This is a genomic window from Nitrospira sp., assembly GCA_005116745.1.
Taxonomy (GTDB): domain Bacteria; phylum Nitrospirota; class Nitrospiria; order Nitrospirales; family Nitrospiraceae; genus Nitrospira_D.
Genome location: SWDS01000001.1, coordinates 56,585 through 114,255 on the forward strand (window position 1 = coordinate 56,585; position 57,671 = coordinate 114,255).

The 57,671-nt window shown below is 55.6% G+C and carries 52 protein-coding genes and 2 pseudogenes (2 of these 54 running past the window's edge); 35 read left to right on the top strand and 19 right to left on the bottom strand.

The window, feature by feature from the left end; all coding sequences use genetic code 11:
• The 9 genes from E8D52_00320 to E8D52_00360 all read left to right on the top strand — a co-directional run.
• A protein-coding gene (locus E8D52_00320; protein ID TKB70579.1) for a hypothetical protein crosses the window boundary here: on the top strand, nt 1-187 show its 3' portion. The gene continues 251 nt to the left of window position 1, outside the view; 187 of the gene's 438 nt are visible here — the last part of the coding sequence; its start codon lies beyond the left edge, outside the window; the stop codon is at nt 185-187.
• Nucleotides 188-408: 221 nt separating this feature from the next.
• On the top strand, nt 409-3,129 hold the full coding sequence (locus E8D52_00325; GenBank protein ID TKB70916.1) for a cation-translocating P-type ATPase: 2,721 nt from the start codon (nt 409-411) through the stop codon (nt 3,127-3,129).
• 555 nt (nt 3,130-3,684) lie between these two features.
• The gene (locus E8D52_00330; protein ID TKB70580.1) at nt 3,685-4,608 is read left to right on the top strand and encodes a hypothetical protein; all 924 of its coding nucleotides are present in this window, start codon (nt 3,685-3,687) and stop codon (nt 4,606-4,608) included.
• Between the two features lie 50 nt (nt 4,609-4,658).
• Nucleotides 4,659-5,897 carry a hypothetical protein gene (locus E8D52_00335; protein ID TKB70581.1) on the top strand — a complete coding sequence of 413 codons (1,239 nt, stop codon included), beginning with the start codon at nt 4,659-4,661 and terminating at the stop codon, nt 5,895-5,897.
• Nucleotides 5,898-6,370: 473 nt separating this feature from the next.
• Nucleotides 6,371-7,456: a glycosyltransferase family 4 protein gene (locus E8D52_00340; GenBank protein TKB70582.1), complete on the top strand. Its 1,086-nt coding sequence runs from the start codon at nt 6,371-6,373 to the stop codon at nt 7,454-7,456.
• 1 nt (nt 7,457) lies between these two features.
• Nucleotides 7,458-8,798: an MFS transporter gene (locus E8D52_00345; protein TKB70583.1), complete on the top strand. Its 1,341-nt coding sequence runs from the start codon at nt 7,458-7,460 to the stop codon at nt 8,796-8,798.
• 113 nt (nt 8,799-8,911) lie between these two features.
• Complete coding sequence (locus E8D52_00350; protein ID TKB70584.1) at nt 8,912-10,036, top strand: BON domain-containing protein; 1,125 nt, start codon at nt 8,912-8,914, stop codon at nt 10,034-10,036.
• Nucleotides 10,036-11,325 carry an MFS transporter gene (locus E8D52_00355; GenBank protein TKB70585.1) on the top strand — a complete coding sequence of 430 codons (1,290 nt, stop codon included), beginning with the start codon at nt 10,036-10,038 and terminating at the stop codon, nt 11,323-11,325. Before E8D52_00350 ends, E8D52_00355 begins: the two co-directional genes overlap by 1 nt.
• A gap of 12 nt (nt 11,326-11,337) precedes the next feature.
• Complete coding sequence (locus E8D52_00360) at nt 11,338-13,506, top strand: amylo-alpha-1,6-glucosidase (GenBank protein TKB70586.1); 2,169 nt, start codon at nt 11,338-11,340, stop codon at nt 13,504-13,506.
• Here E8D52_00360 and E8D52_00365 read toward each other — a convergent pair.
• Both E8D52_00365 and E8D52_00370 read right to left on the bottom strand, forming a co-directional pair.
• Nucleotides 13,496-16,324 carry a cation-transporting P-type ATPase gene (locus E8D52_00365; protein ID TKB70587.1) on the bottom strand — a complete coding sequence of 943 codons (2,829 nt, stop codon included), beginning with the start codon at nt 16,322-16,324 and terminating at the stop codon, nt 13,496-13,498. The genes E8D52_00360 and E8D52_00365 overlap by 11 nt on opposite strands.
• Nucleotides 16,317-17,222 (bottom strand): universal stress protein, encoded by a 906-nt coding sequence (locus E8D52_00370; protein TKB70588.1) that lies wholly within the window; start codon nt 17,220-17,222, stop codon nt 16,317-16,319. The genes E8D52_00365 and E8D52_00370 overlap by 8 nt, the downstream gene beginning before the upstream one ends.
• A gap of 382 nt (nt 17,223-17,604) precedes the next feature.
• Here E8D52_00370 and E8D52_00375 point away from each other — a divergent pair, with 382 nt between their 5' ends.
• Genes E8D52_00375 through E8D52_00385 form a run of 3 tightly spaced genes read left to right on the top strand, consistent with a single transcriptional unit; the run spans nt 17,605 to nt 19,600 of the window.
• Complete coding sequence (locus E8D52_00375; GenBank protein TKB70589.1) at nt 17,605-18,051, top strand: CBS domain-containing protein; 447 nt, start codon at nt 17,605-17,607, stop codon at nt 18,049-18,051.
• On the top strand, nt 17,972-18,499 hold the full coding sequence (locus E8D52_00380; GenBank protein ID TKB70590.1) for a CBS domain-containing protein: 528 nt from the start codon (nt 17,972-17,974) through the stop codon (nt 18,497-18,499). The genes E8D52_00375 and E8D52_00380 overlap by 80 nt, the downstream gene beginning before the upstream one ends.
• Nucleotides 18,500-18,541: 42 nt before the next feature.
• The gene (locus tag E8D52_00385) at nt 18,542-19,600 is read left to right on the top strand and encodes a Na+-dependent transporter (GenBank protein ID TKB70591.1); all 1,059 of its coding nucleotides are present in this window, start codon (nt 18,542-18,544) and stop codon (nt 19,598-19,600) included.
• Nucleotides 19,601-19,757: 157 nt separating this feature from the next.
• Here E8D52_00385 and E8D52_00390 read toward each other — a convergent pair whose 3' ends face one another.
• Together E8D52_00390 and E8D52_00395 are read right to left on the bottom strand one after the other, a co-directional pair.
• A complete protein-coding gene (locus tag E8D52_00390) occupies nt 19,758-20,447 on the bottom strand; it encodes a VIT family protein (GenBank protein TKB70592.1) in 690 nt (229 codons plus the stop codon).
• Between the two features lie 255 nt (nt 20,448-20,702).
• Nucleotides 20,703-21,026 (bottom strand): hypothetical protein, encoded by a 324-nt coding sequence (locus E8D52_00395; protein TKB70593.1) that lies wholly within the window; start codon nt 21,024-21,026, stop codon nt 20,703-20,705.
• A gap of 519 nt (nt 21,027-21,545) precedes the next feature.
• On the opposite strand from E8D52_00395, the gene E8D52_00400 reads away from it, so the two are divergent.
• The 5 genes from E8D52_00400 (at nt 21,546) to E8D52_00420 (ending at nt 24,953) form a co-directional block, all read left to right on the top strand.
• Nucleotides 21,546-22,493, top strand: a complete 948-nt coding sequence (locus E8D52_00400) for a hypothetical protein (protein TKB70594.1) — start codon at nt 21,546-21,548, stop codon at nt 22,491-22,493.
• A gap of 251 nt (nt 22,494-22,744) precedes the next feature.
• Entirely contained in the window at nt 22,745-23,065 is a 321-nt protein-coding gene (locus E8D52_00405; protein TKB70595.1) for a winged helix-turn-helix transcriptional regulator, read from the top strand.
• Between the two features lie 43 nt (nt 23,066-23,108).
• A complete protein-coding gene (arsM, locus tag E8D52_00410) occupies nt 23,109-23,978 on the top strand; it encodes an arsenite methyltransferase (protein ID TKB70917.1) in 870 nt (289 codons plus the stop codon).
• Nucleotides 23,975-24,415 carry an arsenate reductase ArsC gene (locus E8D52_00415; protein ID TKB70596.1) on the top strand — a complete coding sequence of 147 codons (441 nt, stop codon included), beginning with the start codon at nt 23,975-23,977 and terminating at the stop codon, nt 24,413-24,415. Before arsM ends, E8D52_00415 begins: the two co-directional genes overlap by 4 nt.
• A 118-nt stretch (nt 24,416-24,533) precedes the next feature.
• Nucleotides 24,534-24,953: a hypothetical protein gene (locus E8D52_00420; GenBank protein TKB70597.1), complete on the top strand. Its 420-nt coding sequence runs from the start codon at nt 24,534-24,536 to the stop codon at nt 24,951-24,953.
• Here the strand turns inward: E8D52_00420 and E8D52_00425 are convergent.
• Nucleotides 24,947-25,240, bottom strand: coding sequence for a recombinase family protein (locus tag E8D52_00425; protein TKB70598.1), 294 nt, complete (start codon nt 25,238-25,240; stop codon nt 24,947-24,949). The genes E8D52_00420 and E8D52_00425 overlap by 7 nt on opposite strands.
• Nucleotides 25,241-25,788: 548 nt before the next feature.
• Here E8D52_00425 and E8D52_00430 point away from each other — a divergent pair.
• Nucleotides 25,789-27,855, top strand: a complete 2,067-nt coding sequence (locus E8D52_00430) for a hypothetical protein (protein TKB70599.1) — start codon at nt 25,789-25,791, stop codon at nt 27,853-27,855.
• Nucleotides 27,856-28,148: 293 nt separating this feature from the next.
• Here E8D52_00430 and E8D52_00435 read toward each other — a convergent pair whose 3' ends face one another.
• Together E8D52_00435 and E8D52_00440 are read right to left on the bottom strand one after the other, a co-directional pair.
• Nucleotides 28,149-30,572, bottom strand: a complete 2,424-nt coding sequence (locus E8D52_00435) for an ATP-dependent protease (GenBank protein TKB70600.1) — start codon at nt 30,570-30,572, stop codon at nt 28,149-28,151.
• Entirely contained in the window at nt 30,573-31,124 is a 552-nt protein-coding gene (locus E8D52_00440) for an HPF/RaiA family ribosome-associated protein (GenBank protein TKB70601.1), read from the bottom strand.
• A 271-nt stretch (nt 31,125-31,395) separates the two neighbouring features.
• Between E8D52_00440 and E8D52_00445 the strand changes: the two genes are divergently transcribed.
• Together E8D52_00445 and E8D52_00450 are read left to right on the top strand one after the other, a co-directional pair.
• Nucleotides 31,396-32,484 (top strand): aminoglycoside phosphotransferase family protein, encoded by a 1,089-nt coding sequence (locus E8D52_00445; GenBank protein ID TKB70602.1) that lies wholly within the window; start codon nt 31,396-31,398, stop codon nt 32,482-32,484.
• A gap of 68 nt (nt 32,485-32,552) precedes the next feature.
• Nucleotides 32,553-33,116, top strand: coding sequence for an adenylyl-sulfate kinase (locus tag E8D52_00450; GenBank protein TKB70603.1), 564 nt, complete (start codon nt 32,553-32,555; stop codon nt 33,114-33,116).
• Here the strand turns inward: E8D52_00450 and E8D52_00455 are convergent.
• Nucleotides 33,083-34,066 (bottom strand): ISL3 family transposase, encoded by a 984-nt coding sequence (locus E8D52_00455; GenBank protein TKB70604.1) that lies wholly within the window; start codon nt 34,064-34,066, stop codon nt 33,083-33,085. The genes E8D52_00450 and E8D52_00455 overlap by 34 nt on opposite strands.
• Before the next feature lie 89 nt (nt 34,067-34,155).
• Nucleotides 34,156-34,335 carry a hypothetical protein gene (locus E8D52_00460; protein ID TKB70605.1) on the bottom strand — a complete coding sequence of 60 codons (180 nt, stop codon included), beginning with the start codon at nt 34,333-34,335 and terminating at the stop codon, nt 34,156-34,158.
• 226 nt (nt 34,336-34,561) lie between these two features.
• Between E8D52_00460 and E8D52_00465 the strand changes: the two genes are divergently transcribed.
• The gene (locus E8D52_00465) at nt 34,562-38,197 is read left to right on the top strand and encodes a helicase SNF2 (protein ID TKB70606.1); all 3,636 of its coding nucleotides are present in this window, start codon (nt 34,562-34,564) and stop codon (nt 38,195-38,197) included.
• A 37-nt stretch (nt 38,198-38,234) separates the two neighbouring features.
• Complete coding sequence (locus E8D52_00470; protein TKB70607.1) at nt 38,235-39,155, top strand: hypothetical protein; 921 nt, start codon at nt 38,235-38,237, stop codon at nt 39,153-39,155.
• A gap of 96 nt (nt 39,156-39,251) precedes the next feature.
• Here E8D52_00470 and E8D52_00475 read toward each other — a convergent pair.
• From E8D52_00475 to E8D52_00510, 8 genes and pseudogenes are all read right to left on the bottom strand, one after another.
• Nucleotides 39,252-39,356 (bottom strand): annotated as a pseudogene (locus tag E8D52_00475) (alpha/beta hydrolase).
• 55 nt (nt 39,357-39,411) lie between these two features.
• Complete coding sequence (locus E8D52_00480; GenBank protein ID TKB70608.1) at nt 39,412-39,690, bottom strand: type II toxin-antitoxin system MqsA family antitoxin; 279 nt, start codon at nt 39,688-39,690, stop codon at nt 39,412-39,414.
• A gap of 71 nt (nt 39,691-39,761) precedes the next feature.
• On the bottom strand, nt 39,762-40,898 hold the full coding sequence (locus E8D52_00485) for a Fic family protein (protein ID TKB70609.1): 1,137 nt from the start codon (nt 40,896-40,898) through the stop codon (nt 39,762-39,764).
• A 187-nt stretch (nt 40,899-41,085) separates the two neighbouring features.
• A pseudogene (locus E8D52_00490) lies at nt 41,086-41,617 on the bottom strand (alpha/beta hydrolase).
• Between the two features lie 86 nt (nt 41,618-41,703).
• A complete protein-coding gene (locus E8D52_00495) occupies nt 41,704-43,158 on the bottom strand; it encodes a pentapeptide repeat-containing protein (GenBank protein TKB70610.1) in 1,455 nt (484 codons plus the stop codon).
• 220 nt (nt 43,159-43,378) lie between these two features.
• Nucleotides 43,379-43,780, bottom strand: coding sequence for a cytochrome c (locus E8D52_00500; GenBank protein ID TKB70611.1), 402 nt, complete (start codon nt 43,778-43,780; stop codon nt 43,379-43,381).
• A gap of 140 nt (nt 43,781-43,920) precedes the next feature.
• On the bottom strand, nt 43,921-44,085 hold the full coding sequence (locus tag E8D52_00505) for a zinc ribbon domain-containing protein (GenBank protein TKB70612.1): 165 nt from the start codon (nt 44,083-44,085) through the stop codon (nt 43,921-43,923).
• A gap of 19 nt (nt 44,086-44,104) precedes the next feature.
• The gene (locus E8D52_00510) at nt 44,105-44,968 is read right to left on the bottom strand and encodes a universal stress protein (GenBank protein TKB70613.1); all 864 of its coding nucleotides are present in this window, start codon (nt 44,966-44,968) and stop codon (nt 44,105-44,107) included.
• A gap of 234 nt (nt 44,969-45,202) precedes the next feature.
• Here E8D52_00510 and E8D52_00515 point away from each other — a divergent pair, with 234 nt between their 5' ends.
• The 8 genes from E8D52_00515 to E8D52_00550 all read left to right on the top strand — a co-directional run bounded on the left by E8D52_00515 (nt 45,203) and on the right by E8D52_00550 (nt 51,977).
• Nucleotides 45,203-45,910, top strand: coding sequence for a universal stress protein (locus E8D52_00515; GenBank protein TKB70614.1), 708 nt, complete (start codon nt 45,203-45,205; stop codon nt 45,908-45,910).
• Nucleotides 45,911-45,982: 72 nt separating this feature from the next.
• Nucleotides 45,983-46,372 (top strand): hypothetical protein, encoded by a 390-nt coding sequence (locus tag E8D52_00520; protein ID TKB70918.1) that lies wholly within the window; start codon nt 45,983-45,985, stop codon nt 46,370-46,372.
• Nucleotides 46,312-47,325, top strand: coding sequence for a universal stress protein (locus E8D52_00525; protein ID TKB70615.1), 1,014 nt, complete (start codon nt 46,312-46,314; stop codon nt 47,323-47,325). The genes E8D52_00520 and E8D52_00525 overlap by 61 nt, the downstream gene beginning before the upstream one ends.
• Nucleotides 47,326-47,339: 14 nt before the next feature.
• The gene (locus tag E8D52_00530) at nt 47,340-47,564 is read left to right on the top strand and encodes a DUF2934 domain-containing protein (protein ID TKB70616.1); all 225 of its coding nucleotides are present in this window, start codon (nt 47,340-47,342) and stop codon (nt 47,562-47,564) included.
• Entirely contained in the window at nt 47,548-48,939 is a 1,392-nt protein-coding gene (locus tag E8D52_00535) for a hypothetical protein (protein ID TKB70617.1), read from the top strand. Before E8D52_00530 ends, E8D52_00535 begins: the two co-directional genes overlap by 17 nt.
• Nucleotides 48,940-49,045: 106 nt before the next feature.
• A complete protein-coding gene (locus E8D52_00540) occupies nt 49,046-50,293 on the top strand; it encodes a 6-phosphofructokinase (GenBank protein TKB70618.1) in 1,248 nt (415 codons plus the stop codon).
• Entirely contained in the window at nt 50,232-51,191 is a 960-nt protein-coding gene (locus tag E8D52_00545; GenBank protein ID TKB70619.1) for a universal stress protein, read from the top strand. Before E8D52_00540 ends, E8D52_00545 begins: the two co-directional genes overlap by 62 nt.
• A gap of 105 nt (nt 51,192-51,296) precedes the next feature.
• Complete coding sequence (locus tag E8D52_00550) at nt 51,297-51,977, top strand: winged helix-turn-helix transcriptional regulator (GenBank protein ID TKB70620.1); 681 nt, start codon at nt 51,297-51,299, stop codon at nt 51,975-51,977.
• Here the strand turns inward: E8D52_00550 and E8D52_00555 are convergent.
• Together E8D52_00555 and E8D52_00560 are read right to left on the bottom strand one after the other, a co-directional pair.
• Nucleotides 51,963-52,529: a hypothetical protein gene (locus E8D52_00555; GenBank protein ID TKB70621.1), complete on the bottom strand. Its 567-nt coding sequence runs from the start codon at nt 52,527-52,529 to the stop codon at nt 51,963-51,965. The two genes, E8D52_00550 and E8D52_00555, sit on opposite strands and share 15 nt — an antisense overlap.
• A gap of 78 nt (nt 52,530-52,607) precedes the next feature.
• On the bottom strand, nt 52,608-53,099 hold the full coding sequence (locus E8D52_00560) for a hypothetical protein (GenBank protein TKB70622.1): 492 nt from the start codon (nt 53,097-53,099) through the stop codon (nt 52,608-52,610).
• Nucleotides 53,100-53,298: 199 nt separating this feature from the next.
• Between E8D52_00560 and E8D52_00565 the strand changes: the two genes are divergently transcribed.
• The 5 genes from E8D52_00565 to E8D52_00585 all read left to right on the top strand — a co-directional run.
• A complete protein-coding gene (locus E8D52_00565) occupies nt 53,299-53,724 on the top strand; it encodes a rubrerythrin (protein TKB70623.1) in 426 nt (141 codons plus the stop codon).
• Between the two features lie 96 nt (nt 53,725-53,820).
• The gene (locus tag E8D52_00570; protein ID TKB70624.1) at nt 53,821-55,101 is read left to right on the top strand and encodes a Fe-S oxidoreductase; all 1,281 of its coding nucleotides are present in this window, start codon (nt 53,821-53,823) and stop codon (nt 55,099-55,101) included.
• A complete protein-coding gene (locus E8D52_00575) occupies nt 55,028-55,741 on the top strand; it encodes a DUF3501 family protein (GenBank protein ID TKB70625.1) in 714 nt (237 codons plus the stop codon). Before E8D52_00570 ends, E8D52_00575 begins: the two co-directional genes overlap by 74 nt.
• A gap of 12 nt (nt 55,742-55,753) precedes the next feature.
• Nucleotides 55,754-56,506, top strand: a complete 753-nt coding sequence (locus E8D52_00580) for a hypothetical protein (protein ID TKB70626.1) — start codon at nt 55,754-55,756, stop codon at nt 56,504-56,506.
• Between the two features lie 402 nt (nt 56,507-56,908).
• Nucleotides 56,909-57,671, top strand: partial view of a patatin-like phospholipase family protein gene (locus tag E8D52_00585; protein ID TKB70627.1) — the 5' portion only. It continues 701 nt past the right edge of the window; only the first 763 of its 1,464 coding nucleotides appear in the window; it begins with the start codon at nt 56,909-56,911; the stop codon falls past the right edge of the window.

Here is a 57,671-nt window from a genome sequence, read left to right on the forward strand (position 1 = left end):
GGGAGGGTTATTGAGCACCGTGAGTTCAACGCATGCGCTCACGGCTTTGTGGGCGATCATTATGATGAACATCGGGTTGATGGGGATCATGTACCGGGCGGAGCGACGGTTCAGGCTGATTGAGCCGGATAGCCTGTTGATGATCGTCGTCTACGTCCTGGGGCTCTGGCTTCTCTTCAACGGGTAACCAGCAACCAACCACTCCTCCAAGTACTCCCACCTTCTTTGTGTTGCATTTGACCACCATGGCCCTTTGCTGACGTGGCATAACGCCACAGTGAACAGCGTAAGGACGTCAGATAGTCGAATGCTATGCATGGCATGCACCCTGCTGTGAATAGTCCTAGCGAGAGGGACGCTGGTATGGATGGAAAAGAAATCATAGGCCCCAGTGGGACGAAGAGCGCAATGGCTTGGTATGCCAAACCGACAGAAGCTCTGGCTGGTGAACTTCAGACAGACCTCAGCGTTGGTCTGAATGCCGATGAAGCGACACGCCGGCAAGCGCAAGAAGGTCCCAACGAACTGCCTGAGGCTCCTCCTCCCTCGCTGCTGAAGCTCTTTCTCTCGCAGTTCTCAAGCCTCATCGTGTGGGTGCTGATCGGGGCGGCCATTGTGTCCGGGTTGCTGGAAGACTGGATCGATGCGGTGGCGATTCTGGCCATCGTGTTTCTCAATGGTGTGCTGGGGTTTGTGCAGGAATTTCGAGCCGAGCGATCGTTGGCGGCACTGCGCAAGATGTCAGTCGCGATGGCCCGCGTCATTCGTGGCGGTGCGTTGCAGTCCATTCCGGCACGGGAACTGGTCACAGGAGATGTGATCGCCCTCGAAGCGGGTGACCGCATTCCTGCGGATTCACGCCTGTTCTATACGACGAATTTCCAAGCTCAAGAAGCGTCACTCACCGGCGAATCGACACCCGTGTACAAGCAGGCAGAGCGACTCGATACCGCCGAGGTGCCGCTCGCCGATCAACACAACATGGTCTTCATGGGTACCGTCGCGGTTTCGGGTAAAGCCCGCGGGCTGGTGGTGGCGACAGGACTCGGCACGGAATTAGGTCGGATTGCGGCCATGATTCAGAAGGCTGCCGAAGCGGAGCGTGCTGAAACACCGTTGCAGCGGAGGCTGGAACAATTCGGCCAGACACTTCTGTGGCTGGCGCTCGGCGTCGTCACGGTGGTGTTCACTCTCGGATATCTCCGCGGGGAGCCGTTGGTCGAGATGTTTCTTACTTCGGTGAGCCTCGCCGTCGCAGCCGTACCAGAAGGCCTTCCTGCTGTCGTCACGATTACGCTGGCCTTGGGCGTAACCAGGATGGCCAAACGACATGCGCTGATTCGCAAACTCCCCGCAGTCGAAACACTGGGTTCTGCCACCGTGATTTGTACCGACAAGACCGGCACCTTGACGAAGAATGAGATGACCGTGACGCACGTGATCATGGACAACGTCCACTTCGAAGTGACTGGCGAGGGGTATGAACCATCTGGAGAGATCCGCCCCTTGCCCGTCAGTCATGCACCCTCACCCCTTCCAGCAGGCATTCATCATCTGCTCACTACGTCGGTTCTCTGCAATGGGGCGGCATTGCGACAGGAGAACGGAGTCTGGCAAATCATCGGTGATCCGACCGAAGGGGCACTGCTCGTGGCAGCGGCGAAGGCTGGTCTGACGAAAGATGAGCTGGAGCGCCGGGCACCGTTCGTACGCGAAGTGCCGTTCGATGCTGAGCGGAAGATGATGACGATCGTCCGCCGAACGGAGCAAGGCCCTGTGGCGTACTGCAAAGGAGCGCCTGATGTCCTGCTGAACCGTTGCACTGGACGCGTCACGCTGGAGGGTCGGACTGAGGCCCTGGACGAAGCGCATCGGCAGCTGATCAGCGAAGCCAACGCCTCGTTGGCTCAACAAGCCCTCCGCGTACTAGGTGTTGCGTATAAGCCCATTGGGCAACCGGCAAGTTCAGATGAAGAAGTTGAGCGCGATCTGGTCTTTCTCGGCCTCCTCGCGATGAAGGATCCCTTGCGGCCCGAAGCGACAGAGGCGGTGCGCCTCTGTCGGGATGCGGGTATCCGTACTGCCATGATCACTGGCGATCATAAGGAGACCGCGATCGCGATTGCGCGTGAATTAGGCCTGCATCGCGATGAGGGGGTGGCGTTGTCCGGGGCAGAGCTGGATGGCTTGTCCGACGAGCAGTTGACGCAACGGGTCGAGTGCGTGAGTGTGTACGCCCGTGTGTCGGCGGAGCACAAGCTCCGGATCGTCGAGGCCTGGAAGCGGAACGGGGCCGTTGTCGCTATGACGGGCGACGGAGTGAACGACGCGCCCGCCATCAAGGCTGCCGATATCGGAGTGGCCATGGGCATCGCCGGCACGGATGTGACGAAGGAAGCGGCCGATATGGTCGTTACCGACGATAACTTTGCTTCGATCGCCGCAGCGGTGGAAGAAGGCCGAGGGGTATTCGACAACATCCGGAAAACGGTACATTTTCTCCTGTCGTGCAACGTCAGCGAAGTGCTTGTCATGCTGTTCGCGACGCTCTTTGGCCTGCCGCTTCCGCTCCTGCCGATTCACATTCTGTGGATGAATCTCGTGACGGACGGCTTTCCTGCTCTTGCGTTGGCAGTCGATCCGAAGGCGCCGGATTTGATGCGGCAGCCGCCGCGACAGGCCCAGGCCCGCTTATTGGACGGTGGGCGGTTGTGGGCCATCGCCGGCGAGGGGTTGATGTTGTCGGTCATCGCCCTAGGCGCGTTCTGGTGTAGCCTATTTATGTGGAAACAACCGATTGAGCAGGCACGGACCGTGGCCTTTACCGTGATGGTCGCCGCGCAGCTGGTGCATGTCTTCAATTGCCGGAGCGATCGCTGGTCGCTATTCCAGATGGGTGTGACGACCAACCATGCCCTCATCTGGGCTGTGGTGGTATCTGTTGCCTTACAAGTCGGTATTCTAACGATTCCGTTCATGGAGCCTATCTTCAAGGTCGCGTCGCTCCCGATTGAAGATTGGGAACTGATGGTGGCTATGGCGCTTCTCCCGTTGGCCATTGTCGAGGCGGTCAAGTGGTTTCAACGACGAGCAAGCGCCGGGCTTCAGAAGGCACAAGGCGATCAATGAATGCCCCAGCGAGGGCCTTCCACGGTAGATACAACCCCTCTTTTGTGGGTGATCCACTGGACCAGTATCAACTGGCAGGGCACTAGCAATTACTCACCCCATTCTGGTTAATTATTATATGGAGTGTGGAATAGCTATGTCTCCGACGGTTGGGTCCTGTCCTGCCTGCTCCCAGAGACTATCGGTATTCAGAAATAGTCATTCAAAAGCTTTCTGGTGTTCCTGCAATGCATTCTCTTGCATACGTAGATGATGAAAGTGTCACGACAACTAATCTGGATGATACGGCCTCAGAGTTGGGTTCCCATAACATTGGAAGTAGGGCCTGTGATGGCCAGGTTTTTTCGTCGGTGATGACACTCGGACGAAGGCTAAGGGGCACGATCACGCAGTTGGGTAAGAAGTCTGCTCCTCGTGAGCAGCGAGAGGGGTTATAGAACGTTGAATGGTTGGATTACCGTTCGGCTAGTCCAGTTCCACTTGGGAAAACCGTAAACGGAAGCTTTGTACCAGGAGCGCGAGGATCGGAGCAATGGACAAAACGAGGGAGCCAGTGTGGGTATTTGTCCAATGCTCTCCGGTGTCGATGGAGGCACAATGGCCGTGACGAGAATGCACAATACGCTCAGTAAGGGCCACGTGATGGCTGATCGTATGGCAACGGTGAACCGCCTTGAAGAGGTGGTCTCGACATCGGATGAGTTCGATCACGTCGTCTCGCAGGCCTTACCGGTTTTGTTGGATCGGGCCACGGGTTATACGAAGCGGTTCTTACGGGAGACCGGCCAATGGAGCGACGACATCGAACATGAAAAGTTTGCGTTGCGCTGGGGCTCTGAATATCTTGAACGGTTTCTAGTCTGTGGACGCAGTGAAGTCCCATGTCGGCCCTTGTTTCTATTCGACTCCTTGGTAGCCAAACAGCACAGCAAGCCGGAACCATTTTGTTATCACCCCGACTTGCTGCGGCCGCTCGGTCGATATCTCGATGGGCTCGTCGCGAGGGCGGTCGTTAGTCGTGACGCGCTGATCGCGCTCTATCATCATTCCTATGGATGGGGCGCAGGGGACGTGATTGCGGTGACCGGACTCAATGGGTTGGAAAGCCAGCGTATCTACAAGAATTTTCGACGGTGGCGTGAGAGCGGCTGGCAGCGCACGATGGATGAGGTGGGCCTCACGAAGGCTGAGCTGGCCGAGCTTGGGCAACAGCAGCAGCGACATCGACAGCGATTCAACGGCGAGGCCGAGCGACTGATCCGAGTCGCTCAGTCGCACTACCGAAAAAGTGAGCCGGATCATTATCCTTGTCTCTCACGGTCTCAATGGGGAGACATGTTCACGCAGGGATATGGCTGCGATTATCGAATTTGGCACCTGGCACTCTGCCTCGATTGCATGCAAACGGCCTGGGGGCTGGGATCCAGCGGATCTTTGACCGGCGAAAAGCCGCGTTTGGAATTGCAGGTGCGACCGTAGGGGAGCGCCTAGTAGGCGCGTAGATGCAGTAGGAAGGTGAGGAGGTTCTTATGGGTCACGAAGAGGAATTGGACGCGTATCGATCTCAACTCCTTGAATCATTGAACAGCCGGCCCGAGATTCGTAGCTGGTCGGATCCTATACAGGTCTATGTCAATGAGCGGCGTGTTGGGGAGCTTGAAGGCGCAGGGATCGGTGCAATGTTGCAAGTCCAGTGCGTCGATCACATCGAGACGGTACAGCTTCGCGCCGAAGACGGAACGCTCTTAGGGGGGCTCACGGCTCCCGAGTGTGGATATCGAACGGACCGTGTCAGGCTTTCCGCTGATACCGTCGAGCTCTCTGTTCACAACCTGGCACAAGGGGGAACGCTCAGTGCGTTGTTCACTCCTGCGCCAAGTTTCTGGAGCCGCGCCTGGAAGAGCATTGCTGATGTTACCGATAGAGTGGTCGCCCGCCGTCCGGAACCGGCACTGGCCTATGGAATGCGAACGGTTGCCTTCACGCAAGCGCTATTGGCAATTGCTGTCGTTGGGTTGGTCGCTGACCGTATCACGACCGGAAGGACATCGGATCGTACTACGCCATCTCCGGTTGTTCAAACAGCAACTCTTTCGCCGGCTCCGGCCGTTGACATGGCAAAATTTGAGCAACAGCTGGATGAGCTGGCACGGATGCAAGCGAAGGTTGATGACGCGCTCGGGTTTCAACAGAAAGGCGTGGTGCAGCTGCAGCAGGCCTTGGTCAAGCTGTCGTCGACGCAGGAGTCCTTCGAGTCCAATGTGCTGACTGTCCGGGAGGAGATCGAAAAGCGGCTGGAAACGGTCGGTCGCGAGACAGATCGCCAGACACGCCAGATGGCGAGCCGAGGGCGGGTCGAGCAGGAGCAGTTGGAAGCTGCTATCCAGAATCTTACAGCGGACAATCATCGGCTCTCCAAAGAAGTCGTCAGCTTGGAAGACTATAACCAGGTGCTGAAGACTAAGTTGCAGACGGCAGTTGCGAGTGCATCGAAAGCTGTCGATCCAAGCCCTGAGCGGCTCTTGAAAATGGCTGACAGCCTCCAGGCGACTCAGCAGCAGATGCCGTTTCTCTTCTGGGTGACTTTCAGTGATGGCACCAGTCAAGAAAGCATCGACAAATGGGTTTATGAAATACAAGGTCACAAGGGAGCCGTCAGTGAAGGCTGGCAGGAAGTACGGATCGTTCCACCGGCAGTCCCACCCGATCGATTCCTGGAGCAGATTAGAGGCGAAAAAATCGTCAAGGCAGCGCGGATTGGCCAGTAGGGTGTTCCGCGAGAAACGCCTTTCCTGCGCATCGTTCGGTGGGCATGGACCTATCGAAATCGAGACAGGAGGGGATGTGTTCCCCGTGTCCCGTCCGTGAGGTGATATCGATGTTCGTTGCTGGTAAAACGCCTAGATCACGTCCAGTCAGCTGTGGGGGGCTTCATTTTCCGATGGGCGTCAACATGAGCTTCAGTGTTCAGTCAAGCGTCCGGGGCTGGACATATTCCGGCTTACTCCGAGAAGTTTTGTCCGTTGAGCCCGAGAAGCTGTGGTGAGTAGCATGTCGCTTATGAATGACGGACAAAGCAGCAACACCAACAGCTCACGTGTCCGATCGAGACTCTGGCATGTAACCTTGAGCCGATGATTCGACGATCACAGTCCGAACTGGCCCTTATAAATAACGAAATCATATACAAGCAGATGACTAACCGAATACAGTTGCGTACCAGAGGAAGAAAGGAAGGCTCATGAGAATCGCACAAGTGTCTCCATTGTGGGAAAGCGTCCCGCCCAAGCTGTATGGGGGTACGGAACGAATTGTTTCGTATATTACGGAAGAGTTGGTTGCCCAGGGACATGACGTCACGCTGTTTGCCAGCGGCGACTCAGAAACAACCGCGCGGCTTGAAGCGATCTGCCCCCAGGCCCTCCGGTTGAACACCGGCATCTTCAACCGAGACGCTCCGATGATGATGCTTCAGGAACGGGGCCTTGGCGCGGCGAAGGGCTTTGACATTATTCATTCACACCTGGATTTCATCGGATTCCCGTTGGCACGGAGGAACAGCATTCCGGTTGTGACGACCTTGCACGGTCGTCAAGATCTTCCCGAATTGGTACCCGTCTTTCGTGAGTTCCCAGAAATGCCCTTGGTGTCCATTTCAGATGCCCAGCGCAAACCGCTACCGTGGGCCAACTGGGCGGCGACTATCCACCATGGTCTTCCTCGAAATCTCTATACGTTTCATCCTCAGGCGCAAGGGTATCTGGCTTTTCTGGGGCGGATCTCCCCTGAAAAACGTCCGGACCACGCGATCGAAATCGCCAAACGCACTGGCCTTCCCTTGCGGATTGCGGCAAAGGTCGATCCGGCCGACCAGAACTACTTCGAAGCTGAGATTGAACCGTTGCTCAACCATCCACTGATTGAGTTCGTTGGAGAGATCTCCGATGCTGAGAAAGACGACTTTCTGGGCAATGCGATGGCGTTGGTGTGTCCTTACGATTGGCCGGAGCCTTTCGGGTTGGTGCTGATCGAGGCCTTGGCCTGTGGAACTCCGGTGTTAGCGTATCGACGCGGATCGATTCCTGAGATCATCAATCACGGCGTCACCGGCTTCATTTGCGAGACGGTCTCCGAAATGGTGGACGCGGTTGGGCAGGTCTCCTCTATTGATCGACAGCACTGTCGGGCGGCCTTTGACGATCGGTTTACGGCGGAGCGGATGGCACGGGATTACGTGGCCTTATATGAGCGTCTTCTCGAAGACGGATCCGCGCAAGCCGCACACGCCTTCGCTGCCGAACCGCACAAGATCCTTGGACGAGGCTAACATGTCAGACGTACGTACGCATTCACAAGGGACTGGTTCCACTCCGAGCCGTGCTCGAGGCTGGGAGTTGGTCAAAACGAGAGACTTCGGTTTTTTGTTCGCCGGCCAGACGGTCTCTCAGATCGGTGACAGTCTTAATAAGGTCGCGTTGCTCTGGTTCGTATATGACCTAACCGGCTCGGCGCTCAAGATGGCGGTAGTTGGACTGCTCCAAACACTACCTCCCCTGCTGTTTGGGCCACTCATTGGTGTCTATCTGGATCGCGTTCGAAAGAAGCCGGTGATGATCGGCGTGGATCTTCTCCGAACCCTGATGGTGCTCCTGATCCCGGTGCTCTTTGCAATGGACGCCTTGTCGCTTGATCGGCTGTACATCCTTGTATTTGCCACAGCACTATTTTCCACGGTTTTCGGGCCGGCATTGACCTCGGCGGTTCCTTTTATTGTGCCCAAAGAGCGGCTGATTGCCGCCAATGCCTTGCTGCAGACGACGACCAACGTAGGGCTTCTTGTGGGTCCTGCCGTCAGCGGCCTTGGGATTGCGCTCATCGGAGCGCAAAACGTGCTCTATGTCGATGCGGCTACGTTTTTTATCTCTGCGCTTTGCCTGTTCCCCATTCGGGTGCATGAAAGGATCGACCGTCTTGGTGTTGCACGCAAAGGGTTGACGGAAGGCATCGCCAGCGATTTGATGGTGGGTTTCCGCTTCGTGTTCGTCGAACAGAAGACCGTCACACTTCTCATGTTGACGGCTACCCTTTATAGTGTCGGCATCAGTGCCTTCATCTTTCTCCTGCCGGTCTTTGCGAAAGAGGTGCTTGGCGTGGGGCCCATCCAGCTTGGATGGCTGTGGTCGGCATTGGGGGCCGGGATGGTGCTCGCGTCTCTCGGTTTGACATCGATTGCGCAGGGCGACGTACCTTGGCGTCTGCGATTCATGTCCGGCGCCTTGGCGGTCGGCGGCATTGCTGTTGCCGCACTTGGTTTCTTCGATACTCCCATCGCTGCCGGAGTCTTGATTGCGGTGATTGGGGGAAGCACCGCCATGTTTACGCCCTTGGTATGGACGATGCTCCAAGAATTGACGCCGGAGCATCTCCTCGGGCGAGTCTTTACGAGCTTCGCAACGGGGGGGATGGCCTCTTCAATGGCTGGAATGGCTGGTTTTGGATGGGCGGCTGATCACATCGGTCCTGCCGCCAGTTTAGGAGGGATCAGTCTCATTCTTCTTCTGACGGCTGCGACCGCGTGGTTATTCAGTTTTTATAAAGCACACTCCCGGGGATTGGCCGGTTCTTCATCCAGCTCCTTTACCTCGCAACCAAGCACTGCCCAATCATAGAAACCGGACTTCACGGCCTGGTTGAACGACAAGACAGACGCCTCCGGCTCAACCGGAGGCGCGTCAATCGGAGCAGTTCCCTGACGAGAGGGGGCTCTCTCACCTGCGCGCAGATGACAGAGCAGCATGAGCGAGTTACAATGACTGAGAAAATCTCAGGAGTGTTATTCACGAGGAGGACTCGCGCGATGATCACATCGTCGAGAGCGCTGATCGTTCTGTGTCTGAATGTGTTGATACTGGTGCCGATAGGTGTGGGTTCAGCGTTCTCTGAAACACAAGAAAAAGACGGTGCGACGGACACGAAGCCGCAGCCTGCTCCTGCGCCGAAGGTGGACACGTCGACCGAGCACAAAGAAGCCACGCCGGAGAAGCCAGTGCCGCGTCCGCAGCACCACCCAGCCGATACCGACAGTCAGCCGGCACCGCACAAGCCATCATCTGAACATAAAATGCCATCACAGCTCGTTCCTCCCATCAAAGCTGATGGGCTGCCTGAACCGGAGATGAAAGAGAGAGAGTCAGCCAAAGAGAAGGAATCGGTTCAGGAGAAGGAGTCAGCCAAAGAGAAGGAGCCAGCACAGGAGAAAGAGTCGGTGAAAGAGAAGGAGCCGGTCAAGGAGAAGCAACCGGCCAAGGAAAAGCATCCGGCCAAAGAGAAACAGCCGCTCAAAGAAAAAGATCCAGCCAAAGAGAAAGAGTCGGTGAAAGAGAAGGAGCTGGCCAAAGAGAAGGAGTCGGTCAAGGAGAAAGAGCCAGTGAAGGAGAAAGAGGCGCCCAAGAAAGCGCTTGGCTCGCTGATCTTGTCCGTCAAGCTTGCCCTGATGGGAGATTCACGGCTCTTCCACTACGAGATTGAGGTGGAGGATGATCAGCAAACGATTACCCTGAGCGGGCGTGTGGTGAGTGAAGAGGAAAAGGCTGCTGCAACGGAAGTTGCACAGACCATTCATGGCGTGAAGACCGTCACCAATAAAATTATTCTGGACAAGGACTTGGCAAAGTCGTTGTTGAAAAAACAGGATGAAATCCTGACGACGCTCATTAAAGAACGCTTCGCCAAGAGCGCCACCTTGAAAGCGGCAAACTTCGAGGTGAAGACCGAGGACGGTGTTGTCCTGCTCAACGGAACCGTACGTTTTCAGGTGATCGCACTCGAAGCTGCCGAGACGGCTCGTCAAGTGCCAGGTGTTCGAGCTGTGAACACCGAGAAGATACGGTTGGAGGGTGAGAGCTGATGCAGGGCCGCTCCGGCTCATTGGCTGGTGCTCCCACCACAGCTGAGCAAGCAAATATCGGCTTGGTTGAGAATCGGCCACTCCTCCTGACCCGTGATTTCGGACTCGTGTGGTCCGGACAGCTGATCTCTCAGATCGGTGACGGGGTTTCGAAGCTTGCCCTGCTATGGTTTGTCTATGCCGTCACCGGCTCTCCGCTAAAGACCTCTATCATTGGGTTGTTGCAGACGATTCCTCCCATTGTCCTTGGCCCTCTCATTGGCGTGTATGTCGATCGATTTCCGAAGAAGGTTCTGCTGATCACCAGCGATATCCTGCGTGCGGTGCTCCTCGGGTTGATTCCCTGTCTGATCCCAGTGGAATCCTTTACTGTCTCGGTGTTGTACGTCTTGGTGTTCCTCCATGCCATTTCCACGGCGGTATTTGGTCCAGCGTTGACCGCTGCGATACCGGAGTTCGTACCCAAAACGAAGTTCACCGCTGCCAATGCCCTGCTCCAAGGGACTACCAGCCTCGGGATTATCTTTGGTCCGGCGCTCAGTGGATTGGGGATTGCCGCTTACGGATCGCAAGAAGTGCTCTGTATCAATGCGGCAACCTATCTGATTTCGGCTGGGTGTCTGGCACTGGTTCGTTTTACCAAGTCGCCCACCCATCCTCCGTCTCAGGTGACACAACCAACCATGTTACAGGATTTGGTGGAGGGGATACGGTATGGCCTCGTGACTCAACCGGGACTCTTGCTTTTGACTGGCACCGCCGCGCTCTATACGTTCGGCACCAGTGCGTGGACCGCATTGCTCCCGGTGTTTGCGAGGAAATTGCTTGGGCTGGGCCCGGTTGAGGTCGGCTATCTCTGGTCGGCGCTTGGCGTCGGCTTACTGGTGACATCAATCGGACTTCTGTGGGTAACGGATTGGACGGTCAAGGATCGCATGCGCCTGATTATGGGCGCCAGCGTATTGAGCGGTGCCGCCCTGTGTGCATTCGCCTGGACCGTTGATCCCTATCTAGCCGCCTTCTTTATGGGACTCATCGGGTGCGGCATGGGTGCCTTTACGCCGATTGCCTGGGGCATTATTCAAGAAATTGTACCCAGTCAAATGATCGGTCGAGTCTTAGGGTTGTATGGAACCGGAGCCATGACTGCTGCCATTGGAGGAATCTCCGCCTTTGGATGGATGACGGAGCAACAGGGCCCTGAAACCAGCATCCTCGGGATCGCACTTGTTTTCATGCTGACGGGCTTGGTTGCCACACGGATGAGTCGAGTGAGTGCGAACACCTAAAGGAAGCAGTTCATGAACGACATCATCCGCTGGAATAATCAATACTATATCCGTGCATCATCTTCATTGGCCGATGGGCGCACCGAGGTCCTGAAACAGGGTGAGACCTTTGCGGTGTTTGATCGCTATGGCGATATTCACCACGCGCTCTCCGGTCCGCAGGGCCTCTACCATGAAGGGACACGGTTCCTGTCCAGATTCGAACTGTCGCTACAGGCGCAACGTCCGATGCTCCTGAGTGCCACGGTGAAAGAGGATAATGCCCTCTTCACCGGCGACCTCACCAACCCGGATTTGGTATTGGACGGACAACGGTCCATCCCACGCGGCACGCTCCATGTGTGCCGCACACGATTTCTATGGCAAGGGACCTGTCACGAGCGCATTCGTGTCCACAACTACGGGACCATGAAGGTTCCCCTCTCACTCACCTTCATCCTGGAGACGGATTTCGCCGACCTCTTCGAAGCAAGAGGCCAACAGCGGCCACGTCGTGGATCACGGCTCAAGACCGTTCGCTCCAAAGCCGGCCTGGTGTTTGGGTACAAAGGCCTTGATGGGGCCATTCGCCGAACGTCTGTCCGATGCTCTCCAGAACCGAAACGGGTGACGGCCGACGGCTTCGTGATCGAATCGACCATTCCTTCACACGCAAATCTAACCTGGGAGATCTCCATCGCGTGTGAAATCGAGCCACAACGGAACCGAAAATCACTCGCCTATGACCGAGCGCATCGCGAGGCGGATCGGGCATTGCAGAGCGATAAAGCCGATGACGCCCACGTCTATACGGCAAACGAACAATTCAACCACTGGTTGAACCGATCATTGGCTGATCTCCACATGTTGATTTCAGCCACTCCGCAGGGACTCTATCCCTACGCCGGAGTCCCCTGGTTTAGCGTGCCGTTCGGTCGAGATGGCATCATCACCGCGCTTCAGATGTTGTGGATGAATCCACTGTTTGCTCGAGGAGTGTTAGGGTTTCTAGCTGCGACACAGGCGACTGATATTCGACCTGAGCAGGATGCAGAGCCTGGGAAGATTTTGCATGAGACGCGTCAAGGGGAGATGGCGGCTCTGGGCGAGATTCCTTTCGGGAAATACTACGGCAGCGTCGATGCGACGCCGCTCTTTATCGTCCTGGCCGGGGCGTACTACGAACGTACCGGCGATCGCCGGTTTCTTACGACCATCTGGCCGCATATTCAGCTCGCGCTCCAGTGGATCGATCAGTACGGCGACCCTACCGGCATGGGCTTCACCACCTATGCGCGACAGTCTGCCAATGGACTCGTGCATCAAGGATGGAAAGACTCTCATGATTCTGTCTTTCATGCGGATGGAACGGCTGCGAACGGACCGATTGCCCTGTGCGAGGTTCAGGCCTACGTGTATCGAGCCAAACGAGCGGCGGCAGACGTGGCGCGGGTGTTGGGAGATATTGATCAGGCGGATCGGTTGGTGAAGGAAGCCGACTCACTTCGCGAACGGTTCGAGCGCGCGTTCTGGTGTGAAAGGCTCGGTTCCTATGCCCTGGCTTTGGACGGAAAGGGGCGCCCCTGTTGTGTGCGCACCTCGAACGCAGGCCATTGTCTCTATGGCGGCATTGCCAGGCAGGATCGCGGCGGACGGACTGCCCGAGCTCTGTTGCGCGAAGACATGTTCAGCGGATGGGGCATCAGAACACTTGCCACATCAGAGGCGCGTTACAATCCCATGTCTTATCACAACGGATCTGTGTGGCCTCATGACAACGCCATGATCGCAGCCGGCATGGCGGCCTACGGATATAAAGAAGGGGCCATCAAGATTCTCACGGGCCTGTTCGACGCCAGTCTGTTTCTCGACCTCCACCGAATGCCGGAGTTGTTCTGCGGATTTTCCCGGCGTCCGGGAGAAAGTCCGACACGCTATCCCACGGCCTGTGCCCCACAAGCCTGGGCGGCTGGCGCCGGTTTTCAGGCATTGCAAGCCTGTCTGGGCTTGCAGATCGATGGGACTCGGGGCCTCGTACAGTTCGTGCATCCCGTTCTCCCGCCGTTCCTGGAACGAGTCGAATTACGGAACCTCAGGATTGGAACTGCGAGCCTCGACCTCGTGCTCGATCGTCATGAGAACAAAGTGGCCGTGACCGTGGCTCGCCGAACTGGTGAGGTGGAGGTCCTGCTCACGATGTAGTTCCCACCCCTTCGTGCATCGTCTTCGTCTCGGGACCAACGTCATTCGTAATATGTAAACGCCGGTTTACGATGAACTTCCGCCCCTCCTCCGCCGACAAGAGTGCTAGCGCCCCGAACACGAGTGGTCCGAAGATCCAGAGAGGCAAGGGGCTGGTTCCAAAGATCTCGTTCCCGATCGGTGTGTAGGTAATGAGCGCCAAGATGATCAGCTCGGTGAGAATCCCCCACAGAATGAACGGGTTGGTCAGCCATCCGAGTCGAGCCACCGACAGATGGTCGGATCGGCAGGCGAACACGTTCGCGACTTGTGCGAACACGATCCCGGCGAAGGTGACGGTTGTTGCCTCCCTATACAATGGAGAGGACCAAGCCAGGGTTTCTCCCCACGTCCACCCCTGACTGTTGAGATAGAGGAAGAATCCTCCCATCGCGATCTCTGCTTCCATGAGCCCGAGGAACAAATAGGCCCGCAGCAGGATGGGGAGGCTCAGCAGTCGTTCGCTTCGTGGGCGCGGTGGAAGGTTCATGACATCGGATTGAGGCCGCTCTATCCCGAGGCCCAGGGCGGGGATCATGTCGGTTCCGAGATCGACTGCCAAGACTTGTGGAATTGTGAGGGCTAGCGGCATGCCGAGGAAACCATAGCCGAGAAATGGGACTATTTCCGGGACGTTGCTCGCCAGTATGTAGGACGAGAATTTGCGAATGTTGTCATAGACAGTGCGGCCTTCCTCAATCGCACTCACGATCGTTGCGAAGTTGTCGTCGAGCAGTATCATGTCGGCCGTTTCTTTGGCGACATCCGTGCCGGTGATGCCCATCGCGATGCCGATGTCGGCTTTCTTGAGAGCCGGCGCGTCATTGACTCCATCGCCGGTGACTCCAACCACTTCCCCCATCTCCTTGAATGTGGACACGATCCGCATCTTGTGGCGCGGGGCCATCCGGGCAAAGACCGGGTCCGGTTCTCCTGGCCGAGACGGGGTCAGCAGCTGGCGGAGTTGCTCGTCGCTCATCTGATCAAGCTGCGGCCCTTCGATGACCGGGACGAAACTGTTCGGTGGCGATACAGCCTGTTCAGGAACTAGGCCGATCTTGCGTGCAAGAGCCAATGCCGTGAGCGGATGGTCTCCGGTGACCATGACGATGCGGACACCGGCTCTTCGACATTTCCTGATGGCCTCAGGCACTTCTCGGTGCGGCGGATCCATCATGGCCACGAGTCCGAGGAACGTCAGGTCTGATTCAATCGTGTCCACTTCAATGTGATCAGGCTGATGGCCGACTTCGCGCATGGCGACGGCGAGCACGCGGTAGGCCTGCTCGGCAAAGGATCGGCTCTGGCTCAGGATGCGCGTGCGCTCATGCGAGGTCATCGTTATGGCATTGCCATGGACGTGAGCGTTAGCGCAGAGAGGTAAGATCGATTCCGGAGCGCCCTTGGTGAATGCGATGAGTCGTCCTTCTGCCCAATGAAGGGTGCTCATCCGCTTCCGATCTGCATCGAATGCCAACTCCCCCATGCGCCGCAGGGGAGGCCGGTGGGCCAATCCATGTTCGATGGCAAATTCCAGCAACGCAACTTCCGTCGGATCGCCGGTGACCACGAAACGTCCATCGGACTTCCGGACGCGCTTGGCGTTGTGGCAATGAAGCAGCGCATCGAAGAAGGAACGCCATTGCTCAGCATCGACTGTACCGATCATGCGGCCTCTGGTGAAAAAACAACCCTCTCGTGAGTCGATCACAAGTCCGTCGGTGAAGAATCGATCCACTTTCATGCGATTTTCTGTCAATGTCCCCGTCTTATCCGTGCAAAGCACCGTGGTGCAGCCGAGGGTCTCAACGGAGGGCAGGTGCTTGATCAACGCGTTACGCTTCGCCATCCGAAGGCTGCTCATGGCAAGGGCGAGCGTGACGGTCGGGAGCAAACCCTCCGGCACGTTGGCCACGATGATGCCGATGCCGAAGATCGCACTGATCCAGAATCCGAGTCCCGTTGAGGCACCGATCACGAAGAACGCGGCTCCCATGGCCAATGAAATGACACCGACGATACGGGTGACCGTAATGATCTCTTGCTGAAGAGGGCTGAATTCGGTTTCGACTGTGGTGGTGAGTGCGGCGATCTTGCCGAACTCCGATCGCATCCCAGTGGCGAAGACGACGGCACGACCATGTCCCGATAAGATGGTGGTGCCGGCAAACACGAGATTCGGAAGGTTGAGCCAGTGTCCGTCTTGTGTGGCCTCGGCTATCCGTTGTTTTGGTCTTGATTCGCCGGTCAAGGCGGCATTGTCCACCCGCATGCCTATCGCTTCGATGAGGCGCGCATCGGCCGGCACCCGTTCGCCTTCCTCTAAGATCAGCACATCGCCGGGCACGATGTCCTTCCGTACGGCTTCGACGGATTGCCCGTCTCTCGTGACCCACGCTTTGCTCGGCAGCAGGCGGCGGAGTGCCTGAACGGCGTGTTCCGCTTTGTATTCCTGGAAAAAAGCGAACCCGGCGTTGATGATGATGACGCCGAGGATGGCCCAACCCAGCGTTGCCATACCCTCACCGGGTCGCATGAAGTCGGCCGCAAAGGAAAGGCCGGCGGCGATCCAGAGGAGAATGGCGAGGAAGTGGGTGAAATGGCGGAGGAGTCCACGGAGGAGCGAGTAGCGATCCGGCTCGATGAGAACATTCGGCCCATATTGCCCCAATCGCCGTTGAGCCTCATCGGAAGACAATCCACCGTTGCTAGTTTCCAGCCGTTTCAGCGCATCTTCGGTCGGAAGCTGGTGAATGTCGTGATGGCTGAACTCAGGCACGGGCGCCTCGTACGATCAGCACCGAACAGGGGGCATGTCGGAGCAGGCTTTCAGAGACGCTACCGAGGTAGAGTCTCTCGCTCTTCGTCAAATCGCGGGATCCGATGACCAAGAGTTCGTCCCGATTGGCTTCTATGTGTTTGACGATGGTTTCAATGACGTGGTCTATCTGGACCTGCGTCACGACCAGAAAGCCATCCTTAATGAACGCATTCCGTACATTGTTCACGAGCGCGGCGGCCCGCTCCATGACCGGCTTCGTCAATTCGGCCAGCTGCGATTCGGATAAGTAGCGGGCGGCAAAGTCCGTGACGGGACTCTCCACTGAAGAGAGAATCGTGACGGTGGCGGTCTCTGGAAGAAGGTAGGATCGCAGAAACTTCGCGGCGGCCCGTGACGGTTTGGAGTCGTCGATGGCGAGCGTGACATGGAGAAGTTTGTGCGTCGGTTGTTTCACCACCCACACAGAACAGGGAGCCATCGAGGCAACTTGGCGCGAAATACTTCCCAATAAGAACCCTTGAATATCGCTGAGTCCACGCGATCCCATGATGATCAGATCCGCCTTCACGCGACGCGCTTCTCTGGCGATGGTCTTCGCCAGTGGGCCATGAGCCAAGATGGTTTGAATGGTTGAGTGCGGCGCCGTGGCTGCTTGACCAAGAGCGACGTGAGCCGATCGCGCCGCCTCCCGGAGCAGACTCCCTCCTGCCTTTTCCATGGCCGCCAGAACTCGGCGCTCCCGGACGGGATTCTTCCCGGCGAGCGCTTGGAGAGCCCGCTTGTCGATGACATGCAGGAGCGCCACTTGTTCAGGCTCTCGGCTGGCCAGCGCCTCAAGCGCCTGGACCCCCCACTGGGAATGTTCCGACCCATCGACCGCACATAAGATCCGCATGATCGCTTCCCCTCCTCGGCGAAGGTGATTGTGTGGAAATCATTCTGGGTATCAGACCTGCATTGGATGTGCCTATGAGAAGATGGCGTATAAAGGAAGAATGGGCCCTCTCCCAATGAGTTAATGAGTTATGGAGGGAGGCGCTCTTTTATTTCTTCGAAGTGTTGCAGCGTTTTGCAGCAGGAGCAGATGATCGACTGTGGTGTTTCGCGTCAGTTGAGCTTCTAGACGACTCAAATTGATCAGGATCGAGTCCGGTACACAGAGTGTCACCCAGTCTTCGCTAGTCAGAGAATCGGAGCTTGGTCATTCGGATCGCCGAGGACTGATATTTGGTAACGACGAGGGGGCAAATCCTATCGGAAGGACCTAAGGAGGAACGATGGAAAAGGCGAAAAAGGCGAAGAGGGGTAAGGTCGTTAAAGCCAAAGACTTTGAGTCCATGACAGTTAGTCAGGTCATGGAGAAGGAAGTCCAGTCCGTTCGTCTGAGAACGAAGGGAGATGTGATTGCGTCGCTCATGATCGAGGGCTTTGGGGCCGTCCCGGTCGTCGAGAATGGGCGCAAGCTGACCGGTATTGTCAGCGAACATGATTTACTGGGGGCGGTAGACGATGGTCATCGACTTGGCGCGGTTTTGGCGAAAGATGTCATGACTTCCAACCCCTACTCAGTCAGGCCTGAAACGACGCTCGGAACGTTGGTCCATGTGCTACGCGTAAGCGATTTGGTTCGCGTCCCAGTCGTGGATGACAAGGATAAATTGGTCGGTATCATCGCGAGGCGCGATGTCTTGCGAACCTATCTCGCCACTGGCGGCAAACGATAACAGTGAGGAGCGTATGAGACAAACCGAATTCTTTCTGAAGGCCTGCGATCCGAAGACCTTGACGGTGGGACAGCTGATGCAGGACGCCGTCACACGATGCACGTCGCGCACTGACGCCTCGGCGATCGCCCACATGATGACCCATCGGAACTTTGGGAGTCTTCCGGTCGTGGAAGATGATGGCACATTGGTCGGGATTGTGACCGAATATGATCTCCTCCAGGCCATGCTGGAGGGGCGTGATCTTAGAAAGGTTCTTGCGACTGAGATCATGTCGGTCCATCCCGTGACTGTGACAGAGGATCAAACCCTTGCCCAGGTAGCCGATCTATTCCAGAATCGCTATTTGACTCGTGTCCCGGTTGTCCAAAATAACAAGCTGGTGGGGATTCTTGCCAGGCGAGATCTGTTGTTCGGTTATATGAAGGCGTCCCAGTATTGGTCCTAGCAGACTGTTGCAGCTTATATTGACCGTACTTTCAAACTAACTATGGGTCGCGGCAACGTCAGCTTTCTCTCCTTGTCCCAGTTTATCCATCATCACCTGCTCTGGCTGTTGATCGGCGCCTACACCCTCTCTGCCATCTGGCCAACCGCCGGCCTCTGGATTCGAAACGTCAGTTTCGGCGATCTTCGAATCGTCAATGAGAACCTGCATATTTCTCTTCTCCTGCTCTTGCTGGCCACCTTGATGTTCAATGCAGGGTTGGGGGTCAAGACTGCGCACCTCAGATCATTGACCAAGAAGGTAGGGGTCTTGTTTGCGGGGCTCACCGCGAATCTCGTCATCCCCATGGCCTATATCTTTCTGGTCACCCTTATCATGCGGCTGTGGTATGAGCCGGAGGAAGCCCAACACATCCTCGTTGGGTTGGCGTTGGTGGCGTCTATGCCGATTGCCGGGGCCTCAACCGCCTGGGCACAAAACTCAAATGGAAATCTAGCGCTGAGCTTAGGATTAGTCCTCGCCTCGACCATCCTCAGCCCCATCCTGACGCCTATCGCCCTGTATACGTTCGGGGAGATGGCTACGGAGGAATATGAGGCGGTCATACACACACTCGCTGCGTATGGATCAGGAGCGTTCCTGGGGCTCTGGATCGTATTGCCCTCTCTGCTGGGCCTTGCGGTGCGCTTCGTGGCGCCTGAAGCCCAACTAACGGCCATCATGCCGTTCATCAAACTGATCAATGCAGTTGTCTTGTTGCTGCTGAACTATTCGAACGGATCGGTGTCCCTTCCTCAAGCCATCGCGGACCGAGATTATGACTTTCTGGCGGTGACGCTGGCCATCACTGCGGGCCTCTGTGTCACGGCCTTTTCCTCTGGTTATGGGTTGAGTCGATTGTTCAAGGTCGATGAGGCTGATCGCGTCTCGCTCATGTATGGATTGGGGATGAATAACAACGGGACCGGGCTGGTCTTGGCCTCTCTTGTGCTTGGCTCGTATCCACGAGTCATGGTCCCCATCATTCTGTACAACCTGGTGCAGCATCTCGTGGCAGGAGGCGTGCATGAAGTGACAGGCCGGACCATTGGGAAGCAATAGATAGAAGGACACTGAGGGAACTAACAGATCAGAAACTTTCATTGCCTTCGGCTTCAGCGGGAGATTCCGACTAAGGCACCCGCATGGGTCAGACCTCCGCCATCTGTTGAACATGGCTTCCAGTGCCGTATTTTTCTTCGAATAGGAGTGGCAGGGATCAGGCAGGAACCCCAAATAAAGCTCCAACCCCAGCGGTCACGGCCATAGCCAAGGCGCCCCAAATGGTCACCCGCGCGGCAGCGGTCATCACGGAAGCACCTCCGACGCGCGCCGCCAGGGAACCTAAGAGAGCAAGAAATACGATCGAGCTTCCAGAAACAGCCCACATCAGCGCAGAGACGGGCACCAACAGAACTACCAGGAGAGGGAGGGCAGCGCCAACGGAAAATGTGACAGCCGAAGCCAGTGCGGCTTGAACCGGTCGTGCGGTGACGATGTCGGATATGCCCAGCTCGTCACGCCCATGCGCGCCGAGTGCATCATGTGCCATCAGCTGGGTTGCGACGTTGGATGCGAGTTCTGCGTCGAGCCCACGTGCAACGTAAATCGCGGTCATTTCCCGGTGTTCTTGCACCGGGTTTGCTGCTAACTCTTTGCGCTCCCGATCTAGATCCGCGCGCACGGTGTCGGCTTGTGAACTCACCGAAACATACTCACCAGCAGCCATTGCCATGGCACCAGCCACAAGACCGGCCACGCCCGCGGTCACAATACTCGTTGAACTCGCGCCTGCCGCCGCGACGCCTAAGACGAGACTTGCCGTGGAAACAAGACCGTCATTGGCGCCAAGAACAGCCGCACGGAGCCATCCAATGCGGCGTATGCTATGTGTTTCAAAGTGCGGCATGGCAACGGTTTACGAGTTAGTCAGCGGTGGCCAGCACGGGAAACCTCGCGAGGTAGTCTCACGGGTCTAATAGGGACAAGTCTACTGCAAAATCGTAGATGGGGCTATCGATCCGGAGATGATACGGGGAGTGCATGTGAGAGGGGAGAGAGCAGAGCGAATGATGAAACCTGAGAGATCAGACCGCTCTTGTTACTCACGGAAAGAATGGGCGGGTTAGAACGTGGTGATTGAGCAACACACGGAGCACGAATGCTAGATGATGATCTCGCAAGGTTGGAGAAAGACTTTCAGCGGGATTTCGCGGTCATCATGCCCTTGGATGTGCTTGCCGCGAAGCTCTTTGAGCGCGGCCACAATCTGTGGCAGAAACGTGGCCTCATATCCGAGTGCGACCATGAATAGGGTATTGGTATGGGCGTCGGGATCGGCTGAGTGGTTGGCATCGGGGACGGTCCCAGTTACACCACTACCTCCCACGCCTGAGATGACCGTATATCCTTTGATACCCACCTTCTTAAACATGGCCAAGATCTCGCTCTCCAACCTCTTTCCACAGACAATGTGAAGCATCTTCATGGGAGTCCCCTTCGACGTTGTGATTGTGGTCAGAGAAATCGTGTAGGTAGCGTATCACAGGGGGAAATCCCTCACAAATGCTGTGTCATATCGTGCGGTGGAGCAGGCAAGACACTCCCATTGGCTTCGGGGGCCGCCGAGTGCAGGAAAACCCTTCTCCGCCAGTAAATTGGACGAGGACAAGTTCGTGATGAAGAGTCGGGATGATATCGCACGGTATATGAATCCCCCATAAGATTATCGAGGCCTAGTGGTTTATGAAACGGCGCCAGGCACAACAGCTTAAGGGATGTTGTGAAAGGTTAGCCGAGATCCCACATAGGAGTTCTTTCTTGAATTATTACGAAGATTACGGTTAAGCCTTTGAAGAAGGCTACGTCTAGAAACACGGAACAAACAAGGGCTTTTTGAACCTTTTGAGCCCATACCCTGCGTTCTAAGAAATCGCAGGTCAGTCGTCGTCGGAGGCGGTTGTATACTTTTCATGTGTCTGAATCCAATCTGGCGAAAAGAGCAGTCATGCAAAGGCGCATCGCAGTTTTTGACGAAACGGGAACCAATAATCGCCCCCAGTCAGACGATCTGTCCGGATTCGGAGTCGGGGCCATAATATTCCCGTTCGATCATGTGCAATCTCTGTCACTTGCCTCAAAAAGTATTGGATCGCTCGTTAAGAATGGAGACTATAAATACAAGGATGTGAAGAATTGCGAGCCAGCAAGAGAGCTGTTCATTCGGACCATTAACTCTACCGATCCACCTGTAAACCTCTACGCTTTCTACGCTCACGGAGCTTGTATGACCCATGAGATCACGAGGACGAAGAAGGCCGCAGCAATTTACGGTAGGGAATATGGAAAAGAGTCCTCTCCCAGAGGAAAGGGATTCACCACCTTCGACTCTTTCATCACGTATATGGCATCGTGCATTGTTGCACACGCAGCAAGTAACAATTACGCCATAGATATTTATTGGGATCGACGTACCGATTTGGAACAAATCAAGGCTTCGTTTGATGAGAACGTTAAGCTTCAATCTGCCACGCGGCGGTATAGAGATGTGGCTAAAAAAGTGAATTTTTGCGGTGCTGTGACCCAAGAACTCTATCCAGTAGTTCGTCTGTCGGGTGTACTCGCTGGTGATATTTGGAATTATTTTGCAACCCATGGCCATAGAATTTGGTCTAAGCTTGACCAAGCGGGGTTGATCGATGAAAACAACCCCCCTCTCGATATCGATCATCCCTTATTAGCAGGCCCAGTTTGTGTTGCCACGATGAATGAACGACTCGCTGATGCGGAACCGTCGAAACTTGGGGCAAACGTGATGCTACAAGGCTACTACAAGCGTTTTCTGAAGAGCGTGGAGCATGAAAACCTCATTACTTTTGGTGCCCCCAATGGTCTGCTCGGAAATATTTTGATCCGCAATGGCAGTCAGTGGAGTATATATCAGTTGCCTGACTGAACAGCTTCATGGATTCCCACCTTGAGTCCCAGCATCTTATTAGTCCTCATCATCGGTTGCTGCTACCAGGACAGGGCAAATCACCCCCATCTCGCCCCATGTTGGGGGAGTTGTGAGTTGTGGTTTCTTGTGGGGTTAGGTTGTCTGAGGTAGAGCTATTTGAATTTGTAAAGCGCGGGTCGCGCGACTCACATAGCTCATCTTGTCATCGGCCCTTGACTCATCAAAATATATTGTTATACAGTTTACTCATGGTTACCAGTGCTCTCTCAACCAAGAAAGCGGTTGCGCTGTTTCACGCCCTGTCGGACGAGACGCGCTTGGAGTTGCTGGACCGTTTGAAAGACGGAGAACGATGTGTCTGTGAGCTGATGGATTCGATGAAAGCCGCGCAGTCGCGTCTCTCGTTTCACCTCAAAGTATTAAAGGATGCCGGGCTGGTCGAGGATCGCCGGGAGGGGCGGTGGATGTATTACTCGCTCAGTGCTCAAGCAATTGAGGAGCTGGAGGATTTGGTGGGTTCTCTCAAAAAAGCAGCCAAGTCAGCAGTCTCTGCGGGCCGCTGTTGCTGATTTTTTTGGTTCTTGTACATCAATATTTCTTGATTGGATGTTAATCATGAATGACGCACAGACGCTCAAAGACGAAATCAAGACCAGATACGGTCAGGCGGCTCTGCAGGCGCAGAAGCAGGAGCGGCGTTCCTGCTGCGGGACGGGGACTGTCTTGCAGGCGGGGCAGCTCGATCCTATCACCGGCAATCTTTACAGCGACCGCGAAGCGGCCACACTGCCTCAGGATGCCGTGGCGGCGTCGTTGGGGTGCGGGAATCCGACGGCGTTGGCACAGATCGCCCCTGGGGACACCGTCTTGGATTTGGGATCCGGCGGTGGCATTGATGTGCTGCTCTCCGCACGGCGGGTCGGGCCGACCGGTAAAGTCTACGGTCTGGACATGACCGACGAAATGTTAGATCTCGCGCGAGCGAATCAGGCGAAGGCCGGGGTGACGAATGTAGAATTCTTGAAGGGTGACATCGAACATATTCCGTTGCCAGACAACACGGTTGATCTCATCATTTCGAACTGCGTGATCAATCTATCGCCGGACAAAGATTTGGTGTTGGCTGAAGCCTTTCGGGTATTGAAGCCAGGAGGGCGGCTGGCTGTATCGGATATCGTGGTCCGGGGGGAGATCCCGCAAGCAGTCCGGCGTAATATCGAGCTGTGGGCCGGGTGTGTCGCTGGAGCATTGGAGGAGCAGGAGTACATCACGAAGTTGAATCGAGCCGGGTTCGAGCAAGTCTCGATCGAGCCGACTAGAGTCTATACGGCTGCCGATGCACGGGAGCTGTTCGAGGGAACCGATCTCGACCTCAATACCATTGCGCCGCTCGTCGATGGGAAGTTCCTCAGTGGGTTTGTCCGGGCGACGAAACCGGAGGCCAGTCCCGTGGCCTGTTGCTCAACTACCTGCTGTTCATGAAACAGCGCGTGTTGTTCCTCTGTACGGGGAATTCGGCTCGCAGCCAGATGGCGGAAGGATTACTTCGTCATCTGGCTGGGGATCGATTTGACGCCTTGAGCGCCGGCACGTATCCCGTCGGTCTGAACCCCGGAGCTGTGGCGGCCATGCGTGAGTTGGGCATCGATATTTCCGCCCAGCGGTCCAAGCGGATGGATGAGTTCGTTGACCAGGCGTTCGACTATGTCATTACCGTATGTGATCGGGCCAAGGAGTCGTGCCCCCGTTGGCCACATACGGGGCGGTTGCTTCATTGGAGCTTTGACGATCCCGCTATCGTAACAGGATCTCCTGAACAACAACGTCAGGCCTTTCGAACGGTGCGGGATCACATCAAAACCCACCTCGAAGAATTCCTCTCGACCAGTTTTAGGAATTCACACCAGAGATCTTCTTAAGCGCGCAACGGCTGAGGACCCTCGCCCTAGGGCCACAATATCGCTTGCTCCCAGATGGAGACTTCGCTATACAGGGCGGGTCGACAGCCTCAACTTCAGTAAGGGAGGAATGCGAATTATGAAACGAATGCCGGTTGGAGCGTTGCTGAGTGGACTCGTTAGTCTATTGGTGATGGCCGGTTGCGCATCGGAGCAGGCCTTCGTGGAACCAACATCGGCAAGCCCGTTCGTGTCGTCGGCTCCCTCTGAGCCTGCCCCCATTGGGCCGTCGGATTTCTTGACGGCGTGTCTCGCCAACATTTCGAACGAATCCAGCGAAGGGGCGAGGATGGTTGCCGAACAAAGCTGTCAGGATAGTGAAAGGCTCCATCAAGGTATCGTAGGAACAGCCCTCGCGAAGAGCGCCAACCGTGTATCCGCCGGGACGCAAGGTGATTCGCTAGACGCCTGTATGGCACGTATCCCCACCGAGGCAACGGCAGGTCAGCGACTGTTGGCGGAAGAAAGTTGTAAGCGTGATCAGTTCATACATCACTGAGTGCAAGATTTAACGGTCAACGGACTATGAACTGTGATTGAGGCATGGGGACCAGATAAGAGGCGGTCGAGTTTCCCCACCACCACCGTATCAATCTCACCCTTGAATGTTGCGTTTTGGAGTTCCTGAAACGCTGGGCGTTGTAAATTGGTCGCGCTGTAACGGTCTTCGAACCAGTGAATGGTTTTCAGCCGTTGCCGTTTATGCCATGTCTCAAGCTCAGCGCATTGACTATCAATCCTTCGTCCTTTGGGTGAGGACACGCGAATATAAAGAGCAGCACTCATACAAAAATGGGTACAGACGATTGTGCAGCCTGTCAATTAGCTAGAAACCTATGCAAGGGGAAGGGGTTCAGGATAATAAAAACACAAGAACCTATTTGCAGGGCAAGCAGGATTAAAAACAAAGGAAGTGGCAACAATGTCGTTGCATAAATATTCTCACAGGTTATTAATCCTACCAATTTACTAGAAACTGGTGTATGAACGATTGGCAACCGCAGAAAAAAATAAAAGTGTTATCGTCCATTTATTTGGTGTCAGGCAGCAGCAGAGTGCTCGGCAAAACCAATTGATCCAGGTCCTCAATATGGCGTAGAGAACAAAGGCTTATTAGTAAAAATAATTGCACCAGTGATAAGTTCGATTTGTCACTGGAAAAACAAAGCAACTGACTTGTTTCATTAATTAAAGTCACCATCTGTGATGGTTCTCGCGCTAACAGGTTTGAGTGTTTCTCTCATACACCTGCAAAATTAATGGCGAAGCCCGTAATATTCAGGATTGAAGTTGGTGGGGTCTATTAACGCTAAGCAAAACGAAATGGGGTATCTATGGTAGATATAAGCTTTTTGTTAAGCGGAAGACATTGGGACAATTCAACCCTTCACTATACGTTAAGCAGCAGTTTTCTGACGGGAAGCGATATTAGAATATCCCACATTAATAGCAGCATATCAGGCAAGATAGATTTACCAACTATTGCAAACGGCAATTCCTCTCTTGCTCTGGCGGCGATGACTGCATGGTCGAATGTTGCCGCCATTACCTTTCAACCGAGCAGCAATCCTGCAAATGCCGACCTTGCTATTTTAAAAGCTGTCGTTATTGGTGCTCCAGTAGGACTTACCGCATCATCCGTGCATATCAGTCCCGAACATTTAAACGGAGCAGCGGTTTTTCTGGAAGACAACCAATCGCTCTGGGCATATCTGCACGAGCTTGGTCATGCCCTTGGATTAGATCACCCAGGTCATACAAATCCATCTCTTCCTGCTAGTGATCCACATTACAATACCAACACTACCATTATGTCTTCAAACTATGGTGGTCGTCCTGCCATAACTCCGATGATTTATGATATTGCCGCTATTCAGTCTATCTATGGCGCAAACACATCTCATAATAGTGGTAATACCACTTATCGTTTTTCCGGTAACTACACTGCCGAAACCATCTGGGACAGTGGTAACAACGATACGCTCGATGCATCACAGAATCTTGTTGATGGCTCAGCAAGAACCAGTCCGGTAACACTAGATCTGCGCGAAGGGTTTGACGCGAATGGTAAGCAATATTCAAGCAAGGTTGGAAGTCAAGTTTTATTTCTGGCTTTCAATGCCAATATCGAAAATGCCGTTGGTGGTTCTGGTGGTGATTCAATCCAAGGCAATGGTTTGGCTAATAAATTAACTGGCGGAGCTGGCAATGACAGTCTAAAGGGAGATGCCGGCAATGACGAACTGCGTGGTGGCAAGGATAACGATACACTTATTGGGGGTGCGGGTGCAGACAAATTCATCATTAATAATGGCGATGGGTTGGATACAATATATTATGGGCAGCAGAACGACCGCATCGTCTTCAACGGCACCACCTTGCAAGGGACGGCAACCTACACAGGAAACGGTGAATACTCTCTCCTCGGTTACAAACTGTCGCAACACGGCTTTAGCTTAGAAATCACTTCGCCGGACGGCAAAACAAACATGGAGGCCTACCAATTTTTTACGACCTCCAACGGTGTGTGGTTTGACACTACTAATATTGGCATCACCGTTCCCGGAATTTATAAGTCGACTGGTACTCCAAAAACTTTCACCGGCACGGAAAAGGATGATTTCTTCAATCTAGTCGGTGGACCGAATATCGTTAATGCGCTGGGTGGCAATGACACAATCCATGGCGCAAGCACTGTCGATGGGGGGGCAGGAAACGATTATATCAGAGGCACCGGCGCGACCGACGTGCTGAACGGGGGAATTGGTGATGATGTCATATTAAGCAATGGTGGTTTGGACACCATACATGGCGGCAGTGGCAATGACCGCATCTATAGTGGTGGCGGTGAGCAGAAAATATTTGGGGACGCTGGCTTTGATATTGTCGATTACGCATCTTCTCAGGCTGGTGTGGAAATAAATTTAGCACTCACCACCCGACAAGAGGGCTGGACCTATAACTACGCCTATGGCGATATTCTTTCCGGCATCGAGGGGATTAGCGGTACTGGTTGGGGAGACACCCTTATCGGCGACTCAGGAAACAACCTTCTAATTGGCAGGGGTGGTGCCGATACGCTGACGGGTGGAGCGGGGGCAGATGTATTTAAATATAACCACCCTACTAGTTCCGGAGGTGATATCGGAATTAGCACCATTAACCGTGACATCATAACCGATTTTGCAAATGGCGTAGATAAAATTGATCTCAGTGATTTTGCCGGGACATTCGCTTTCAGAGGGACAGGTGCATTCACTGGCACCGCTCATGAGGTGAACTATGCCAAGGTCGCTGGGAACACCATGATCGGCTTAGATATAGACGGCAACAAAACCCTCGATGCTCAAATTCAATTACTCGGGCTCCACACCATGATCCCCAGTGATTTTGTGGTATAATCGAGCAGTGCGGTAAAAACTTCTCTCTACTGCACCCCGCCTTGCAATACCCACCACATCTGGACGGTGTCCAGCACTTGAACTGGTCGAAGCCCGCTGTCCATAAGATTTAAGGTTAGTGTTGTTAGGTCACCCGCAGCTGGACGAATGTGGACGATTTCATGCAGGAAGTTGCGAATGCACGTCTCCATGATGGCGTTCATTACCGGAACAGTGGCAAGGTGGGGACCGAGATGGGAAAACAGATCGCTCGGCTGGCAATTGAAAAATACCGACTGGCACACAAATAATAACTACGGTTCCATGATAATGCGTCCGCTCGATTTCTCTTCCCCTTCACTCCATTTCGCCACAGCCTGCGCCATTTCTTCCAGCCGCTGAGCGGCACGGCCAAAGACGCTGTCGGACGGGTAGGTCCCATCAAGGTCTCGTTCGCCGGCTGCAACGCCCGTGAGCAGTTCCAGCGCTTCTTCGATTGTGTTCACGGCATACACGGAGAAGTGTCCTGATTCCACAGCCTCGACGACGTCGCGCCGAAGGGCCAAATGCTTGGTGTTGCGAGCGGGGACGATCACGCCTTGTTTGCCGGTCAACCCTCTGCGGGAACAGGACTCGAAGAACCCCTCGATCTTTTCGTTCGCGCCCCCAATCGGCTGGATCTCGCCCAACTGGTTGACGGAACCGGTCACGGCCAGCCATTGATGGATCGGCAGATCGGCGAGGCTGGAGAGAATCGCGGCGAGTTCGGCCACCGCAGCGCTGTCCCCTTCCACTTCCGAGTAGGTTTGCTCGAATGTCAACGAGGCGCTCATGGCGAAGGGGTGGGATCCGGCAAATTTCCCGGCAAGAAATCCAGCCAGTGTCATGACTCCTTTGCTATGGATCATCCCGGCGAGTTCCGCCTCGCGCTGAATGTCGATCACGCCCTTGGTCCCGATGTAGGTCCGAGCCGTAATGCGCGTGGGACGTCCGAACGAATAGTCGCCGAGCTGATGGACTGAGAGGCCGTTGACCTGGCCGACGACGTCGCCGTCGAGGTCGATCATCAATGTGCCTTCTTTGATCTCGTCCTGGATCCAGTGTTCTTCCAAATTCGAGCGATGGCGCTTATGTGAGACGGCGGTATCGACATCCGCGCGAGACACGAAGGAATGGCCTTCTTTCCTAGCCCAGTATCCCGCCTCGCGGATGAGATCGCTCACGAGGCTGAACCGCAACGACAGTCGGTCATGTCGATCGGCGAAGCGAAGCCCCTGCCTGATGATTTCAGCGACCGCATCGACGCCGAAGTGCGGGAGCCCTTCCTCGCGGCAGAGTTTGGCGATGAACCGGGCATATTGGCGATCCTGCTGCTCGCTTCTCTCCACCTCGGTGTCGAAGTCCACCTTCACCTTGAAGAGCTTGCTGAAGTCTTCTTCGTACGCTTGCAGGAGATGGTAGAGAATGGGCGGCCCGACCATAATGACTTTTACATTCACCGGGATCGGTTCCGGCCTCAGCCCCGCCGTCGAGAATCCGTAGAATTCTCCGGGGTCTTCGATCTTCACCTCTCCTGTCTTGATCACGCGCTTTAACGCCTCCCAGGAAAACGGTTGGCGCAGCATGTCCAAGGCATTCACGATCAAGTAGCCACCGCTGGCCAGCAACACGGCACCCGCGTGGATCTCCGTGAAATCGGTGTACATCACCCCCATGTGCGCCCGCCGTTCGATCTTCCCGATCAGGTTCGTATAGGTCGGGTGAGATTCGTCGATCACGGGGGCGCCGTCCGTCGGGTCGTGCTGTACGATGAGATTGACGAGAAAGCGCGATATGTCCGGACGTTTGAATTCCAAACCTGGGATGGCGAGGGTGGGTCCCTCGCGAGGAAGAAAATCCTTGTAGTGGTGCACGATGTCGTCACGAACACGCTCTAAAAACGTCGAGAGTGCCGGGATGTCTTGATAGGCCCGCCGCATGGTTTCGTAGCGGCCCTCCAAGACATTGGTGACCAGCTGACGGTCGAGGTGGCGCTGCTGGTGTTCAGCTTCCTTCTCAAGGCCGTGGATGCGGACATGGAATTCGCGGATTTCTCCTTCGAGGGTCTTGCGTCGTTCATTCAGGTCCCGCTGCTCCTCCTCGGTCATCGCCTCAATGTCGGCGTCTGCCATGGGCTTGCCGGCCTTGAGCGGCACAATCCCGAAACCCACTGAGGTCTCTTCAAAGCCGAATCCACGAGTCCGGCTGAATTCCGTTAATTCATGGAAGAGCGATTTTTTCTTCGTATCGATGTCGTCGTGCAGTTTGGCCTTGGTATCAAGATATTTCTTGCTCTCAAACGCCATGGGAATATCGCGTCGCAATCCATCGATGAACCCAGCCGTTTCTCGTTTAAACGAGGCCCCCTGTCCTGCCGGAAGAGCCAAACAGATCGGTCGAGAAGGGTCCTGGAAGTTATTGACATAACACCAGTCAGACGGAGCGAGCGCAGCCTGGGCCATGCGCTTGACCATCTGCCGAACGAGCGTGCCCTTTCCCGTACCGACTGGACCCGAGACGTAGAGGTTAAATCCGGGACTCTTCATGTTCAGCCCGAATTCCATGGCCTCGACAGCCCGTTCCTGTCCAATGATGTCAGTGAGGGGCTCCAGCTCGCCGGTATCCTTGAAACCAAGCTGCCCAGGGTCGATCACAGGGGCGAGCATCGAGACGGGAACTTTGAATTTGTCCATTGTCATCTAGAGCACCTTCGCTATTGGCGGCAGAAGAGTGACAACTGTTGCCTGTGGACCTTTGTCCCCCTGTTCAAGGCCGAAGACGACTTCAGTACCGTCCTCGAGTTTCTTGAACGTGAGCCCCTGCAGGGCATTGGCATGAAAATACACCTCGCCGCCTCCTTCTTTAAGGATGAAGCCGTATCGTTCCTTGGGGAAGAGCTTGCAGATCACGCCGCGATGGGGCGGCACGGGCGGCAGGCGCACCTCGGTTTTCGCTCGTTTTTCACGATACTTGCGGAGTTCGATGCTGATTGCTTGAAACGCAGACCGAATGGCCTCCTCAAACGTCTTGTCTTCCTTTCTGGCCGTCAGCGTGTGGCGTCCCGGCAGGGTGACAACAACGAGCGCTTCCGCGACATTTGCGAGTTTCTTGTGGCGCCGGTTCTTGATCAACGTGACTCGACCGTGAGTCAAATCGTCATGCCCTCGTCGGAGGTCATCCATTCGAGCTTCAATCTCTGTCTTCCAACGGGGGGTCATGGCAACGTTGCGGCTTTGTATTTCCAGTTCCATTGTGCCTCCACATCGTAATAGTTCAGTCTCTTTCACCGACTGGAGATCGCAAACGATATGCCGACAGGACAAGGGCTAAGGGGTATCGGTAAATCAGCAAGGGCTGGGTGTTTTATGACCCCAGTCATTCCGACCGATTCCAATATGGGGCATTTGTCCACAGTGCCACTCTGACCGGTGGAGCTCAATGCGACAGCGTGCGTTCATTCAGCGGCCTTCCCAAGCATTTGAAAGAGCGATGTCGGGTACGTGAATTGCGATCGTTCTCAGCATGCCGATGTTACGCAGACCAGCCCTGGAGCGCTATCTCCAGACCCGCTTTGGCCCAACGGCGCGATTGTTGTCCTACGGAGTCATCGGGAAAGAGAGTTCCAAGGGAGAGCAAAAACGGTATGGGTATGGCACACCCGTCAAATTGACGTTCCGAGTCGGGCGGCTGGTTCAGTCCGCAGTGCTCGAAACGATGAAGCCGGGTCCGTTCGGGCACGAACATATGGCCGATCGCGCCCAGGCGATACTGTGGGACTACGACTCCTATGGACGTCTATCACACCATGTGAAGGCCCTCGATGTGGGCGCCTTCGACGCCAACCAGGCGCTCTTTTCCCTCGCGGAGGCCCGTGAGTTTTTCGTGCTGAATGAATGGACCGATGGCGCAAGCTATCATGCGGATCTTGCACGACTGGCAAAAGGCGGGAGATTACGAAAGTTAGACCGGCAACGGACCGTCGCGTTGGCTCGTTACTTGGCTCAAATCCATGCCAAGAAACGGCGAGACGCTGATCTTTACAAGCGTCGGTTGCGTGAATTAATCGGTCACGGCGAATGCATCATGGGGTTGACCGATAGCTATCCCAAGCGTTGTGGCTTTATCACAGGCGATCTGTTGCGAACGGTGGAGGAGGTCTGCAACCAGTGGCGGTGGCGCCTTCGAGACAAGGTCAATCGTCTTTCCCAGGTTCATGGGGATTTTCATCCCTACAATGTGCTGTTCCGTACCGGGGAGGATTTTGCGGTGTTGGATCGATCACGAGGGGAATGGGGCGAGCCGGCGGACGACGTGACCGCGATGACGATCAACTATCTCCTGAACTCATTGATCAGCCGGGGCAAGCTCCAGGGGTCGTTCGAGATCTTGTTCCGATTGTTTTGGGACACCTATGTAGAGGTCAGCGGCGACAAAGAGGTTATGGAAACGGCTGCGCCGTTCTTCGCCTTTCGCGGCCTGGTCGTGGCCAGCCCGCTCTGGTATCCCAATCTGTCGATCGACATCCGACGCAGCCTCTTCCGTTTCATTGAAAACGTACTCGATGCGCCGCGCTTTGAGCCGGAACGGGTGAATGAGTATTGTGGACTCTAGAGTCCGTTACTCGCTAGCGGTTTGCCTCAATCGGTCGAACGCCCATGTCTATTCTTGCTGGCTGACCCATGACGATTGAGGCTACATCAAAGGCTTTCGCCATCTGGCTCACAGGGCTGCCTGCGTCCGGAAAGAGTACGATTGCAGCCGCGCTGAAGCCAAAGCTGGAAGAGATTGGTCCTGTCGAAGTACTCGAATCGGATGCGGTCCGCAGAATGTTGACACCTCATCCGACGTACAGTGTTGCAGAACGGGATCTGTTCTATCGTTCGCTCGCGTTCATGGGTGCAAGACTGGTCGCTCATGGCGTCACCGTTATCTTCGATGCGACAGGCAACAGGCGGGCGTATCGAGACTTTGCCCGCAGCCTGATTCCTCAGTTCATTGAGGTCGCCGTGGAGTGTCCGTTGGAGCTGGCCATGCAACGTGACTATAAGGGGACCTATCAGCGAGGCCAACAGGGAGAGTCCTCGACCGTGCCCGGGTTGCAAGATCCCTACGAAGCGCCGGCCCACCCTGAAGTGGCCATAGACGCGACTGCGCTTTCCGCAAACGACGCAGCGAGGAAAGTGCTGGAAGTTGTGAAAGAGAAATTGGCTCAACGCGGAATCGTGTGGGTGATTTTCGCATGATCTGGGAGCGCGGGTAAGAAATGGGTGATGATTTTCATAGCCAAGTATTCCTCGTCGCGAAAGCCGTACGCCTTGCGCTGAATGACACGAATGGTGTTGTTCAATCCCTCGACGCAACCCAGCGAGACTTTGTTCTCGGGCTTGCAGTAGGAGACGATACCCTCCCAATGCCGTTCGATCATGGCCGCGAATTTCTCGAAGGGCTCAAGCCGCTGCCAGCGCAGGCTGCTCTTCCAGTTCTCGAAGAAGCGTCGCGCCCAGCCTTCGCACTCGTAGTCCCAGAGTTGGCCGAAGGATTCCTTGAGCAGGTAGGCGATGTTGAGCCGCTTGTTGGCTGCGAGCAGTGTCGTGAGCGCCTTCCTGCCATCGAGGTCCAGGTTGTCCCGGTGCGACAGCAGGGTATAACGGTTGCCCTTGATGAAGCGGCGCTGGTCACCCTGCACCCGTGCATATTCGCTCCGGCGCACCGCATCCAGGGCATCGTTCAGATGGCGCAGGATGTGGAACTTGTCGAACACGATCTCGGCCTGCGGCGCATACGCGTGTGTCGCTTCACGAAACGGTCTCCACATATCCATCACCGCCACCTGAATCCCCTGGCACCGCCGTTCGCCGTAGGCCGTGAAGAACTGCTCAAGGTCTATCTGCTTACGGCCGGTACCACCGAACCAGATCGGCCGCTGCCCAACGAGGTCGCTGACCACCACCCGGTACTCGTGCCCCTTGCGGATACTGATCTCATCCACGCCGATCGCCGTCGTGGCCGGCAGCGGATGCCGGCGCAGTTGCTCGGCCATATACAACTTGTCCAGGTCCTTGACCGTGGTGTGATGCAGTCGCTCGGGCTCCGCCACATCCTTGACGGTCGTCTTGCGACACAACGCCCCCACATGCAGCGCATAGCGGGCCGTGTAACGCGGGTTGTGGGCCAGCCAGTCCAGATACTCCATGCGAACTCCACAGTCCGGACAGCTTACGCGAACCCGCTCGAACTCCAGCACGATGCAAAAGCCGCCGGCCGAAAGATCCCGCGTCCGCGTCACGCGCCGATCATAGACCGGGCAGCGAGGCCGGGCACAGCACGAACAGGTGCCGGTCTTTTTTTACGCCGCAATCGCACCACGCGCACATCCGGATCACCGAAAACACCCTTGAGCTGCGCGGCCGCGCTGAACCCAGGAAACGAATACAACTCACACAACGTTCGTGCAGGCTTCATCGGTGTTCCCATACGGCAAGGAGTATAACCACATGAAAACGCTATCCTACAGCTACGAACCGGGGCAATACTACGTACAATCGTTCACACGATTCCGCGTTGAGCCGAGAAATTTAACCCACTGTATTCTTGAGCACTTCTCCTGCAACCGCCGATATGCAGCTGTGCGAGCAATCGTCCAACGCTGCTTGATGAGGCTCTCTCCCGGTCGCTATAGTGTCGCACCATGAGGAAGACACCTGCGTCCCGTCGCAGAGGGGGGGGGAGCCCCCTTTCTGACACGAAGAAAAGCCCCTTCATTCCTACTCCCGCCTCGGCAGCCCTTGTTGCCGCATTTCGAGCTCTCGCCGTCAACGATCTGTACACGATGGCCCCGAAAGAGACAGCGCTCAGGGGATATGACTATTACCAGCAGCAACGGCTTCAGCACTATGTTTGGGGTAGGGACGGGGCGACGCTCACGGCGCAGGTGCAGGGAACCAGCCTGTATGAGGTTCTCTTTTCTCTCGACGAGGGGTTTCTCTCTTCGTTCTGTGACTGTCCGGCCTGGGATTTTGATCGGCTCTGCAAGCATATCCTTTGCGCCTGCTTTACTACCAAACATCTGCTGTCGCCCGAGACGGCCTCATTGTCGGATCGGCAACAAGTGCACCTGGCCGCGCGTCGCGTTGAGTTGCTCGGCGACCTTGCCGAGACAGGTTCCATCAAGGGGACGACCCCCTCGCGGAATGGGGAGGGTCTCCCTGGGTCGACCTATGAAATCGTGATCAACGTCGGCCGGCCATATCCGCAACTTGTGATCCATCGGAACGGTGTGCCGCTTCCCGCAGGATGGGTTTCCACGGTACCTCCCGAGTTGCGGCCACTCCAGAATCTACCCTGGTTTTCGTCAGGGTATGATGGGGACGAACCCTTCCAGCGCTATCTCCAGGTCTCTAAGCGCCGGTTCCCGATCGTGCTGAAAGCCGGCCTGGAATCTATCGCCCTCGAATGGACCCCGTTGGTTACCTGTCGGAGCAAAACCGAGATCGCTCTTGCCGGTGATGACGTAAAGATCCGCGCGGTCTGCATAGCTGACGGAACGGCGCTCGACAGAATCGTTCGGTTTCGCGGCTTCGTAGTCGACGTGAGTGGCCGCCGCTTGCTCTGCTTGGAGGACGAAAGCGGGTGGACTTCGTTTCGTGCGTTACGCAACGGTTTCCAAGGTTCCAACGCTGCTGATCCTGGGGGCGGTCCGGTCGGGACGTTGTGCGCGGTGACCTTACCGGACGGTCGGGGCCATGGGCGATGGCAGGGCATTGATTATGAAGTGGAGTTCACCGTCCCACGGAAGGAGTTCCAGTCCGCGCAGATCGATCTGATCCAGAAACAGGCCGACAAGACCTTGCGTGAACTTCTGCTGCGCGCGGATGGGGAAGAGGCGCCGGTTCATTCTTCTGACTCGATGTCGGTGGGCGAGGAGGTGTCGTACGCGTTGATTCTGGCGCCGCTCCCAGACGAGGCCGGCGCACCGACCGCCGCATGGATGCTACGGACGGAATGCCGGCGTGGTGACGCCCGGTTTATTCCGAGTGCCTCGACCTTTTCCTTCATCCGGGCGTTGGAGCAGGGGCGCACTATATCGGCCCCGTTGCGGGCACAAAAACGCAAGGGTGTGCTCTACGATCTATTCTTCACGTCGCTCACGGTCGGCGAGGCCAAGGAGCGAGATCTCCGCATTAAGACGGCGCTGGATCAGAGCGATTGGGCGAGGAGCATCCGTCTTGAAGCCGCTCAATGGCTGAGACACCATCTGTCGGTGTATGCCGGTCAAGATGTACGGTTGCAGGTCGAAGGGAGGCGATGGACACTTCACGCGATCGACAAACACCGCGAAGTATTGCTGTACCGGATTCCATTCGAGGTCTTCGGTCTGGACGCGTTTCACGGCATGCCCTCGTATGACATGATGAAAATCGATTCCCGCATACTGTTTCAACGATTGCCGGAGCTGTTGGAAAAGCTGGCGGCAGCCGGGATTGCATTGCTGTATGAAGACAAACCACTCCGGCCCATTCGGTGGGACTGCGCGGTCCACGTGGAACGTCAGGACCGTGAGGGGATCGGGATCGACTGGTTCGAGATCCGGCCGGAGATTCGCTGCGATGGGGTGGTGATTGATGAGACGGAGTGGCGGGCGGCCATCCGGCAGGGCGGAATGATCGACACTGGGAACGGTCTGCGGGTCTTGGATGGCCAGACCATGGAGCGGTTGCGCGCGATCATCGGTCTCACAGGTGATGCGCCGGAGGATCGGAAAGCAGCGCACGTCGTGCGTGTGCCTCGGTTGCAGATCTTTGATTGGCTGGCGCTACGCGAGCAGGGTATTCCTGTGTCGCTGCCAGCCGAGGACGAGGCGGTGTTGGCGCGCTTGCTGGGATTTGAGCGGATCGAGCCGCTGCCGTTGCCGAAGACCCTGCACGCGAAGGTGCGCTCCTACCAGCATGACGGCTACGCCTGGCTGGCATTTCTCTACGAGCATCGATTCGGTGCCTGTTTGGCGGACGATATGGGATTGGGCAAGACCCTCCAAACTATCTGTCTGCTGGCCGCCATCAAGGAGGGACGTATCAAGACGGCTTGTGGGGTGAAGGGCCCCCATCTGGTCGTCGTCCCGACGAGTATTCTTTTCAACTGGGAACAGGAGCTGGCGCGCTTCGCACCAGGTTTGAAGGTTCATGCGTATAGCGGGAGCGAACGGACCTTCGATGCCGGGGACGGCGAGGTGGTGCTCACGACCTATGGGTTGGCCCGTCGGGATATCGACACTTTAGCGCGGACGGCGTTCCATGTGATCGTGTTCGACGAAGCCCAGGCGGTGAAAAACATTCAGGCGAACACGACGGGTGCGGTCCGTCGGCTCCAGGGTCGGTTCAAGATCGCGTTGACCGGCACGCCGCTCGAAAATCATCTCGGCGAGTATTTCTCCGTGATCGACCTGTGTGTGCCGGGACTCCTGGGCGAATACGATCGCTTCAAAACCGATCTGAAACGTGTGGCGGGTCACACGCTCGATCGGGTGCTGCGACGGACGCGGCCCTTTATTCTGCGTCGGACCAAGGCCGAGGCCCTCCAGGACCTGCCGCCAAAAATCGAGCATGAGATGTTCCTCGAGTTGACCGATCGCCAAAAAGCGCTCTATCAACAGACGGTCGACCAGGTGCGCTCAACGATCGACGACGCCTATCGCACCAAGACTTCCGGGCAGGCGCAGTTTATCGCGCTCACGGCCATCCTCAAACTGCGGCAGGTCTGTCTTTCGCCTCGCCTTCTCACGAATCAGGCTAATGAGACGTCGCCTAAGCTCAGCTTTCTGATGGAGCGGCTCCAACTCTTGCGTGACGAGGGACACAGCGCCCTCGTATTTTCACAGTTCACAAGTTTTCTGGATCTTGCCCAGGAAGCATGCATTCGGCATGGGCTGTCCTACCACCGGTTGGATGGGTCCACGGCACCGGCTGCGCGCAAGGCCCGCGTGACAGCGTTTCAGACCAGTGAACAGCCGAGCGTGTTTCTCTTGAGTCTCAAAGCGGGAGGGCAGGGGCTGAATCTCACCAAAGCGAGTTATGTCTTTCATCTGGACCCCTGGTGGAATCCGGCGGTGGAGCGTCAGGCGTCGGACCGCGCGCATCGCATCGGGCAACAGCAGACCGTCACGATCGTGCGGATTCTCATGCGCCACAGCATTGAGGAGAAGATGATGGCGCTCAAACAGCGCAAGCTCGAGTTGTATGATGCGGTCATGGCCGGCGTGGTGCGAGACTCCGGGCAAGGCGTGCTGACGAAGGCCGACTTCGACTTCCTACTTTCGCCGAGTGCCTGAGCATGGAGGACTGTGGCTGTTGTTGGACTCAAGCGACATGGATACGAATCTTGGAAAATTTGGGTTCTTGCCGATCGACAGAACCATTTCGTTTTCAGGTGGAGCATTCTCGCTGCGCGAAGATTTCAATGAGGTGCTTGCTGTAGTTAGATCAGCTACAAACGCTGACGGGTTTGTCTATCCTCCGCTCGAAAAACAAATGCGAGGAGAGCCCAGAATCCTAGCCGGACAACTCTTGCCAGAAGATCAATGGGATTGGAAAGAGGTTCTGGGAACTGAACGTCCCGCCCATCTACATCAGTTGCCGGTTTCCCATGAGCTTCGGTTAAAGCAGGCTCCCATTGATAACGATCTTAGAAGGAACGACGGAGCATTCTTGATGTATCTAGCAGGTTACCTCTATGGCTATCGGTTGCAATTTCATGACTGGTGGTTCGATGGGCGAGTCAATATGAAGAAATCACACAACATACTTGTGGGGGACGATAAGGCTGCTGACTTCTTCTCAAAAAGCTATTCTGTCTGGAAAAACTGGTCTGTGGAGACCAGAAGACACTTCACGAACATTCTCTACATGACTTCCAGATTAGAGCTGTACGAATGGGATTGGGAAAAGTTCATGATAGCCTACATGGTTTTTGACGCCTGCTATAACCAGGCGAAGGGGCTGGGGCAAGTTGAAAAGACAATACATAAGTTTCGAATTGATGCGATGTGTGAGCGATACAGTTTGCAGTGCAATAGCAGTCTGAGCAACGAGATTGTGAGGTTAAGAAATGCCTTGTTTCACGAAGCCCTATGGGACGGTGGCCAACCGTGCAGTTCAGGAGGGCAAAAGTCTTTTGGCTATACTAAGTGCTTGATGAGGATTAACCATCGCCTAATTCCCGCCATGCTTGGCTATTCTACCGAATACATTGGAACTCATTGGGATTCCTTTAGTCCCTGTCAATTCTAAACCTGCGTCGATTCCCTTTACTCATTCGACTTGGGGTTCGCCGCTGGTTACAACGTGGCTGAGTGAAATCCGTTACGAGGGTGTGCACGGGTATTGTTAGAACCATTGCGTCGCATTCTCCGTCACCTGTTCCAGGGTGCCAGGTTCTTCGAAGAGGTGAGTCGCGCTGGGGACGACGATGAGCTTCTTTTCGCAAGTCAGGAGTTCTTCGAGTAGTGCGACGCCACTCTGAGTGAAAGAGAAGTGGGTGGGAACGTCAGAAGTTGACGGCGGGTACGTCTAAGACTTGATCCGGCTGCTGGGCTCGTTCGAAAATTTTATGGAAGCTCTGATCCATGCGCCTGAGGACATCGGGGGTGAAATGTTTCTCTCCGCACTGTTTGCAAACACCTGCTGGAACGTTTCGCAGGATGAGCAAGTGATCACGGCGACGATAGTCGTAGTTGATATGTCGTTCTTCCACCTCGCCGCCACAGAAGGTGCAATCCGCATAGGTGGTCATGGCTTTGTTCCTCTGGTGCGGAGATCCGTCCATTTTGGTGGCTTTGGGATATATATGGTAATCACCCTCAGGGTTCTCTCAACCTGGTGTTTTAATGGTGCGGGCTACCGTTTGAACAGCCGCACGTAGTCATCGAAGATAAAGAGGCGATTACGCCTCTGACCGGTGAACTCCTTCAAAATGCCGAGCTTGACGAAGTCATCGATGAGCGCAGCGGCAGTGTTGGTTTCAGCCTGGATGAGGTTGGTCACCATCTTGATGGTGGTCACCGGAGACTGGTAGAGCGATTGCATGAGTGTTTGCGCATTGGTCTGGCGGCGTACGTGGAACGTCGGCATATGCTTGCGTTCGATGCGTTCTTTCAGCGCCAGAATGTCCTTGAACACTTGGATAGAGAGGGCGATTGTCTCACGCATGCCGAGTAAAAAAAATCGCAGCCATGGTTCTAACTTGTGCGTCGTTCGGACAGCCATCAGTTGATCGTAATACTCGCCCTTGTGCCGCTCAAAGAAATCGGAGAGATACAGCGCGGGCTTTTGCAGAAGGTTGAAACTGACGAGATAGAGCACGATGAGCAGGCGGCCTAGGCGTCCGTTTCCGTCAAGAAATGGATGGATCGTCTCGAACTGGTAATGCATGAGCGCAACTTTGATCAGGTGCGGGACATGAATCTGGTCGTTGTGCATGAACTTCTCAAGATCGCTCATAAGGTCCGGCACATGCTGGTGGTGGGGAGGGATAAATGTGGCGTGCTTAAGGCTGATGCCGATCCAGTTTTGGCTGGTGCGAAATTCTCCTGGCTGTTTGTGCTTGCCGCGCACACCTTGTAATAGCACTGCATGGGTCTCGCGCAAGAGGCGGTTGGACAAGGGAATTTGACGCAACTGCTTGATGGAGAAATTAATTGCCTCGATATAGTTGTGTATTTCCTGCCAGTCATCGCGTTTTTCCGGATCGACATCGAGCTTACCGACCAGCGCCTCTTCAATGTTGGTCTGGGTGCCTTCGATACGGCTGGAGGTGGTTGCTTCTTTGGTGATGTGCATTCGGACGAAGAAATCCACATCCGGGATGAGCTGAGAAAACGCGTTCAACTCCCCAATCAGACGGTTAGCCTCCTCCAGGAGAGTGAGAATCTCAGGATCGGATACGATCCATTCCCGGTTAATCGATGTGGGTGAAAAACTCCGATATTCATATTGTTGCTCGTACTCTCCTGCTTTGAATTCACTGATATTCATAGGTTTTCCTGTCGCTGTCTTTCCGATTTGAACTAAGGCCTCCCGCTATGTCAAATAGGTGGCACCAATTTGATATAAGATTTGACGTATGTCAAATGTCTGGATGGTGTTAGGAGAAAGCTATTCAATCACTGGCCGACCAGTGCCGGAATCGAGAAGACGCTGATGGCGATTTAATGGAAGGTGGTTACGGAAGCAGGTGCAAGTAGTGCAAGAACCATCTGCTTGCCTGTTCCGCCACCTGTTCCAGCGTACCCGGTTCCTCGAAGAGGTGAGTGGCACCGGGGACGATGATGAGCTGCTTTTCGCAGGTCAGGAGTTCGTAGGCTGCCTGGTTCATCTCAATCACCGGTTCATCATGGCCACCGACGATCAACAGGGTCGGAGCTGTGACCGATGGTAGATAGGGTTCAGCCAGGTCCGGTCGCCCTCCTCGTGACACCACGGCCTTGACGTTCGCTGGCTCTCGTGCGGCAGCTTGCAATGCTGCTCCGGCGCCGGTGCTGGCCCCGAAATAACCGACCTCTCAATCTTTCGTCCGTGGTTCCGCTTCCAGCCAGTAGATCGATATCGAATACCTTGCGCCGATCATCCGCGTCTTCTTCGGTCAATAAATCGAGCAGCAACGTGGCAAGTCCGTCTCGTTGTAACTGGCGGGCGACGAAATTGTTATGAGGGCTCAATCGCCCACTACCACTCCCATGTGCAAAGACCACCATGCCGCATGGACTGACCGGGAGTCCGAGGATGCCCTCCAGGGTAATTGTCCATTTTGTGATCCTGACGCGGTGCTCGTGCAGGGATGTCAAGGCTGTCCCTTTTTCTTTGCGGAGCTGCAGGGAGCCGGACGGCTGAGCCCAGGTGGCAATTTGGTCTTGTCGTCGACGCAGGCAACATTCAGTTGTGTCTGTGAGAGACCAATGACCGACGAGAGGATGGCTCCCGCGAAGTTCGCGCGACTCAAGTCTGCTGAGTCTAGTCGAGCGCCGCTCAAATTACCCGAAACAAATGTGGCATCTTGTAGGTTCGTGTCCTGAAGGTTGGCGTGGGTCATGTTGGAGTGGCTGAAATTCGACCCGCGAAGATCCGCGCCGACAAAATTGGCCGATTCCAGAGTGGCCCTGTTGAACTGTGCGTGCTGGAAAGAGGATTTCGGAGCGTAGAGTTCGCTCAGATCGCCGTTCATGAAGTTGGTGCGCAGTCCCTTGGCCTCAATAAGGATCGCGCGGGTGAGGTTCGCATCCAGGAAATCGGCTTCATCGAGGACGGCGTGATAGAGAATAGCCATCCGGAGCTTCGCCGAGTGCACATCCGCCTTGACCAGAGCGGCCTGTTCTAGGTTGGCTCCTTCCAAATCCGCGTCATGCAGGTCTGCGCCATGTAGGCTGGCGTACCGAAGGTCTGCGCCGCGAAGAATCGCTTCCTTCAGGTTTGCGTCACGCAAATTTGCTTCGTCCAGATAGGCGCTTTCCATGTCGGTTTCGATCAGGCGGGCCCCTTCCAATTGCGCACGGTCCAGCAGCGCGCCCTGAAGATTAGCCCGATGCAGATTCGCATTGGTCAGGACGGTGCGGCGCAGGTCGGCGCCTGTCAGATCAGTGTTCACCAGGACCGCACCTTTCAGGGTTGCTCCGTAAAAATACGCCTCGACGAAGTTGCCGTCGGTCAAGTCGGCAGAGGTGAGATCGGCGCCCTCAAATTGCGCCCGCTCGAACGAGGCTTCGCGTAGTTTGGCGCCGACCAGGACAGCGTCGAAGAGCGCAGCTTCATCGCCGATGGCTCGGGAGAGATTTGCGCCAGTGAGCCGGGCACGGCGCAGATCGGCTCCGGAGAGATTACTGTCTTCTAGGAGGGCTTTGGTGAGGTCAGCCCCGGCAAGGCTAGCCTGAGCCAGGTTGACCTGAGCCAGCTTCGCTTGACGCAGGACCGTACCCTCCAGATCGGCCCGTTCGAGATTCGCTCCCGCGAGTGCTGCCCGGCTCAGATCCGCTTGGCAGAGCTCCATCCTTTTGGCATCAGGGTTGCCCCGATACTCCACCCATCGTTCATGCGAACGCACGAGGGTCTGTAATGTCTTGGCCGGGACAGGCTTCTGCTTGTAAGCGCTCTTACAGAGGGGAACCGCGAGCGACGTCGTGTTAGAAGCAGGTGAGCCTGCCGCTCCGGCCCATGAGGCGGGAAGTCCGATGAGGATGATCATCCCTACAATGACGGTCGGTAAGGAAAGGCGGTTCATCTCGTGTCTCCTTCGGTGGTACATCCTGGGTTTGACCTTCAAGGCTAGGCGTTGCAAGGCCGTGGGAATCCGATTGTCACAGGTTCAAGCGCTCGCAGGGATTCAGGAACCCGTTCCATCGGCGCCCTTCGGCCAAGGTTGATAAGCAAGCAGGGTGCGGCAGCGCATACTGATCAGAGCAATGGGAAGACCGGGTGCCTGAAACCGTTGACGATAGTTCTCCAGGGTCAAGTGAATCGTAGCCTCACCTTGAGTAGATCGATGATCGTCCTTCTTGCGACAGAAGGCGTATGTACGCCACGGCGTCTTGCATTTCTTCGTCGGTGAGCTGGCCGCGCCAAGAATGCATTGGGCTGAAGACCACACCGTGCTCGATCGTTCGCAGTAACTCTTCATCGGATTTTAGGAATGACCGGAAGCGCTGAAAATCAGCCGGTGGGACTTTCAAGGAAGTGGCGGTAGGGCCGTCTCCTTGACCGGTAAGACCGTGGCAGTCCTGACAGTGGTGCTGATAGATCGATTTCCCGCGTGTGATGTCCGGCGGATAGTCCTGGGCGTACAAAGGAGATAGCACCAGACCAATCAGAACGAGAAGGGTCCACAGTCCCACGATGAAGAATAGATTCTCGGTGTATTGTGATTGCATGACCCACCTAGTCCTGCAGCGTGTTCAAAAAGGCCGTCCAACAAGGCCGCAGCGAGAGAGGGGCCGAGGCGTACCCTCTGGGGTACGTTGAGGGCCTGAACGATGCGAGAACGCCGTTGGCGGACTTTTTCAACATGCTGCTAACTCTTCTTCGTGGTGTGAGCGATAAAGGAACTGAACAGCTGCTGCAGCTTCTTGCTTCCGCAGGCCGGGCATGCCACCTCGCCTGCTGCATGCTCATTCAATGTTACCACGATCAACGATTCCTTCCCGCAATCGAGGCACGTATAGTCGTACATTGGCATGGTGCGTCCCTTTCGACTATCAACCAACAATCATGAGTGGATAGGTCCCTTGGTGCAACAGCGCATGTGACACGCTGCCGAGCACCATACGGGTGATGCCGCGGCGTCCACGGGATCCTGCGAGAATAAGGTCTGGATTCAAGGCCTTGGCTTCCTGAAGAATTCCCTCGACCGGGGTACTCAACGTAGTCGCCACGCGGGTTTGATAGCCCAATGGTCTGAGCTTGGCGGCTATCTCGTCGAGGAAGTCTTTCGCCTTGCCAAGGGAATGGGTTTCCATATGCTCGGCCGAGACCGCATCCACCGGCCAGGGTGGCCTGGTATGGGGGAGAACGGTGAACAGGGTAATCGTGGGGGGAGTACGAAAGGGTTTCTGTTGAAGGAAGGAGAGAGCATGGTCTGCATCATAGCTCCCTTGCAGGGGAAGCAAGATATGATGAAGCCTTTTTAAGGGGCCAGGAAGAATCAGTTTTGCGCCAGATCCGAATGTCAGCACTCGGTGGGAGACACTTCCAACGAGCCGCTCCTTGATCGGTCCAAGGCCTCTGGCACCCAAGAGAATGAGGTGTATCTTTTGCTGTTCAGACAACGCCACGATCTGATCCACCGGAGATCCAACGACCAAATGCTTCGTGACCGGTCCGGCATCTAATGGCAGCAAGGACACGATGCGATCCAACAAGCGAGTCCCGTCGTCGCGCATGTTGCGCTCGACCGATTCGTACAGTTCTTGTGCTACCTCCGGAATCATCATGGGATAGGCTGGACTCGGAACATCAAGCACATGCACGAGGTGCAGTTCCTCGGCACGAGCTAAGTATTTCAAGGCGCGCACGGCTTCATAGGAATGGTCTGAACCATCCACTGCAAGTAAGAGCTTCATAAGAACCTCATTGACAATCTGCCAGACAGAAGAAAATGACGTAGATTACAATCGCGAGACCAAAGCCCACTGCTCCGAGCAGGAGCCACTGTGCACGTGTCATGCTTTCCCCCCTACTGAAGATGGTCTTCAGCAAGTCCAATGCCGTTCAAGGAGAAGATCGTCAGGGATAAGGAGTGAAGAGGGAAAGACATATTGTTGCGAAATTCCCTTGCCCCTAACCGCTTATCCTTCATGCCTTCTGGCGCCTTCTGCCACAGCAGGCGAATGACTTCTGTAGCAGAGCGCCACTTCTCTTGGAGACGGAATCAATGGCCAAGCGCCCATCGTGAAGGCAAAGAACTGCAAACCTGTGGTTTCCCCGAGCTCTCCACCATCCCTGACCGTGTTTGGCGAATGGCATCGCCCTTGCTCAATTATTCGCCAGGAGGATCGTTCATGGGGAAGGAGACAAATCTCTTCGAGACCATACTGGTTCCGGTTGATTTTTCCCCCTGTTCAGATGAAGCATTTCGGGTCGCCTGTCAGCTCGCTCGACTGTGTGGGGCGGCAGTGCTTGTTCTGCACGTGATCGACACCAGTGCGCTTGCTGCATTCAATCGATTGGGTTTGCTGGCTGTTCCATCCGATGCCGCGCCACAGCGCCGCCGCTTACGCCATCATGCCCGTCTAAAAGTGAGGCAGTTGTTGGAGTCGAAAGTAGCCACGGATGTGAAGATCACACGCCTGATCGTGGAGGGGGTGCCCTTCGTCGAGATCGCCAAAGTTGCGCGCACGGGGGATATCGATCTGGTCGTGATAGGAAGCTACGGCGGTCGGTCCGGCAGTGTGGACAGGATTTTCTTTGGCAGCACGGCAGAAAAGGTCGTTCGCACAGCCGGATGTCCTGTCTTGACCGTGCCGCTTGAGGCATCCGCGCCACAGCGGAAGTCCACGCGTTGATCAATAGTTAATTGGCAGATGGAGGATCTGATGACGATTGGGGCAAGTTTGGTACAGTGGCGCAGGTTGGGAATGGTTCTCTCCATGGTCTGTCTAGCCTGGATGTATGGGTCGGTTCTCCTGGCGCAATCCGAACAAGTGGTGGACGTGACGATCAAGGATTCTCGTTTTGTGACGAAGCAAAGCCCGTTACGCTTGGGGTTTCCTACCGTCATCAAGGTACGGAATGATGATGCGGAGCGACACGATTTCAGCTCGACCATGTTTGAAGGGATTCCGACACAGATTGAAAAGGACGGCGTGATCGTCTATGGCCGTGGGGTGGGGGGAGTCTATCTCGATCCGAAACAGGACGCCACGATTCGATTTGACATGACGCGACCAGGCCGGCATGTCTTTCGATGCTCGATTCACCCGACGATGAGCGGAGAGTTACTTCTATTAAGTGCGGAGGCAGTGTGAGTGTGCCAGCAGGGGGGCTGAGAATTCTCTTGGCCACTGATGGGTCACAGGGATCGGTGCGGGCAGAGGCCTATGCCTGTGCGCTCGCCCAATCGTGGGGGGCCTCGCTGACCGTGATGAGCGTTCTGGAGTTTCCTCCGGGGATGAACCCGGACTATGCGGTGAATCGATTGTACCTCGATGAATTGATGCAGGAGACAACAACCAGACTGGTGGACGTAACAGCACGGGCGGGCGGCCTTGGGCTCTTAGCCCAGTCTCGCATTGCAACCGGAATCCCAAGTGAAGAAGTGTTGGCCGTTGCAGGGGCTGAAGACGCAGATCTGGTCGTGGTTGGGACGAGAGGGAAGACCGGTCTCGAGCACGTTTTACTGGGAAGCACGGCTGAGCGAATCATTCGCATGGCACCCTGTCCCGTGTTGACCGTCCCGGCGGGGAAGCAGCGCGCAGGGGAACGTCTGAAGGCCACCTTCACGAGAATGCTCGTGCCGGTCGACTTCTCAGATTGCTCACGTGACGCACTGGAGTATGGAGCGTTGATCGCACAACGATGGAAAACCTCATTGAAGCTCTTTCATGTGCTAGAGCCGGTGTCGTACGGGTTAGACTTTACGCTGCCCCAAATGGCTCATAGGGAATCGAGCAAGACAGCCATTACGAAGCGGCTATCGGATTTCGTCTCCGCGCTCACTTCCCTCGGCCTTGTATCCGACTTCTTGATTTCGGGCGGGCTGCCGGCCGATTCCATCCTTGATGCGGCTCGAGCCCAATCGGTTGATGTGATTGTGATGGGGACGCATGGCCGCCGGGGGGTGTCTCATGCGTTGTTCGGCAGTGTCACGGAGTCCGTTCTACGGAGATCCTCCTGCCCTGTTCTCACCGTACGGAGCCTGAAGTTACCGCCAGACCATCGTCGTATCCTCTCGGGACTATCGATGCCGCCCACTGTGTAACCCAGGAGCAAGTCATGCGAACGCGAAAAACAATAACTAGTAAAGCCAAAGGTCGAGTCGTCTCCAAGACAAGACGAGCCGAGAAACCCATCGAATTGCCGGATGGCATGTGGGAACGGATTTCGCAGAAAGCGTACGAACTGTGGGAACAGCGCGGACGTCAAGATGGCAACGCGTTTCGAGATTGGCTCGACGCGGAAGTAATCGTCATGGAAGAAATACATGAATCCCGCGAGTGAACAAGCAACGGGATTCTGGGCTCCACGGCCTGCGGCTCTGGATGCGATTCTCGCGCGGCTCGAATCGCTGTCGCTCAAGCCGGAATTCGCCCTGCAGCGAGAGATGGCGCTGGCGCGGGCGTTGAGACTCTACCTGGGGGGCACTGTGGGCAGACTCGTCGCACCGCTCACTCAAGAAACCGAACTCGCCAACCTGTTTCTTCTCTGTGATTTCTATCCTGAAGACGGGCAATTGACGCTGATCGAACAGTTACGGGATGTGATCACCGAACACATCCCCAATGAAGAACGGCAGTGGCTCGATCCCTTGAAACATTCCTATTTCGATGTGCTGGAACTGACTTCCTTGCCGAAGCCAGGGGAAGATCTCACTGTGCGGTCGCTCGGAGATCGAACCACATTGCTGGTTCCCGGCCATGAATCCCTCAAGGATCTTGCGGCAGGCCGGGTGTTACTGACCCGCCTCGTTGGCACTCCGGATGGTGGCAAATCAGGCAAGGCAGTGTGGGCCGGCTGCGGAATCGTCTTGTCCCAGGCTGATGCTAACGCGCTGCTCGAGAGGACTGCGGAATGGCGCAGAGAAATGGAGCTGACCACCGGATCCTTTGCATTAGGGGAGTGGAGGGAGTTTACCAAGCGTTTCGGGTATATGCTGCTCTGGGCGTTCGCGCAACTCCGCACGGACGCGTTGGTGGATGCCGTCGGCCATATTCGCTATCGCCGTCCCGATGGCCAGCCCTATCTCTATACTGTGGCTCTGTACGATCACCATGAGTATCGGTTCTTTGTCGATGGATTGTCCGAGATGAGCGAGCTTAAGCCGGAGCAGACGGCGCCTCAGGGTAGAAGGCAAGGCCAGACCGACGAGATTCCTCCGGCTCGCACATGGGTGCAGCGGGACGGGGGCAGCGGGACTGACTCTATTGTCGCGAGGGTGACGCTGACGTCGTCCCAGCTCATCGTGGAATGCGACAGCCCAGCGAGACTTGACCAGATCAAGCATCGACTCGCGGCCTCGTTTGGATTTTCACTGCATTTCAGAGGTGAGACGCTCGTACCGCCTGCGTGGCAATTATCGATAGCCGAGCTCATGTCCGATGAACCGCCGCCGTTGGTCGTGGCATCGGAAGAGGACTATACGCTGCTCAAGCAGTTTCTGGAAAAAGCCTACTTGGAGTGGTCGGATCAGCCCCACCTCGAACTCGGCGGGCACACGCCGCGACATGCCGCCGCATCTGCCGCTATGCGTGGCAAGGTCGGTACCCTTATCGATGAAATGGCCCAGCATGATCCAGGCCGTTGGCGATGTGGCCGACCGGCGTTCGATTACAATCGTCTTCGCGCCCATGTGGGCTTGGACGAACTGCCAGAGTAATTCGAGCCCCACCGCTTACCTCTTGATGAGATGGAGTATACTGCCAGCCCACAGATGATGAAGAAATCAGAGGAGGGCTGATGGGAAATTCTCTAGGGAGGGATCGATGACAGGGCAACGTCCGATAGTCGGTATATTAGTCGGTGGTGGGCCGGCTCCCGGGATCAATAGTGTGATCAGCGCCGCCACGATCCACAGTATTCTCGGAGGCTCGGATGTGCTCGGGCTTATCGATGGGTTCAAATGGCTCATGGAAGGGACGACAGGACAGGTCAGGCCGCTTTCGATTGAGGATGTCAGTCGGATTCATTTCCACGGCGGGTCCTATTTGGGTACGTCACGCGCAAACCCGACAAAAACAAAGGAACATCTCGATAACGTGTTGTCCTCCTTGTCGAGGCTGGGTGTGACGCGATTGATTACGATCGGCGGGGATGACACTGCGTTTTCAGCGATGAAGCTGGAGGAACGGGCAGGAGGACAGCTGCAAGTCATCCACGTTCCCAAGACGATCGACAATGATCTGAGTCTTCCATACGGGGTTCCAACGTTCGGGTTTCAAACAGCGCGGCATGGCGGGGTCGAAATCGTGAGGAGTCTGATGGTTGATGCCCGTACCACGACACGCTGGTATTTAGTGGTGACCATGGGGCGCAAGGCCGGCCATCTTGCATTGGGCATTGGGAAAGCCGCCGGGGCTACGCTGACGATTATTCCGGAGGAGTTTCGGGAACGTCCGGTGAAACTTCAACGGATCATCGATCTCTTGATCGGGGCTATCGTGAAGCGGTTAGCCCACGGTCGATCCGATGGGGTCGCGGTGCTGGCCGAAGGACTGATTGAAATCATCGATCCTTGCGATCTTGGTGGGTTAGAACATGTTGAACGAGACGAACATGGCCACTTGAGAATGAGCGAGATTGATGTGGGGGAAGTCTTGCGGCGTGAACTCACGAAGCAGCTGCGCTCACTGGGCCTTCCTACAACACTGGTGGCGAAGGATGTCGGGTATGAACTTCGTTGCGCTGATCCGATTCCTTACGATATTGAGTATACCCGAGATCTTGGCTACTGTGCCGCCCAATATCTATTTGAAGACGGGACATCGGCCATGGTCTCGATTCAGAGTGGCCGGTTCACCCCGATTCCATTCAAGCAGATGGTGGATCCCTCCACCGGACGGACCAAAGTGAGGATGGTGGATATCGATTCCCAGTCCTACAAGATCGCCCGGCAATACATGATTCGGCTCACGGAGGCCGATGTGAACAATCAGGACGCGCTGGGCCGTTATGCTGCCTTGGTTGGCCTGTCTCCTGAAGCGTTCCGAGAACGGTTCGAGCCAGTCCTTTGAACAACATAGATACATCTCGTCGAACAAAAGGATATCCGACATGAAGATTCTTGCGACAGTTGATGGGTCGAAACATGGCAAGTGGGCGATCGAGTGGTTAGCGGAGATGCCGTTCGCGGTGCAGCCGGTCGTTCGTGTGCTGCATATCATCGATGTGGCGAGCGTTCGGGCTCCCTTTATGACCCAGCCGGCGATCGTCGGGACCGGACGGTACATTCAGTCCGAAGTCAAGCGGATGGAGGCAGTGGCCAAATCCACTAAGAAAGAGTCGGAGGGTTTGTTGTCAACGCTTGGCTTGAGCGGGACCGTGACGACCGACCAGGGCGCGGTGGCAGCGACGATCATGAAGCATGCGCAGCGTGGGGTCGGACTTCTGTCGATCGGGTCCCGAGGCTTGGATGCCTTAGACCGCTTTATGCTGGGCAGCATCTCGAATCATGCTATTCACCATGCACCTTGTTCTGTACTGGTGGTGAAAGAGAGTCCTCGGCCTGTACGGCATCTGGTTTTAGCAATTGATGGTTCGTCAGCCTCAGATAAGGCGGTTAAGTTCCTGATTCGCAACGTCAACCCGACACCCGATGGTCTGGATCGTGAACCAGTCGTGGTGACCGTGATACATGCCGTGCCCTATTTTAAGTATCCAGAAGTAAAAGAAGCCGGGAAAGCGCTGGTCCAGCGCTATGGTGCTAAGCTCTCGAAATCAGGCTTCCAGATCCGTGAAGTCTTGAGGCTGGGGAAGCCGGCAGACGAGATTCTGACAGTGGCCAAACAGGAGAAGGCGGATCTGATTGTGACCGGAGCAAAGGGGCTGGGCGCAATCCGCCGAGTGCTGCTTGGCAGCGTCTCTACCCGCGTGGTGCAGCATGCCCACTGTGGAGTGCTCGTGGTCCGCTGAAGATCAAAAGTAGGGGGTGGCTCATGGCTGGAGGAACAGGCTTGACGGAAAGGAAGAAGGCGCCATAGACTGACACCCTCTCGGATCAACAAGAGAGGGAACCGTATGATCGCATTAATGCAGATTGACCAAGAGTCGCTCCCTGATCGTTTAGTGACGGGGCTTTCCAAAATTGGGCTGGCGATGAAGAGCCGTGCCTGGAGACGAAAGGGACGGGCAGGGATTGGTCCCTTGCAAATCCAAGTGCTGACGTTTCTCCGATCTCGACCGACTCATTCGGCTACCGTTTCAACGATTGCCCGAGAACTCTCCGTGAAACTGCCGACTGCTTCTGAAGTCATCCGAACACTTGAGGGGAAGCGATTGGTCCGACGGCGCCGTCGTGAAATCGACAACCGTGTCGTGACGGTTCACCTCACCTCCCTCGGGGCGAAGGCAGGCCATGTGGAAAACCGATGGCCGGAGATTCTGGCGTCCGCGACTGAGAATTTGTCGGTGCAAGAGCAGGTCGCGCTTCTGAGTTCGCTCGTGAAGCTGATTCGTGGGCTTCAACTGCAAGGAGAAATTCCTGTTGCGCGCATGTGCATCTCCTGTGAGTATTTCCGTCCGCATGCCTATGCGGAATCGGATCAGCCTCATCACTGTGATTTCTACCATGTGGCATTTGGAGATCAGGCAATTCGCCTTGATTGTCCCGAGTACGTGGAAGCCCCAGCGGAAGATCCGAGCAAGAAAGCCGCTTCTGACAAAGCTGAGACTATGGCCCAAGGCCTAGCTGCTAGGTGACGATCTATCATGGAGCAGCTTCTGTAACGGCTGTTCTGTTCGGCTGAGGTAGAGTGCTCCGTCCGCCTCGACCTGTCTCATTAAGTCTTCCAACGCTCCCTGTAACGCGGTTTCGATGGGGTTACGGTCTGACGCCGTGACCCATCGCACCGACGATCCCGTTGCAGTGTGTTCAGCACGATAGGACTTCATAACTCCGGCAGCTTCGCTCATCTCTGCTTGTAGCACGATTCGATAATGATAGAGGCTGCTGCGGGAGGTCAGCGTCAATTTCGTGGCCACGCGAAGCGTCAGGTCGGCTGGGTCAGGCGAGACCGACGTGAAGGTGCCTCGTTGTTGCAGGTATTGCAAGACCGCCTGTCTCAGGTCGAGATGCCGCCATTCCAGCAAGGCGATGCCTGGCCGATGGTCCGCACCTTCCATCGCAATCGGGCTGACAACGGCCTGAAGCGTTCGAGGGATCGTGATGGACGGCAGGCTGGTGGGGAGAGGCGTCACCTGAATCCGATGGACGCATCCCACCCCTGTGAGAGAGAGGGCTAGCAGGAGCATTGTGAACCGTCTTGAGTGGGTCATTGGCAATCAGTGGAAGGCGGCTCGACCCTCCCCACAGTGTTGTGATCTGCGCGATTAGTGAGTCGAGCTGGGAGAGGGCCCTGACAGGATCTCCAAGTCGTTCAACGCTCGAGTAGCCTGTTCTCGGTAGGTACGCTCCGTCTGGTTCGTGTAGGTATCGACCACACGTTGATAGGATGCACGGGCTTTCTCCGGTTGCTGCTTGATCGCAAAATATTGTCCTAACGCGATCCAGTTCTGAGCCGCCGTTCCGCGAGCCGTTTTCATGAGTGCGAACTCCCGTTCGACCTGCGATGTTCCCTGCAGCTGGCCTTGCTTCCTGACGGTGTCCGCCATCTGATCGGCCATGGCTTCGATCTGCTCATTTTCGTGAACCGCTGCGGCCACTCGATTGGCCTTGAGGTGCGTATAGAAGTTCTCGACGTGGTCCTTGATGACATCCGCTCGCCGCTGATACGGGTCTGCGGCACAACCAGACATGATCAACACGACCAAGGCGATGACACCTGCCGTTCGGTAGAAGACATGGCGACCGGAGATCTTCATATGGCTCCTCGGTGGATAAGAGTCCTCGTATATTCTCCTGTGGGAGTGTAACATACCCCCGTGCGAATACTAACTGTACCGGATGGCACGAAGCCCCTTGAACCGCTGACGACGGCTGCGCTATCTTAGTCGCCGGTTTACTCGCGACGATAATCTCGGTGGGGCTAAGGATGGGCCTTCGAACAACGAGGAGGATGATATGGGAAATAGCTTAAAAGGGACCAAGAGTCACGACAATCTGAAACATGCGTTTGCCGGTGAATCACAGGCCAACCGCCGGTATCTGTATTTCGCGAGGAGGGCAGATATTGAAGGCTATCCAGACGTCGGTGGGCTCTTCCGGGACACCTCGGAGGCTGAAACCGGCCATGCCTTTGGTCACCTGGACTTTTTGAAAGAGGTTGGAGATCCGGCGACGGGTGTGCCGATGGGCAACACGGACGCGAACCTCAAGTCCGCCATTGAGGGCGAAACGTACGAATATACACAGATGTATCCCGGGATGGCGAAGACCGCGCGCGACGAAGGATTTCCTGAGTTGGCGGAATGGTTTGAGACCTTGGCGAAAGCCGAACGGTCCCATGCCAATCGGTTTCAAAAGGGATTGGATACTCTGAAGAGCTAACACGCACGTATCGGCTCACGTTCAGCGGTCAGTTTTCGGCGACGTGACGGGAATCCGTCGGCGAAGGCTGGCCGCTGATCGTTTTTGGAGAGAGGAATGAAAGGTCTCAGTCTCCTTGCCCCGATCGACTCCACGCAGTTGGAGAAGGAAACGCTCCGGATCTACGAGGTCTGTGACGGCTGTCGGCGCTGCTTCAATCTTTGTCCCTCGTTCAACACGCTCTTAGATCGGATTGATGTGTGCGAGAGTGACGTGGCTAAGCTGACCCCGGCTGATCATCATCAAGTCGTCGACGAATGCTATTACTGCAAGCTCTGTTTCAACCATTGTCCCTATACTCCGCCTCATCACTATGCGATCGACTTCCCGCACTTGATGATCGCCTGGAAAAAGCGTCTTGCGGCGGAGCGCGGTGTTCGGTGGCGAGATCGCCTGTTGATCATGACGGATGCGATTGGAAGACTTGGCAGCGCCACCGCCTCGCTCACGAACAGGTTGTTGGGCAACAGGTTTGTGCGCCGCATTCTGGAGCGGGTCATGGGGATTCATCGGGACCGTCAGCTGTTGCACTTCTCTCAAGAGACATTTCCACGCTGGTTCGGCCGTCGAACCAAAACGGCCATCGCTGATCCACCCGTCCGCAAGGTCGCCCTCTTTGCCAGTTGCCTCGTGAACTTTCAGGCGACCGATGTCGGCAAGGCGACAGTGCAAGTGCTGGAGAAGAACGGCGTCCAGGTGGTGGTTCCAGAGCAGCGCTGTTGCGGGATGCCCAGTTTCGATATTGGGGATACCCAGGCGATTCAACAGGCTGCTCGAAGCAACGTTGCGTCATTGTATCCGTTGGTCGCCGAAGGGTACGATGTGGTGGTTCCGACCGCCAGTTGCAGCTTGATGTTGAAACGCGAATACCCGGAACTCGCTCGCGATGAGAAGACGAAACGGGTCGCGGAGCGGACTTTCGATGTCTGTGAATATCTGATGGCCATGAAAAAAACAGGCCAGTTGGCAACCGATTTCACGCAGAAGCCAGGGCGAGTCGCCTATCAGATTCCCTGCCACCTGAGGGATCAAAATATTGGGTTTAAATCCAGAGAACTCATGGAGTGTGCCGGTGCTCAAGTCGAGGTGATCGAACAGTGTTCGGGGCATGACGGCGCCTGGTCGGCGAAGACGGAGTTTTTCCAACTTTCGATGAAGATTGCCGGGAAGGCCATACGAGCGATCGAGCAGACACCAGCGGACCTTGTCGCGTCGGACTGTCCCCTGGCTGGCTTACAGTTGGATCAGGCCGGCGCGTCGGCCCATGCCCGAGGACGGAGCACTCTGCATCCGATTCAGATTGTCCGTGATGCCTATGGGTTGCCACGACAACCATGAGGCTGGAGTCAGCTTCACGCTGGACGAATCACGAGAGAGGGGACAATCAATGAAAGCCATCGCTCCAGAAGATATTATTCCGCATCAGGAGTACGAGCGGCAGCGTGAGGCCTTTCGCGCGAAGATCATTGCGCTGAAGCAGCGTCGGCGCATGTCGGTTGGCCCCTGTATGACGATGGTATTCGAGAATCATGACACGGTGCAGTTTCAAATTCAGGAGATGATCCGCGTCGAGCGGATTTTCGATCCGGTCAAGGTTCAGGATGAACTGGATGTGTACAATGCCCTTCTCCCGGCTCCGGGCGAGTTGAGCGCGACCCTGTTGATCGAGATCACCCAGGACGCGATGATCAAGGAACGGCTCGATCAGTTCATGGGGCTCGATCATGGAGAAAAAGTAGCCATTGTCGCTGGAGGCGAGGAAGTATTCGGCGAATTTGAAGGTGGCCGGAGCCATGAGACGAAAATCAGCGCGGTCCATTTTGTGAAGTTTCGACCGACTGCCTCCATGACCAAGACCTTTGCAGACCTCAGCCAACCTGTGACGATCCGTGTCGACCATGGCGACTATCGAGAAGAGGCGCCTGTGTCCGGCACGATGCGCGAAGAGTGGCTTGCCGATGTAAGAGGCGGTGCGTAGCACCGAGAAACCATGCCCCCTGTCTTGTTGACCAAGCGCATCGAATTTTCCGCCGCCCATCGCTATGGCCGGCCGGAATGGGATGACGTGAAGAATCGCACGGTATTTGGGCGCTGCTACAATCCTCCTGCGCACGGACACAACTACTTGATTGAACTCACCGTCTCCGGCGACATCGATCCCACGACCGGCATGGTCGTCAATCTGTTCGATCTCAAACGAGTGCTCCTGGACGTGATCGAAGAGTTTGATCACAAGAACCTGAATCTCGACATGCCCTACTTCAAAAATCAGATTCCGACCTCCGAAAATTTTGCACACGTGTTGTGGACGAAGTTAGCGGCTCAACGGGATATCGGTGCCCTCCATACCCTTCGACTCTGTGAGGATGAAGATCTCTATGCCGAGGTCACCGCAGCCGACGGGCTGGACGCCGCCGCGGTCGCAAAACGATATTCGTTTAACGCGATCCACGAGAGCCATCAGGGGCGAGATTGGGACTGCTACGTGACGGTTCACGGGACGATCGATCCGGTGACGGGCATGGTGACTGACATCGGAGCGTTGGACCGACTGGTACAGGATCGGGTCATCACGCCGTTTGATCGGCAGGATCTCCGCCAGGTGCTTGGCTCTGAAACGGTGAAGGGAGAGGCTCTTGCCAAGGCCATCTGGGACCGTCTCGCCGGGCATCTCTCAAGTGGAACGCTCCACAATATTCGCCTGGTGTCGTCCCGCGATCTGGCGTACGAAGTCTCCGCCTAGCGTTTTGCAGAAAATCCTGACTGGACAGATGGCCTTGCTAAACCGCTATCCAGGGACGGACCTACATTCGGTAGATTGTCACAATTGACACCGCAAGGTGTATCGAATCAGATTCAATACTGTATCTTTTTAGCTCGCTCGTATGTCTGCACCGATCTTCACCTAGGGACGGTCTGATTAATTCAAAGCTCCAGGTCTCGATCATCCAGATTCCCACTGTTTTGAACACCGACCGAATGAAATAGTGAATTAATCAGAGCTTCCCTAGGATAGGGTTCTCTGTTCTACCCGCTCACTGAAAGAGTTTTTGCTAAGTTGATACAGATTAAGAGGAATTGAAGTCAATGGCACATCCATTGCTTCTATTCCTTATATTGCCAGGCTCAACCCAGAGGAATTCAGATGTTCAAGTTCGCTCTCATTGTGTCGTCGCTTACGATACTGACCTTGCCAGGGTGTTTTGCCAAGGTTCAGACTCTGCCGGCCCATCCTCAATCCGAGACGTCTGTTTTTGGGTCGATTGAGGAGTCCTCCACGCTTGTGGGCATCGCTCTGTCTGGAGGAGGTAGTCGAGCCGCCACATTTGCTGCCGGGGCGCTCGAAGCACTCGCCAGCTATCCCGTCAAACAAGAAGAGAAAACCGTGAGTCTCTTAGAAACCATCACACATATGTCGAGTGTCTCGGGCGGAAGCCTCGCGACGGCCTATTATGCAATGAAGAAACCAGGGAAGTCGGAGCCGGTGCTGCAAGGTGCTTCGCTCTCTTCATCCTACAAGACCTTCTTTTCAGACTTTCAGCGAGACATGCAGATGAATTTCCAAGGCCGGGCACTGGCTCGCCAGCTTCTCTTCTTCCGGGCGCTGAACCCGGCAAAGTTAGCCTACTCTTTTGCTGAGGTCTGGGACAGCCACTTTTTCAACGGGCAGACCTTCTCCGTGCTGTATGAACGGGAGCAACGCGGCGACGCACCCCGAGTCATTCTCAACGGCACGATCTATAACACGGGCCGCCGTCTCGCGCTGACGACGCTCGGGCCGCAGGATTTCAAGTACGATTTCGTGGAGCATCTGAAGGACAGCTTCGCCCAACGCAACGTGGAGATGAGTAAGACCGGGAAGGAAGAATTTACTCGAAGTATTGAGACAGCCAGAAAACAATTTATGC

What these genes read in the sequence shown, in the direction of transcription:
- E8D52_00485 (TKB70609.1), bottom strand. Translation starts at nt 40,898, where the DNA reads ATGAATATCAGTGAATTCAAAGCAGGAGAGTACGAGCAACAATATGAA.
- E8D52_00460 (TKB70605.1), bottom strand. Translation starts at nt 34,335, where the DNA reads ATGAAGCCTGCACGAACGTTGTGTGAGTTGTATTCGTTTCCTGGGTTC.
- E8D52_00440 (TKB70601.1), bottom strand. Translation starts at nt 31,124, where the DNA reads ATGGAACTGGAAATACAAAGCCGCAACGTTGCCATGACCCCCCGTTGG.
- E8D52_00430 (TKB70599.1), top strand. Translation starts at nt 25,789, where the DNA reads ATGGTAGATATAAGCTTTTTGTTAAGCGGAAGACATTGGGACAATTCA.
- E8D52_00405 (TKB70595.1), top strand. Translation starts at nt 22,745, where the DNA reads ATGGTTACCAGTGCTCTCTCAACCAAGAAAGCGGTTGCGCTGTTTCAC.
- E8D52_00560 (TKB70622.1), bottom strand. Translation starts at nt 53,099, where the DNA reads ATGAAGATCTCCGGTCGCCATGTCTTCTACCGAACGGCAGGTGTCATC.
- E8D52_00380 (TKB70590.1), top strand. Translation starts at nt 17,972, where the DNA reads ATGACAAGGATAAATTGGTCGGTATCATCGCGAGGCGCGATGTCTTGC.
- E8D52_00395 (TKB70593.1), bottom strand. Translation starts at nt 21,026, where the DNA reads ATGAAGATGCTTCACATTGTCTGTGGAAAGAGGTTGGAGAGCGAGATC.
- E8D52_00400 (TKB70594.1), top strand. Translation starts at nt 21,546, where the DNA reads ATGCAAAGGCGCATCGCAGTTTTTGACGAAACGGGAACCAATAATCGC.
- E8D52_00385 (TKB70591.1), top strand. Translation starts at nt 18,542, where the DNA reads ATGGGTCGCGGCAACGTCAGCTTTCTCTCCTTGTCCCAGTTTATCCAT.
- E8D52_00470 (TKB70607.1), top strand. Translation starts at nt 38,235, where the DNA reads ATGGATACGAATCTTGGAAAATTTGGGTTCTTGCCGATCGACAGAACC.
- E8D52_00455 (TKB70604.1), bottom strand. Translation starts at nt 34,066, where the DNA reads ATGGAGTATCTGGACTGGCTGGCCCACAACCCGCGTTACACGGCCCGC.
- E8D52_00545 (TKB70619.1), top strand. Translation starts at nt 50,232, where the DNA reads ATGCTGCCTTGGTTGGCCTGTCTCCTGAAGCGTTCCGAGAACGGTTCG.
- E8D52_00435 (TKB70600.1), bottom strand. Translation starts at nt 30,572, where the DNA reads ATGACAATGGACAAATTCAAAGTTCCCGTCTCGATGCTCGCCCCTGTG.
- E8D52_00450 (TKB70603.1), top strand. Translation starts at nt 32,553, where the DNA reads ATGACGATTGAGGCTACATCAAAGGCTTTCGCCATCTGGCTCACAGGG.
- E8D52_00505 (TKB70612.1), bottom strand. Translation starts at nt 44,085, where the DNA reads ATGCCAATGTACGACTATACGTGCCTCGATTGCGGGAAGGAATCGTTG.
- E8D52_00555 (TKB70621.1), bottom strand. Translation starts at nt 52,529, where the DNA reads ATGCTCCTGCTAGCCCTCTCTCTCACAGGGGTGGGATGCGTCCATCGG.
- E8D52_00355 (TKB70585.1), top strand. Translation starts at nt 10,036, where the DNA reads ATGCAGGGCCGCTCCGGCTCATTGGCTGGTGCTCCCACCACAGCTGAG.
- E8D52_00535 (TKB70617.1), top strand. Translation starts at nt 47,548, where the DNA reads ATGAATCCCGCGAGTGAACAAGCAACGGGATTCTGGGCTCCACGGCCT.
- E8D52_00415 (TKB70596.1), top strand. Translation starts at nt 23,975, where the DNA reads ATGAAACAGCGCGTGTTGTTCCTCTGTACGGGGAATTCGGCTCGCAGC.
- E8D52_00575 (TKB70625.1), top strand. Translation starts at nt 55,028, where the DNA reads ATGCCCGAGGACGGAGCACTCTGCATCCGATTCAGATTGTCCGTGATG.
- E8D52_00370 (TKB70588.1), bottom strand. Translation starts at nt 17,222, where the DNA reads ATGCGGATCTTATGTGCGGTCGATGGGTCGGAACATTCCCAGTGGGGG.
- E8D52_00520 (TKB70918.1), top strand. Translation starts at nt 45,983, where the DNA reads ATGGTTCTCTCCATGGTCTGTCTAGCCTGGATGTATGGGTCGGTTCTC.
- E8D52_00480 (TKB70608.1), bottom strand. Translation starts at nt 39,690, where the DNA reads ATGGACGGATCTCCGCACCAGAGGAACAAAGCCATGACCACCTATGCG.
- E8D52_00425 (TKB70598.1), bottom strand. Translation starts at nt 25,240, where the DNA reads ATGAGTGCTGCTCTTTATATTCGCGTGTCCTCACCCAAAGGACGAAGG.
- E8D52_00580 (TKB70626.1), top strand. Translation starts at nt 55,754, where the DNA reads ATGCCCCCTGTCTTGTTGACCAAGCGCATCGAATTTTCCGCCGCCCAT.
- E8D52_00345 (TKB70583.1), top strand. Translation starts at nt 7,458, where the DNA reads ATGTCAGACGTACGTACGCATTCACAAGGGACTGGTTCCACTCCGAGC.
- E8D52_00530 (TKB70616.1), top strand. Translation starts at nt 47,340, where the DNA reads ATGCGAACGCGAAAAACAATAACTAGTAAAGCCAAAGGTCGAGTCGTC.
- E8D52_00515 (TKB70614.1), top strand. Translation starts at nt 45,203, where the DNA reads ATGCCTTCTGGCGCCTTCTGCCACAGCAGGCGAATGACTTCTGTAGCA.
- E8D52_00335 (TKB70581.1), top strand. Translation starts at nt 4,659, where the DNA reads ATGGGTCACGAAGAGGAATTGGACGCGTATCGATCTCAACTCCTTGAA.
- E8D52_00510 (TKB70613.1), bottom strand. Translation starts at nt 44,968, where the DNA reads ATGAAGCTCTTACTTGCAGTGGATGGTTCAGACCATTCCTATGAAGCC.
- E8D52_00570 (TKB70624.1), top strand. Translation starts at nt 53,821, where the DNA reads ATGAAAGGTCTCAGTCTCCTTGCCCCGATCGACTCCACGCAGTTGGAG.
- E8D52_00500 (TKB70611.1), bottom strand. Translation starts at nt 43,780, where the DNA reads ATGCAATCACAATACACCGAGAATCTATTCTTCATCGTGGGACTGTGG.
- E8D52_00495 (TKB70610.1), bottom strand. Translation starts at nt 43,158, where the DNA reads ATGTACCACCGAAGGAGACACGAGATGAACCGCCTTTCCTTACCGACC.
- E8D52_00350 (TKB70584.1), top strand. Translation starts at nt 8,912, where the DNA reads ATGACAGAGCAGCATGAGCGAGTTACAATGACTGAGAAAATCTCAGGA.
- E8D52_00390 (TKB70592.1), bottom strand. Translation starts at nt 20,447, where the DNA reads ATGCCGCACTTTGAAACACATAGCATACGCCGCATTGGATGGCTCCGT.
- E8D52_00445 (TKB70602.1), top strand. Translation starts at nt 31,396, where the DNA reads ATGCCGATGTTACGCAGACCAGCCCTGGAGCGCTATCTCCAGACCCGC.
- E8D52_00325 (TKB70916.1), top strand. Translation starts at nt 409, where the DNA reads ATGGCTTGGTATGCCAAACCGACAGAAGCTCTGGCTGGTGAACTTCAG.
- E8D52_00420 (TKB70597.1), top strand. Translation starts at nt 24,534, where the DNA reads ATGAAACGAATGCCGGTTGGAGCGTTGCTGAGTGGACTCGTTAGTCTA.
- E8D52_00375 (TKB70589.1), top strand. Translation starts at nt 17,605, where the DNA reads ATGGAAAAGGCGAAAAAGGCGAAGAGGGGTAAGGTCGTTAAAGCCAAA.
- E8D52_00465 (TKB70606.1), top strand. Translation starts at nt 34,562, where the DNA reads ATGAGGAAGACACCTGCGTCCCGTCGCAGAGGGGGGGGGAGCCCCCTT.
- E8D52_00360 (TKB70586.1), top strand. Translation starts at nt 11,338, where the DNA reads ATGAACGACATCATCCGCTGGAATAATCAATACTATATCCGTGCATCA.
- E8D52_00550 (TKB70620.1), top strand. Translation starts at nt 51,297, where the DNA reads ATGATCGCATTAATGCAGATTGACCAAGAGTCGCTCCCTGATCGTTTA.
- E8D52_00565 (TKB70623.1), top strand. Translation starts at nt 53,299, where the DNA reads ATGGGAAATAGCTTAAAAGGGACCAAGAGTCACGACAATCTGAAACAT.
- E8D52_00525 (TKB70615.1), top strand. Translation starts at nt 46,312, where the DNA reads ATGCTCGATTCACCCGACGATGAGCGGAGAGTTACTTCTATTAAGTGC.
- E8D52_00340 (TKB70582.1), top strand. Translation starts at nt 6,371, where the DNA reads ATGAGAATCGCACAAGTGTCTCCATTGTGGGAAAGCGTCCCGCCCAAG.
- E8D52_00540 (TKB70618.1), top strand. Translation starts at nt 49,046, where the DNA reads ATGACAGGGCAACGTCCGATAGTCGGTATATTAGTCGGTGGTGGGCCG.